The sequence below is a fragment of the Komagataeibacter xylinus NBRC 15237 genome (genome assembly GCF_001571345.1).
In the GTDB taxonomy this organism is placed as follows: domain Bacteria; phylum Pseudomonadota; class Alphaproteobacteria; order Acetobacterales; family Acetobacteraceae; genus Komagataeibacter; species Komagataeibacter xylinus.
Map to the genome: position 1 here is coordinate 1 of NZ_BCTP01000006.1, position 54,309 is coordinate 54,309.

Annotated in this window: 59 protein-coding genes and 1 tRNA gene (1 of these 60 only partly in view); 42 read left to right on the forward strand and 18 right to left on the reverse strand. The window is 64.8% G+C overall.

Features of this window, described 5'->3' with window-relative positions; genetic code table 11:
* From GXY01S_RS03760 to GXY01S_RS03790, 7 genes are all read left to right on the forward strand, one after another.
* Positions 1-897, forward strand: an 897-nt coding sequence (locus tag GXY01S_RS03760; protein WP_156470288.1) for a response regulator, incomplete at its 5' end; no start/stop codon positions are given.
* Complete coding sequence (cheB, locus tag GXY01S_RS03765; RefSeq protein ID WP_061272060.1) at positions 894-1,994, forward strand: chemotaxis-specific protein-glutamate methyltransferase CheB; 1,101 nt, start codon at positions 894-896, stop codon at positions 1,992-1,994. The genes GXY01S_RS03760 and cheB, both read left to right, overlap by 4 nt.
* Before the next feature lie 9 nt (positions 1,995-2,003).
* On the forward strand, positions 2,004-3,869 hold the full coding sequence (locus GXY01S_RS03770; protein ID WP_061272061.1) for a response regulator: 1,866 nt from the start codon (positions 2,004-2,006) through the stop codon (positions 3,867-3,869).
* Positions 3,870-3,907: 38 nt separating this feature from the next.
* Entirely contained in the window at positions 3,908-5,869 is a 1,962-nt protein-coding gene (locus GXY01S_RS03775) for a response regulator (protein WP_061272243.1), read from the forward strand.
* 71 nt (positions 5,870-5,940) lie between these two features.
* Entirely contained in the window at positions 5,941-6,534 is a 594-nt protein-coding gene (hslV, locus tag GXY01S_RS03780) for an ATP-dependent protease subunit HslV (RefSeq protein ID WP_061272062.1), read from the forward strand.
* Complete coding sequence (gene hslU / locus GXY01S_RS03785; RefSeq protein ID WP_061272063.1) at positions 6,534-7,847, forward strand: ATP-dependent protease ATPase subunit HslU; 1,314 nt, start codon at positions 6,534-6,536, stop codon at positions 7,845-7,847. The genes hslV and hslU overlap by 1 nt, the downstream gene beginning before the upstream one ends.
* A gap of 89 nt (positions 7,848-7,936) precedes the next feature.
* Positions 7,937-8,383, forward strand: a complete 447-nt coding sequence (locus tag GXY01S_RS03790) for a SufE family protein (RefSeq protein ID WP_174520906.1) — start codon at positions 7,937-7,939, stop codon at positions 8,381-8,383.
* A 70-nt stretch (positions 8,384-8,453) separates the two neighbouring features.
* On the opposite strand, the gene GXY01S_RS03795 is transcribed toward GXY01S_RS03790, so the two are convergent.
* Together GXY01S_RS03795 and hpnR are read right to left on the reverse strand one after the other, a co-directional pair.
* On the reverse strand, positions 8,454-8,663 hold the full coding sequence (locus tag GXY01S_RS03795) for a heavy-metal-associated domain-containing protein (protein WP_061272064.1): 210 nt from the start codon (positions 8,661-8,663) through the stop codon (positions 8,454-8,456).
* Between the two features lie 608 nt (positions 8,664-9,271).
* Positions 9,272-10,816 (reverse strand): hopanoid C-3 methylase HpnR, encoded by a 1,545-nt coding sequence (gene hpnR / locus GXY01S_RS03800; RefSeq protein WP_061272066.1) that lies wholly within the window; start codon positions 10,814-10,816, stop codon positions 9,272-9,274.
* A 384-nt stretch (positions 10,817-11,200) separates the two neighbouring features.
* Between hpnR and GXY01S_RS03805 the strand changes: the two genes are divergently transcribed.
* Positions 11,201-11,515 carry a hypothetical protein gene (locus GXY01S_RS03805; RefSeq protein ID WP_061272068.1) on the forward strand — a complete coding sequence of 105 codons (315 nt, stop codon included), beginning with the start codon at positions 11,201-11,203 and terminating at the stop codon, positions 11,513-11,515.
* Positions 11,516-11,591: 76 nt separating this feature from the next.
* Here the strand turns inward: GXY01S_RS03805 and GXY01S_RS03810 are convergent, their stop codons facing one another.
* On the reverse strand, positions 11,592-12,152 hold the full coding sequence (locus GXY01S_RS03810) for an HNH endonuclease (RefSeq protein WP_061272070.1): 561 nt from the start codon (positions 12,150-12,152) through the stop codon (positions 11,592-11,594).
* Between the two features lie 223 nt (positions 12,153-12,375).
* Between GXY01S_RS03810 and gluQRS the strand changes: the two genes are divergently transcribed.
* From gluQRS to GXY01S_RS17940, 4 genes are all read left to right on the forward strand, one after another.
* Positions 12,376-13,254 carry a tRNA glutamyl-Q(34) synthetase GluQRS gene (gene gluQRS, locus GXY01S_RS03815; RefSeq protein WP_061272072.1) on the forward strand — a complete coding sequence of 293 codons (879 nt, stop codon included), beginning with the start codon at positions 12,376-12,378 and terminating at the stop codon, positions 13,252-13,254.
* A gap of 61 nt (positions 13,255-13,315) precedes the next feature.
* Positions 13,316-14,518: a pyridoxal phosphate-dependent aminotransferase gene (locus GXY01S_RS03820; RefSeq protein ID WP_061272247.1), complete on the forward strand. Its 1,203-nt coding sequence runs from the start codon at positions 13,316-13,318 to the stop codon at positions 14,516-14,518.
* Between the two features lie 13 nt (positions 14,519-14,531).
* Positions 14,532-15,758: a pyridoxal phosphate-dependent aminotransferase gene (locus GXY01S_RS03825; RefSeq protein ID WP_061272074.1), complete on the forward strand. Its 1,227-nt coding sequence runs from the start codon at positions 14,532-14,534 to the stop codon at positions 15,756-15,758.
* Positions 15,745-15,981, forward strand: coding sequence for a hypothetical protein (locus GXY01S_RS17940; protein ID WP_156470289.1), 237 nt, complete (start codon positions 15,745-15,747; stop codon positions 15,979-15,981). Before GXY01S_RS03825 ends, GXY01S_RS17940 begins: the two co-directional genes overlap by 14 nt.
* Here the strand turns inward: GXY01S_RS17940 and GXY01S_RS03830 are convergent.
* Both GXY01S_RS03830 and GXY01S_RS03835 read right to left on the reverse strand, forming a co-directional pair.
* Complete coding sequence (locus tag GXY01S_RS03830; protein WP_061272076.1) at positions 15,953-16,435, reverse strand: hypothetical protein; 483 nt, start codon at positions 16,433-16,435, stop codon at positions 15,953-15,955. The two genes, GXY01S_RS17940 and GXY01S_RS03830, sit on opposite strands and share 29 nt — an antisense overlap.
* 67 nt (positions 16,436-16,502) lie before the next feature.
* A complete protein-coding gene (locus GXY01S_RS03835) occupies positions 16,503-17,111 on the reverse strand; it encodes a hypothetical protein (RefSeq protein WP_255210354.1) in 609 nt (202 codons plus the stop codon).
* A 405-nt stretch (positions 17,112-17,516) separates the two neighbouring features.
* Here GXY01S_RS03835 and GXY01S_RS03840 point away from each other — a divergent pair, with 405 nt between their 5' ends.
* The gene (locus GXY01S_RS03840) at positions 17,517-18,092 is read left to right on the forward strand and encodes a gluconokinase (protein ID WP_061272078.1); all 576 of its coding nucleotides are present in this window, start codon (positions 17,517-17,519) and stop codon (positions 18,090-18,092) included.
* A gap of 6 nt (positions 18,093-18,098) precedes the next feature.
* On the opposite strand, the gene GXY01S_RS03845 is transcribed toward GXY01S_RS03840, so the two are convergent.
* Positions 18,099-18,671 carry a cob(I)yrinic acid a,c-diamide adenosyltransferase gene (locus tag GXY01S_RS03845; RefSeq protein WP_061272081.1) on the reverse strand — a complete coding sequence of 191 codons (573 nt, stop codon included), beginning with the start codon at positions 18,669-18,671 and terminating at the stop codon, positions 18,099-18,101.
* A gap of 160 nt (positions 18,672-18,831) precedes the next feature.
* Positions 18,832-19,407 carry a DUF4142 domain-containing protein gene (locus GXY01S_RS03850; protein WP_061272083.1) on the reverse strand — a complete coding sequence of 192 codons (576 nt, stop codon included), beginning with the start codon at positions 19,405-19,407 and terminating at the stop codon, positions 18,832-18,834.
* A 288-nt stretch (positions 19,408-19,695) separates the two neighbouring features.
* Between GXY01S_RS03850 and GXY01S_RS03855 the strand changes: the two genes are divergently transcribed.
* Both GXY01S_RS03855 and GXY01S_RS03860 read left to right on the forward strand, forming a co-directional pair.
* Positions 19,696-20,073 (forward strand): DUF423 domain-containing protein, encoded by a 378-nt coding sequence (locus GXY01S_RS03855; protein ID WP_061272085.1) that lies wholly within the window; start codon positions 19,696-19,698, stop codon positions 20,071-20,073.
* A complete protein-coding gene (locus GXY01S_RS03860) occupies positions 20,070-21,023 on the forward strand; it encodes an SAM-dependent methyltransferase (protein WP_061272087.1) in 954 nt (317 codons plus the stop codon). The genes GXY01S_RS03855 and GXY01S_RS03860 overlap by 4 nt, the downstream gene beginning before the upstream one ends.
* Here GXY01S_RS03860 and GXY01S_RS03865 read toward each other — a convergent pair.
* The 4 genes from GXY01S_RS03865 to GXY01S_RS03880 all read right to left on the reverse strand — a co-directional run bounded on the left by GXY01S_RS03865 (position 20,995) and on the right by GXY01S_RS03880 (position 25,633).
* The gene (locus GXY01S_RS03865; RefSeq protein WP_061272249.1) at positions 20,995-21,291 is read right to left on the reverse strand and encodes a hypothetical protein; all 297 of its coding nucleotides are present in this window, start codon (positions 21,289-21,291) and stop codon (positions 20,995-20,997) included. The two genes, GXY01S_RS03860 and GXY01S_RS03865, sit on opposite strands and share 29 nt — an antisense overlap.
* Positions 21,292-21,381: 90 nt before the next feature.
* Entirely contained in the window at positions 21,382-23,055 is a 1,674-nt protein-coding gene (locus GXY01S_RS03870; protein ID WP_061272089.1) for a M3 family oligoendopeptidase, read from the reverse strand.
* 49 nt (positions 23,056-23,104) lie between these two features.
* Positions 23,105-25,045, reverse strand: coding sequence for an OPT family oligopeptide transporter (locus GXY01S_RS03875; RefSeq protein ID WP_061272091.1), 1,941 nt, complete (start codon positions 25,043-25,045; stop codon positions 23,105-23,107).
* A gap of 9 nt (positions 25,046-25,054) precedes the next feature.
* Positions 25,055-25,633, reverse strand: a complete 579-nt coding sequence (locus tag GXY01S_RS03880; RefSeq protein WP_061272093.1) for a hypothetical protein — start codon at positions 25,631-25,633, stop codon at positions 25,055-25,057.
* Positions 25,634-25,884: 251 nt separating this feature from the next.
* Here GXY01S_RS03880 and ispH point away from each other — a divergent pair, with 251 nt between their 5' ends.
* The 18 genes from ispH to leuB all read left to right on the forward strand — a co-directional run bounded on the left by ispH (position 25,885) and on the right by leuB (position 41,806).
* A complete protein-coding gene (gene ispH, locus GXY01S_RS03885) occupies positions 25,885-26,883 on the forward strand; it encodes a 4-hydroxy-3-methylbut-2-enyl diphosphate reductase (protein ID WP_061272094.1) in 999 nt (332 codons plus the stop codon).
* Between the two features lie 13 nt (positions 26,884-26,896).
* The gene (locus GXY01S_RS03890) at positions 26,897-27,868 is read left to right on the forward strand and encodes a homoserine kinase (RefSeq protein ID WP_061272096.1); all 972 of its coding nucleotides are present in this window, start codon (positions 26,897-26,899) and stop codon (positions 27,866-27,868) included.
* Complete coding sequence (gene rnhA, locus GXY01S_RS03895; protein WP_061272098.1) at positions 27,865-28,365, forward strand: ribonuclease HI; 501 nt, start codon at positions 27,865-27,867, stop codon at positions 28,363-28,365. Before GXY01S_RS03890 ends, rnhA begins: the two co-directional genes overlap by 4 nt.
* Entirely contained in the window at positions 28,362-29,084 is a 723-nt protein-coding gene (locus GXY01S_RS03900) for an ABC transporter ATP-binding protein (RefSeq protein ID WP_061272099.1), read from the forward strand. Before rnhA ends, GXY01S_RS03900 begins: the two co-directional genes overlap by 4 nt.
* Before the next feature lie 212 nt (positions 29,085-29,296).
* Positions 29,297-30,076 carry an ABC transporter permease gene (locus GXY01S_RS03905; protein WP_061272251.1) on the forward strand — a complete coding sequence of 260 codons (780 nt, stop codon included), beginning with the start codon at positions 29,297-29,299 and terminating at the stop codon, positions 30,074-30,076.
* A gap of 180 nt (positions 30,077-30,256) precedes the next feature.
* Positions 30,257-31,171: a nucleoside hydrolase gene (locus tag GXY01S_RS03910; RefSeq protein WP_061272102.1), complete on the forward strand. Its 915-nt coding sequence runs from the start codon at positions 30,257-30,259 to the stop codon at positions 31,169-31,171.
* Between the two features lie 182 nt (positions 31,172-31,353).
* Complete coding sequence (pstC, locus tag GXY01S_RS03915; RefSeq protein WP_061272253.1) at positions 31,354-32,316, forward strand: phosphate ABC transporter permease subunit PstC; 963 nt, start codon at positions 31,354-31,356, stop codon at positions 32,314-32,316.
* A 1-nt stretch (position 32,317) separates the two neighbouring features.
* On the forward strand, positions 32,318-33,226 hold the full coding sequence (gene pstA, locus GXY01S_RS03920) for a phosphate ABC transporter permease PstA (protein WP_061272104.1): 909 nt from the start codon (positions 32,318-32,320) through the stop codon (positions 33,224-33,226).
* A complete protein-coding gene (gene pstB, locus GXY01S_RS03925; RefSeq protein WP_061272106.1) occupies positions 33,223-34,008 on the forward strand; it encodes a phosphate ABC transporter ATP-binding protein PstB in 786 nt (261 codons plus the stop codon). Before pstA ends, pstB begins: the two co-directional genes overlap by 4 nt.
* Positions 34,009-34,155: 147 nt before the next feature.
* Positions 34,156-34,683 (forward strand): Spy/CpxP family protein refolding chaperone, encoded by a 528-nt coding sequence (locus GXY01S_RS03930; RefSeq protein WP_061272110.1) that lies wholly within the window; start codon positions 34,156-34,158, stop codon positions 34,681-34,683.
* Positions 34,684-34,880: 197 nt separating this feature from the next.
* Positions 34,881-36,275: a signal recognition particle protein gene (ffh, locus tag GXY01S_RS03935; RefSeq protein ID WP_061272112.1), complete on the forward strand. Its 1,395-nt coding sequence runs from the start codon at positions 34,881-34,883 to the stop codon at positions 36,273-36,275.
* A 58-nt stretch (positions 36,276-36,333) separates the two neighbouring features.
* Positions 36,334-36,678: a 30S ribosomal protein S16 gene (gene rpsP, locus GXY01S_RS03940; protein ID WP_010506467.1), complete on the forward strand. Its 345-nt coding sequence runs from the start codon at positions 36,334-36,336 to the stop codon at positions 36,676-36,678.
* Positions 36,679-36,718: 40 nt separating this feature from the next.
* Positions 36,719-37,270 carry a ribosome maturation factor RimM gene (gene rimM, locus GXY01S_RS03945; protein WP_061272114.1) on the forward strand — a complete coding sequence of 184 codons (552 nt, stop codon included), beginning with the start codon at positions 36,719-36,721 and terminating at the stop codon, positions 37,268-37,270.
* On the forward strand, positions 37,267-38,013 hold the full coding sequence (gene trmD / locus GXY01S_RS03950; RefSeq protein ID WP_061272116.1) for a tRNA (guanosine(37)-N1)-methyltransferase TrmD: 747 nt from the start codon (positions 37,267-37,269) through the stop codon (positions 38,011-38,013). The genes rimM and trmD overlap by 4 nt, the downstream gene beginning before the upstream one ends.
* Positions 38,014-38,044: 31 nt before the next feature.
* Positions 38,045-38,440, forward strand: a complete 396-nt coding sequence (gene rplS / locus GXY01S_RS03955; RefSeq protein WP_061272118.1) for a 50S ribosomal protein L19 — start codon at positions 38,045-38,047, stop codon at positions 38,438-38,440.
* Positions 38,441-38,577: 137 nt separating this feature from the next.
* Positions 38,578-39,981, forward strand: a complete 1,404-nt coding sequence (gene leuC, locus GXY01S_RS03960) for a 3-isopropylmalate dehydratase large subunit (RefSeq protein WP_061272119.1) — start codon at positions 38,578-38,580, stop codon at positions 39,979-39,981.
* A 2-nt stretch (positions 39,982-39,983) separates the two neighbouring features.
* The gene (gene leuD, locus GXY01S_RS03965; protein WP_061272121.1) at positions 39,984-40,607 is read left to right on the forward strand and encodes a 3-isopropylmalate dehydratase small subunit; all 624 of its coding nucleotides are present in this window, start codon (positions 39,984-39,986) and stop codon (positions 40,605-40,607) included.
* An 80-nt stretch (positions 40,608-40,687) separates the two neighbouring features.
* Positions 40,688-41,806 carry a 3-isopropylmalate dehydrogenase gene (leuB, locus tag GXY01S_RS03970; protein WP_061272124.1) on the forward strand — a complete coding sequence of 373 codons (1,119 nt, stop codon included), beginning with the start codon at positions 40,688-40,690 and terminating at the stop codon, positions 41,804-41,806.
* A gap of 144 nt (positions 41,807-41,950) precedes the next feature.
* Here leuB and GXY01S_RS03975 read toward each other — a convergent pair whose 3' ends face one another.
* Genes GXY01S_RS03975 through def form a run of 4 tightly spaced genes read right to left on the reverse strand, consistent with a single transcriptional unit; the run spans position 41,951 to position 44,400 of the window.
* Entirely contained in the window at positions 41,951-42,688 is a 738-nt protein-coding gene (locus GXY01S_RS03975) for a response regulator (RefSeq protein WP_061272125.1), read from the reverse strand.
* The gene (locus GXY01S_RS03980; protein WP_061272128.1) at positions 42,685-43,233 is read right to left on the reverse strand and encodes a MarR family winged helix-turn-helix transcriptional regulator; all 549 of its coding nucleotides are present in this window, start codon (positions 43,231-43,233) and stop codon (positions 42,685-42,687) included. Before GXY01S_RS03980 ends, GXY01S_RS03975 begins: the two co-directional genes overlap by 4 nt.
* 16 nt (positions 43,234-43,249) lie before the next feature.
* On the reverse strand, positions 43,250-43,873 hold the full coding sequence (locus tag GXY01S_RS03985; RefSeq protein ID WP_061272130.1) for a COQ9 family protein: 624 nt from the start codon (positions 43,871-43,873) through the stop codon (positions 43,250-43,252).
* Positions 43,870-44,400 (reverse strand): peptide deformylase, encoded by a 531-nt coding sequence (def, locus tag GXY01S_RS03990; RefSeq protein WP_061272133.1) that lies wholly within the window; start codon positions 44,398-44,400, stop codon positions 43,870-43,872. The genes GXY01S_RS03985 and def overlap by 4 nt, the downstream gene beginning before the upstream one ends.
* Before the next feature lie 239 nt (positions 44,401-44,639).
* On the opposite strand from def, the gene rpsU reads away from it, so the two are divergent.
* Both rpsU and GXY01S_RS04000 read left to right on the forward strand, forming a co-directional pair.
* Positions 44,640-44,843, forward strand: a complete 204-nt coding sequence (gene rpsU, locus GXY01S_RS03995; protein ID WP_010506446.1) for a 30S ribosomal protein S21 — start codon at positions 44,640-44,642, stop codon at positions 44,841-44,843.
* 89 nt (positions 44,844-44,932) lie between these two features.
* Positions 44,933-46,312: a sensor histidine kinase gene (locus GXY01S_RS04000; RefSeq protein WP_061272135.1), complete on the forward strand. Its 1,380-nt coding sequence runs from the start codon at positions 44,933-44,935 to the stop codon at positions 46,310-46,312.
* Positions 46,313-46,338: 26 nt separating this feature from the next.
* On the opposite strand, the gene GXY01S_RS04005 is transcribed toward GXY01S_RS04000, so the two are convergent.
* Positions 46,339-46,908: an outer membrane protein assembly factor BamE gene (locus GXY01S_RS04005; RefSeq protein WP_061272137.1), complete on the reverse strand. Its 570-nt coding sequence runs from the start codon at positions 46,906-46,908 to the stop codon at positions 46,339-46,341.
* 184 nt (positions 46,909-47,092) lie between these two features.
* On the opposite strand from GXY01S_RS04005, the gene GXY01S_RS04010 reads away from it, so the two are divergent.
* The 7 genes from GXY01S_RS04010 to GXY01S_RS04040 all read left to right on the forward strand — a co-directional run bounded on the left by GXY01S_RS04010 (position 47,093) and on the right by GXY01S_RS04040 (position 51,621).
* Positions 47,093-47,623: a YceD family protein gene (locus GXY01S_RS04010; protein WP_061272139.1), complete on the forward strand. Its 531-nt coding sequence runs from the start codon at positions 47,093-47,095 to the stop codon at positions 47,621-47,623.
* Between the two features lie 171 nt (positions 47,624-47,794).
* Complete coding sequence (gene rpmF / locus GXY01S_RS04015) at positions 47,795-47,998, forward strand: 50S ribosomal protein L32 (RefSeq protein ID WP_010506434.1); 204 nt, start codon at positions 47,795-47,797, stop codon at positions 47,996-47,998.
* A gap of 166 nt (positions 47,999-48,164) precedes the next feature.
* A complete protein-coding gene (gene plsX / locus GXY01S_RS04020) occupies positions 48,165-49,253 on the forward strand; it encodes a phosphate acyltransferase PlsX (RefSeq protein WP_061272141.1) in 1,089 nt (362 codons plus the stop codon).
* Positions 49,254-49,343: 90 nt separating this feature from the next.
* Positions 49,344-50,315 (forward strand): beta-ketoacyl-ACP synthase III, encoded by a 972-nt coding sequence (locus GXY01S_RS04025; protein WP_061272255.1) that lies wholly within the window; start codon positions 49,344-49,346, stop codon positions 50,313-50,315.
* Between the two features lie 99 nt (positions 50,316-50,414).
* Positions 50,415-50,738, forward strand: coding sequence for an integration host factor subunit alpha (locus GXY01S_RS04030; RefSeq protein WP_061272142.1), 324 nt, complete (start codon positions 50,415-50,417; stop codon positions 50,736-50,738).
* Positions 50,735-51,463, forward strand: a complete 729-nt coding sequence (locus GXY01S_RS04035; RefSeq protein WP_061272143.1) for a MerR family transcriptional regulator — start codon at positions 50,735-50,737, stop codon at positions 51,461-51,463. Before GXY01S_RS04030 ends, GXY01S_RS04035 begins: the two co-directional genes overlap by 4 nt.
* Positions 51,464-51,547: 84 nt before the next feature.
* Positions 51,548-51,621 (forward strand) — tRNA-Pro (locus GXY01S_RS04040).
* A gap of 92 nt (positions 51,622-51,713) precedes the next feature.
* Here the strand turns inward: GXY01S_RS04040 and GXY01S_RS04045 are convergent.
* Both GXY01S_RS04045 and GXY01S_RS04050 read right to left on the reverse strand, forming a co-directional pair.
* Complete coding sequence (locus GXY01S_RS04045; protein WP_082770712.1) at positions 51,714-52,859, reverse strand: AI-2E family transporter; 1,146 nt, start codon at positions 52,857-52,859, stop codon at positions 51,714-51,716.
* Positions 52,860-52,933: 74 nt separating this feature from the next.
* Positions 52,934-54,309: the 3' portion of a S9 family peptidase gene (locus tag GXY01S_RS04050; protein ID WP_061272146.1), read on the reverse strand. It continues 709 nt past the right edge of the window; 1,376 of the gene's 2,085 nt are visible here — the last part of the coding sequence; its start codon lies beyond the right edge, outside the window — the gene reads right to left on this strand; it ends in the stop codon at positions 52,934-52,936.

The window sequence follows — 54,309 nt, forward strand, 5'->3', positions numbered from 1 at the left end:
CAGCGCCAGCGCACCGTGCTGCTCGTTGAAAACGCGGGCCAGTCCCTCGGCCTGCCCGGCCGGGTGATCCGCCACCTGCTGCGCGTGCGGCGTGACGAGATCCGCATGCTGGGCGGCATGCCGTTCGCCGTGGTGCCCCACCCGCCCGTTGGCGCGGGTGCGGCCAGCGAACAGCGCGAGGAGGAACGGGTGCCGCTGGTCCCGCTGCGCGCCTTCGTGGGCGATGAAAACGCGCCGCTGCCGGTGCGCGATGGCGCGGTGAGCGTGGTGGTGATGGAGGTTGATGGCGTGCGCTGCGGCTTTGCCGTCGAGCGCATGCTTGATGTGCGCACGCTGCTGGTGTCGGACGCGACCGCCGTGGGGCTGGACAGCGAACTCGTGCCCGGCATTGCCTGGCCGCGTGAGGACCAGCCGGTGTTCGTGCTCAGCCCCGACCGGCTGTTTGCGCGCTGGCGCGAGCGCGGCAATGGCGGGGGCGCGCATTTCAGCGATGTGGACAGCGCCGCCCCCGTGGTGCCCGTGCGCCACGCGCCGCTGGTGATGGTGGTTGATGATTCGATCACGACCCGGACATTGCAGAAAACGATCCTCCAGTCCCACGGTTATGACGTGTGCCTTGCGGTGGATGGGGAGGAGGCGCTGGCCATGCTCCAGCAATCCTCGCGGCATGTGGATGTGGTGGTGACGGATGTGGAAATGCCCCGCATGGATGGCCTTGCCCTGCTTGCGGCCATGCAGGGGGATGCGCATCTGGCCCATATTCCCGTCGTGCTCATGACCTCGCGCAATGATGGCGAGGATATCCGTCGCGGCATGGAAGGGGGCGCACGGGCTTACCTGACCAAGCAGCGTTTCGATCAGGGCGAACTGATCGACACCATAAGGGGACTTTTGTGAACGCAGCCACGCCCCAGCCCGCCCAGCCGCCAAGGCGCGTGCTGATCGTGGAGGATTCGGCGGTATTGCGCCACCTGCTCATGCGCGTGGTGGCCGATGATCCGCGCCTTGAACTGGCCGAGGCAGTGGAAACGGCGGAGGAGGCCCTGCGCCTCGTGCCACGCCTGCGGCCGGATGTGATCTCGATGGATATCTGCCTGCCGGGCATGGACGGGCTTGAGGCCACGCGGCAGATCATGGCGCATTTTCCCACCCCCATCGTGATCGTAAGCGACAGGCCGGGGGGCGGGGCCGCGCATGTCTCGATGAACGCGTTGCGCTCGGGGGCGCTGTCGGTCATCGAGAAGCCGCAGGGCCTCACGGGCAGCGCGGGTGCCGCCGTGGCCCAGGGCATTGCCACCCAGCTCTACATCATGAGCCAGGTGCCGGTCATCCGGCGCAGGCTCATGCAGGCGGAACCCTTTCGCCACAAGGGCATGTGGTCGCGCCCGCTGGCCATTCACCCCCGCATCCTGGCCCTGGCCGCCTCCACCGGGGGGCCGACCGCCTTTGCCCGCGTGCTGGGCGACCTGCCGCCCGATTTCGCGCTGCCCGTAGTGCTGGTGCAGCATATGGGGCAGAGCTTCATGGAAGGCTTTGCCCAGTGGCTGGACCAGCAGGTGGCGCTGCCGGTCAGGCTGGCGCAGCATGGCATGCCCATCGCGCGCGGGCAGGTGCTCGTGGCGCCGGGTGACCGGCACATGACGGTCGGCCCGCACGGTGAGGTGCTGCTGCATGACGCGGCCCCGGTGCAGGGGCAGCGGCCTTCGGCTGACGTGCTGTTTTCCTCCGTGGCACGGGTTTTTGGCGCCGACGGGCTTGGCGTGCTGCTGACCGGCATGGGCGAGGACGGCGTGGAAGGGCTTGGCCGCATCCGCGCGCGCGGTGGCTACACGGTGGTCGAGGACCGCAGCACCGCTGTCATTCACGGCATGCCGGGTGCTGCCGAGCGCGCGGGGGCTGCGTGCATCAGCCTGCCGGTGCATGAGATCGCCCCCCATATCCTCCGGGCCATGGCGGGCGGCCCGGTTCCCTCACAAGACCCCCTGGCTGGATAAGACGACCCCATGGTGCTGACCGACCGCGAAGACATTGCCGATACCCTGCTGCTGGTGGAAGATTCCGACACGCAGGCCCTGCGCATCCGCCGCATGCTGGAAAGCCACGGCTTTCATGTCCATCGCGTGGCCAGCGGGGAGGAGGCGCTTGATACGCTCGATGTGCGCCTGCCGGGGCTGGTGATTGCCGATTATCACCTGCCGGGCATGAATGGCGGCCAGTTGGCCCGCCAGTTGCGCATGAACGCGGTCACGCGCACCATACCCGTGCTGATCCTGACCGAGGGGATCGAGCCGGGGCTGGAGCGCGAGGGGCTGGAAAGCGGGGCGGATGCCTATATTCCCAAATCCTCCGACCCGGCGCTGATCGTCTTCCGCATCCGCGCCCTGTTGCGCGAGCATGCGGCGCATGCGCCCTCGCTTCTGCCGCAGCGTGTGTTTCGCCGCGCGCGCATCATGGTCATCGCCCCCGAGCCCGAACACAAACGCGCCGTGCCCGAACTGCTCGACCAGTTGCGGCGCGACGGGCATATCGTCACCCTGTGGCATGACCCCTCCCGCCTCGTGCCAGCCCTGCTGCATGACCCCGAGCACATGCCCGACTGCGTGGTGATCGACCTCGCATGCCGGGAGTTCGACGGGCTGGAAGTGTGCCGCAAGCTTGATGAATGGCGGCAGGAGGACCTGCTCTCGGGCAACGTGCCGCCGCGCATACTCGGCGTGGATGGCGCCCCCCGGCCCGATGCCAAGGAGTTCTCGGCCCGCGTGTTCGAGGCGGGGATCGATGATCTGGTCTCGCGCGATGTGGGGCCTGCGGCGCTGGCGCTGCGCATTCGCGTGCTGGTGCGCCGCAAGCTGTTGCAGGATGACGTGCGCCGCATCGAGGTGGAGCGGCAGGCGCGCGAGATCGCGGTCAAGAGCGCGCGCGCGGAGGCGGCGGCCATTGCATCGAAAGCCTCGCTGGCCGAGGCGCTGGAGCAGGCCAACCGTGAACTGGCCGATGCCAACCGCAAGCTGATCGAAACCCAGGGCAAGCTGGTGCAGACCGCCAAGATGGCCTCGCTGGGTGAACTGGTGGCGGGCATCGCGCACGAGATCAACAACCCGCTGGCCTTCATCCTGGCGCATAAGGACACGGTGGCACGCGGGCTTGACCGGCTCGCGGCGATGGAGAACACGACCACCGACGCCGATCACGACCAGCGGGGCGCGATCCTGGCCAAGTGCCGCGACCGGGTGGGGTCGATGAACATGGGGTTGCGGCGCATCCAGAACCTTGTGCTGAACCTGCGCAAATTCTCGCGGCTTGATGAAGGGCTGTTCCAGGTCATCGACGTGCCCGAGGCGCTGGAAACGGTCATGGCGTTGCTGACCCAGAAGCTGGGCAGCGGCATTGCGGTCAAAAGGCAGTATGATGCCCCTGACCGGCTGTACTGCCAGGCGGCGCTGCTCAATCAGGTCATCATGAATATCATCAGCAATGCGGCGGATGCAATTCTTGCCGCCCAGCATGATGATATGTCTGGTCAGGGCGGCATAGCGGTGGGCGAGATCGGGATTCACACCTGCCTCGCCCATAATGAGGACGGGCCTGACAGTTACGTCTTTGTCATTACCGATAGCGGCCCCGGCATCGCACCTGATGTGCAGGAACGTATTTTCGAGCCGTTCTTCACCACCAAGCCGGTGGGGGCGGGCACGGGGCTGGGGCTGGCCATTGCCTACAGCGTGGTGCAGGCGCATCACGGCAGCCTGTCGGTGGGGCGGGCGCCCCAGGGTGGGGCGCGCTTCACCATTTCCATACCGTGGCACCCGGAGCAGGGGAGTGAAGGCCCGGCACTGCCCGCCGCCACATCGTCCGAGCGCATGAACTAGCCACGCCTTTAACCCGCGTGCAGGGAGAGACCATGCCCATCAATACAGATCCTGCCACGCAGGCGCGCCCCGTTGTGCTGCTGGTGGATGACGAGGCGGAGATCCTCGTTGCCCTGACCGACCTTCTGGAAGACACGTTTACCGTCCTGTCCACCACATCGCCCACGGAGGCGCTGGAGATCCTCTCCACCCGCAACGACGTGGACGTGATCGTGTCCGACCAGCGCATGCCCGAGATGGGGGGCGACGTGATGCTGGCCCGCGCCCGCGCCCATAGCGACGCGCAGGCCATCCTGCTCACCGGCTATGCCGATATCGGCGCGGTGGCGGCAGCACTGAACCAGGGGCGCATCTCGTTCTATTCCCACAAACCGTGGGATGCCGATGCCCTGCGCGCCATGATCGTGCAGGCGGCGGATTATCACCGCCTCGAGCGTGAACTGCGCACCGAGCGCATGCTGCTGCACGGGCTGCTTGACAACCTGCGCTCGGGCCTTGGCTTCAAGGATGCGCAGGGCCGCTTCATCCGCATCAACCAGCAGGCCGCCGATTTCTATGGCCGCGACGTCAATGCCTGCCTTGGCCACACGGAGGAGGAACTGTGCGATGCAGACCTCCTGCCCCTCATCCGCGCCGCACAGGCGCGCCTGCGGGCGGAGGGGCGTGATGAGGAAATGCTGGAACTGCCCGCCCACATAAGGGGTGCGGCACAGGGGCGGTGGCGCGAGATCACGCGCGTGGTGCTTGGAGCACTTGGCGATGGCTCGGCGGGGTCGGTCGTGATCAACCGCGACATCACCCGCCAGCAGGAAATGGCGGCCCGCCTGCGCCAGGCGGAAAAGATGCAGGCGCTCGGCACGCTGGCGGGCGGCATCGCGCACGACTTCAACAACCTGCTCACCGTCGTGCTCGGCTCGCTCGAACTCGTGCGCGACATGGGGCCGGAGGAAGGGCCGATGGCCCGCCTGCTCGATAACGCCGCCGCCGCCGCCCAGCGTGGTGCGTCGCTCACGCGCAGGCTGCTCAATTTCAGCCGCCCGCGCGACCTGAGCCTCGAGCCGGTGGATGTGAACGCCCTGCTGCACGGCATGAAGGATCTTCTGGCCCAGACCGTGGTGTCGCGGCAGGGCAAGGATGCCCGGGGGCAGCCCTGTTCCATCGTGGTCGATACGGCTGCCTCCGACGGGGTGCTGCCGCCTGTGTGCACCGATGCGGGCCAGCTTGAGCTCGCCGTGCTCAACCTGTGCATCAACGCGGTCGATGCCATGCCCGGTGGCGGCATGATCGTGGTCTCCACGGCACTCAAGCAGGTGAAGGAGATCGTGGCGGGCACCAACCTCGTGCCGGGTAATTACGTCATGGTTTCAGTGACCGATCAGGGGATGGGCATGTCGCCCGACACGCTGGCGCGCGTGTTCGAGCCCTTCTTCACCACCAAGGATGTGGGGCGCGGCACGGGGCTGGGCCTGTCCATGATCTATGGGTTCATCCGCCATGTGGGCGGCGAGGTGCAGGTGCGCAGCCAGCCGGGCGAAGGCACGCGCGTGGATCTGTGCCTGCCGGTGCAGGGGGGCATCAGGGCGCAGGACCAGCCCCTGCCCACGGGCCGCCCGCAGGTGGGGGCACGGAGCGGCCGCGCGCTGCATGTGATGGTGGTTGATGACGAGCCGGGCGTGCGGGCGGTCACGGCGGGCTTCCTGCGCGCACGAGGGCATGATGTGCTTGAATATTCCTCCGGCACGGCGGCTGTAAATGCCATGGAGGCAGGGCTTGGCCCGATCGACCTCGTGATCATGGACGTGATGATGCCCGGCATGGGCGGGCTCGAGACGGTGCACCACCTCCAGGCCCTGCGCCCCGGGCTGCGCGTGCTGTACCTGACCGGCTATGCCAGCGCGGGCGCATTGCCCGCAGGCAGCGCCAATGTCATGCACAAGCCCTTCACGCAGGCGGATCTTGCCGCCCATATCGACCGGATCATGCAGCGCCCGCCTGACTGAAATGCCGCCCGCGCCCGGCAGCGGGCGCGTTGCCCCTTGTGCTGGCGCAGGAAGGTTTTATCTGTAGAACCATGCAAGATCATCATTCCACATCCCATGACCCGGTCGGGTGGCATGGTACGACCATTCTGTGTGTGCGCCGTGGCGGCCGTGTTGCCATGGCGGGCGACGGGCAGGTGACGCTGGGGGCTACCGTGATCAAGGGCAATGCCCGCAAGGTGCGCCGCATCGGGCCGACGGGGCAGATCCTGGCAGGCTTCGCGGGGGCGACGGCGGATGCCTTCACCCTGCTGGAGCGGCTGGAAAACAAGCTCGAGCGCTACCCCAACCAGCTTGAGCGCGCCTGCGTGGAACTGGCCAAGGACTGGCGCACCGACCGCTACCTGCGCCGGCTCGAGGCCATGATGGCCGTGGCCGATGCCGAGCGCTCCTTCACGCTGACCGGCAATGGCGATGTGCTTGAACCCGAGGATGGCATCATCGCCATTGGCTCGGGCGGCAATTACGCGCTCTCCGCCGCGCGCGCCCTGCTGGGCATTGACGGGCTGGGGGCGGAGGAAATCGCCCGCCGCTCGATGAAAATTGCTGGTGATATCTGTGTCTATACCAACCATTCCGTCATTGTGGAGACACTGGGCGGGGATGCGCATGAGGGGGCCGCGTAATGGAAATACCCAATCATACCCCGCGTGAGATCGTCTCCGAACTCGACCGTTTCATCATCGGGCAGGGTGATGCCAAGCGGGCCGTGGCCATTGCGCTGCGCAACCGCTGGCGCCGCGCCCAGTTGCCCGATGCGCTGCGTGAGGAGGTGGTGCCCAAGAACATCCTGATGATCGGGCCCACCGGCTGCGGCAAGACCGAGATCGCCCGCCGCCTCGCCAAGCTCGCGCAGGCGCCGTTCCTCAAGGTCGAGGCCACCAAATTCACCGAAGTGGGTTACGTGGGCCGCGATGTGGAAAGCATCATCCGCGACCTGATCGAGGTCTCGATCAACATGCTGCGCGACCTGCGGCGCAGGGATGTCGAGGCCAATGCCGGGGACGCCGCCGAGAAGCTCCTGCTCGATGCGCTGGTGGGCGAGGGGGCCTCGGCCGAGACCCGCAACAAGTTCCGCCGCATGCTGCGCGCGGGCGAGCTTGAGCACAAGGAAGTCGAGATATCGATTGCCGAGGGCGGCAACCCGGCCCAGTCCGACATGCCGAACATGACGCCGGGCACCGTCATCAACTTCTCGGACATGATGAAGGGCTTCATGAACCGCGTGCCGCAGCAAAAGCGCATGACAGTGGCCGCGGCCCGTGCCGCCCTGATCCGGCAGGAAGCGGACCGGATGCTCGATACCGAGGCCCTGACGCGCGAGGCCGTGGCCCACGCGCAGGACCACGGCATCGTCTTTCTCGACGAGATCGACAAGGTGTGCGCCCGTGCCGCCGAAGGGGGCGCGCGGGGCGGCGATGTCTCGCGTGAGGGCGTGCAGCGCGACCTGCTGCCGCTGATCGAGGGCACCACCGTCTCGACCAAATACGGCCCGGTGCGCACGGATCATATCCTGTTCATTGCATCCGGCGCGTTCCATATTGCCAAGCCATCCGACCTGTTGCCCGAGTTGCAGGGGCGGTTGCCCATCCGGGTGGAACTGGCCTCGCTTACGCGCGAGGACCTGCGTCGCATCCTGACCGAGCCGGAGCATTCACTGCTCAAGCAGTATGTTGCCCTGCTGGGCACGGAGGATGTGAAACTGTCGTTCAGCGACGGGGCGATAGACGCGCTGGCGGAGCTTGCGGCGGATATTAACGAGCGGGTTGAAAATATCGGCGCGCGGCGTCTGGCCACCGTGCTTGAGCGCCTTCTGGAGGATGTGTCCTTTACCGCAGCCGACCGCAAGGGCGAGGCTGTGCTGATCGAGGCTGCCGACGTGCAGGCCAGGGTCGCACCCCTGGCCCGCAAGGGTGATCTGAGCCGCTTTATCCTGTAGGCCATGCGGCCTGCCCGCAGGGGGCCGTGCCGCAGGGCGCGGCCTTTTGCATTCTGACCGATTTGATGGCCACCAATGCTGGAAAGATGATGACCGACCCGTTTGTAAAGCCCGAGGACGATACCGCCGCTGACGCCATTGCCGAGATTGGCGAAGAACTGGCCCTGTTTGATGACTGGATGCAGCGCTACCAGTACATCATCGAACTCGGGCGCAAGCTGCCGCCTTTTCCGCCCGCGTGGCAGGATGATGCCCACCGCGTGCCCGGCTGCCAGAGCCAGGTCTGGATGGAGGTGCAGCCGCGCGACGATGGCGCGCTCTACCTTGCAGGCGCATCGGATGCGGCCATCGTGTCGGGGCTGGTGGCGCTGCTGCTGCGGGTCTATTCCGGCCGCAGCCGGCAGGAGATACTTGATACCGACCCCGCCTTCCTGCGTGATCTGGGGCTGGTGCAGGCGCTCTCCACCAATCGTGGCAACGGGGTGGAGGCCATGGCGCAGGCCATTCGCAAGGCCGCTGCCGCCATGCCTGCCTGAAAAACAGGAAACGCTTTAAAAGCCGCCGCCTTTTTGAGGGAAAAAGGCGGCGCGTGGACTGTTCTGGCGTTCAGTAACCCGCATCAAATCCTGCATCGTCCACGGCGGCGTACAGTTCTTCAAGGTTGGTGGAACGGGTATCGTAGGTAACGAAGGCCTTGCCCTGTTCGAGCGAGACTTCAACCATCGATACGCCATCCACCCCTTCGAGCGCGCGCTGCACCTTGGCGGCGCAGCCATCGCAGGTCATGCCCTGTATGTTCAGTGTCAGTTTTTCCATGGTCTGGCTACCTTCTGCTGTCGCACGCCCGCAGTGGCTGCGTTGGGTTGGTCGGTCGAATCATTACAACGGAAAAGGGGGGCGCGCCATTACCTCTTCCGCAGTGCTCCCCCATGGCACGGGATGCACGCCGTATTGCCGCAGGCCCGATAAAGGCATCCTCATTCATTATGGGATCCATTGGGGCATCGTGAAAATGGAAGCCGATAAAAGTTTTTGGTGAAGCTTTTTTCAAAAAGCTTCGAAGAACGCCGCCTTTTTGAATAAAGGCGATACCCCGAAACTTTTCTTATTTTGCCTCTGAACGTTATCGTTCATAATGGAAATGTCGCTCTGTTTATTCCCTATCCGCACAAAGGCTATCGCGATCCTAGCGTGTTCATGTGGCATGGTGGAATGGAAAACCGCCCGTATTGCGCACGGCGCGCATGTGGCTGTTTAAAGAGAGTGCATTGATAAAACAGGATAAAAGTTTTTGGGCGCGCTCTTTTTTAAGGCGGCGTTCTTGAAGCCGTTACCTGAAGATCGGCGCGGAGGGGCGCATGCAAAAAGGGCCGGTGCTTGCGCAACCGGCCCTTGCGTGGCGGCGATGATTGACGCGGTGGGTGTCAGTCAACCGTGCTCATACGGGTTTCATCAACGAACTTTTCAGTATCGTCATCGATCTTGCGCGACTTGCGGCCAGCGGGGCCATGCACGTACAGCGTCTTGCGGTCGATCTTCTGGTCAGAACCCTGCGGCTTGAGCGGCATTTCATATTCGGGCTTCTGCGCATGGTCGGCCATCTGCAACTCGGGGTTGAATACCGAGTTGAACTTCCAGATCATGGTCAGGAAGTTGGTCTGCCCCCGCAGGGCCAGGCGCAGGGCGATGCCCAGCGTATCCTTGATCGCGCTCCAGCCCAGATGCTTGTTGTTGAGGATCTGCTGGGTCTTGACGAGTTCCTCATAGAACTCGCGCAGCGGCAGGGTGGTGGGCATGACCGCGTGCTGGATGTCGAACAGGCGGTAGTCACGCGTGGTCAGCTTGCGGGACTCGCTCTCCCATATCTCGGTGCCGGGGTAGGGGGTCGTGACCGAGATGTTCACGATATCCGGGATCTCGAGGCACCACTGGCGGATGACCTCGAAGCGCTCGCGGTCCCATGACGGGTCGGCAATCAGGTTGATGGCCACGATCAGGTCGAGCGAGCGGGCATATTCCAGCGCCTCGAAGTTGCGGTCCATCGACACGCGCTTGCGGAAGCGCTTCAGCCCTTCGGAATCCACCGCCTCAAGCCCGATGAAGATGTAGCTCAGCCCGATCTCTTTCCAGACCGCGAACACTTCCTTGTTGCGCATCAGCACGTCGGCGCGCGTCTCGAGGTAGTATTCCTTCTGGATGTTGCGGCGCTTGATTTCATCGGCAATGGCCATGCCGTGCTCGGCATGCACGAAGGCCACGTCATCGACGATGAAGATGCCGGGCTCCTTGATCTCCTGCAGTTCCTCGCCAATCACCTTGGCGCTCGCCGTGCGGTAGGAGCGGCCATAGAAGGTCCAGGCGCTGCAGAAGGTGCAGTCCCACGGGCAGCCACGGGCGAACTCGATGGAGGCGGCGGGGTCGAGGGTGCCGATGAAGTATTTGCGGCGGTGGCGCAGCAGGTCGCGCGCGGGGCGCACCTCATCAAGCGATTCGATGAAGATGGGCGGCGGGCCATCGCCATCCATGGTCACCACGCCGGGCACGGTGGTCAGGTCCTTGCCTTGCTCCCATGCCTCGAGCAGCAGGCCGACGGTGGCATCGCCCTCGCCCTTGAGCACGCAGTTGATGGCGCCATCGGACAGGGCCAGCACGTCACGCGCGATGAACGAGATGGAGTGCCCGCCAATGAACAGGAACACGTTGGGCAGGCGCTTGCGCGTTTCCTTGCACAGGTCGATGATCTCGGGAACATTGGCCAGGTAATTGCCCGAGAAGCAGATGGCATGCGGGCGGAATTCCTCGATGCGCTGCCAGTAATCAGGGTGCTTCTCGACCTGCAGGTCGAGGATCTGCACGTCATGCCCCTTGTTGCGCGCGGCACCGGCAACCAGTTCAAGCCCCAGCGGTTCAAGACGCAGGAAGACCTTCGTGTACATGAGCGAGCTTGGATGAACGGCCAGTAATCTCATTCTTTTACCTCAGGCATCGATGGGGACGGTGACAACGCGCGACAGCCATACGCAATCTGGTAACAAATTTACAGCCAGTCCGGTGCTGTATTTGCAATTTTTATATATCACGCATGATTTAAAAAAAATCAGAATAATGACAGAGGGTGGCAATATAAGGGCCGCCTGTCATCAGGATCACGGTAATATCACCTATGCATTCAGATGATACCAGCATCTGGCTTCATCATATCTTCTTGGCAGATATGCTTTGTGTTCATGTCCGGCATTGCAGGTAGGGCACCTATGCATTGCCCACGCGGCACCCCCTGCCCGGCGTCTTGTCCCCTATCGCGGGCAGCGCTTTCGTGGCAGTCTTGCCAGCGCTTAAGCGACGGGGTCGAAATGAAGCTGAAGATTGTGGAAAAACTGCCTGCCCGCCTCGGGCTGCTGGCATGTGGGCTGGTAGTGCTTGGTGGCTGCACGGCCGAGATCGGGCGCAAGCCGTTCGAGAGTGACATAAAATGCCTGCGCGAGCAGCTGGGCACCACCATGCAGCTCAGCTTTCCCATCGCGGCGAATACCTGCCAGCGCATGAGCGACCATAACTTCATCTTCGGTTCAAAGAAGAAGAAGGCCGTGCCGCTGCCGCTCAACCTGCGCGGCGCGCCCGACCTGCAGAAGATGGCCGATGAATACGGCTACAGCTACACAAAATAGCGTGTCCGCCCGGTAAGGGAACCCTGGCCGCCCCGGCGTGTTGCGCCTGCGTTGCGCTGGCCAGGGCGGGGTGGCTTCAGTTTTCCAGTTCGGTATCCCAGTACAGGTAGTCGCGCCAGCTTTCGTGCAGGTAGTTGGGCGGGAAGGCGCGGCCGTTTTCCTGCAACCTGCGGCTTGAGGGGCGTGCGGGTGTGTGGGCGGGATACATGCGGATCTGGTGCGGCATGTAGGAGCCCTTGATCAGGTTGCACGGGCTGCAGGCGGTCACCACGTTTTCCCAACTCGTGCGACCGCCCTTGCTGCGGGGAATGACATGGTCGAAGGTCAGTTCCTGCGTGGGGAAGCGGGTGTTGCAGTACTGGCAGGAAAAATTGTCACGCAGGAAGACATTGAACCGTGTGAAGGCGGGCTTGCGGGCGGTAGGGATATAGTCCTTGAGCGCAATCACGCTGGGCAGGCGCAGGCTCTGGGTGGGGGAGTGGACAACGGTGTCATATTCGCTCAGCACCGATACGCGGTCGAGCCACACGGCGCGGATGGCGTCCTGCCATGACCATAGCGAAAGCGGAAAATAGGAGAGCGGCCTGAAATCGGCATTCAGGACCAGGGCTGGCAGGTATTGACTGTCACAGGGCACGGACGCATTCCTTTCCGAATGCCGCCGCACAAAGTTCAGGCGTACTCTGTTCCGAAGCGAACGCCTTATGGATGTGCGTCGTCGTCAGGTAACTGTCGAATCTATTGCAGACCCCGCATGGCGTGGCAACCCCATGCCCGCGCGGGCGCAGGAGTTGATCCATCAACGCAGCAGGGCAGGGTGGGGGCGCATTTTTTCGCCATAACCCTGATTTGACTTGATAATGGCTGAAATTACCCGTTTTGCGCCCAGCCCCACGGGGCACCTGCATCTGGGGCATGTGGCCTCGGTGCTGCACGCCTGGCGCGCGGCCACGGAGTCGGGCGGTCGCTTCATCCTGCGGGTGGAGGATATCGACACCACGCGTTGCCGCCCCGAGTTCATTGCCGACCTGTATGCCGACCTCGCTTGGCTCGGCCTGTCCTGGCCGCAGCCGGTGCGCCGCCAGTCAGAACATATGGCCGATTATCGCGCCGTGCTCGACCATCTGGCCGCGCATGGCCTGCTTTACCCGTGCTTCTGCACCCGGCGCGATATTGCCGAGGCCGCGGGCGCGCCCCATCACGCGCCCGATGGCGCACTGGTCTATCCCGGCACCTGCCGCCACATGGACCCGGGCCTGCGGGCGGCAAGGCTTGCGGCCCGCACCCCCCACGCCCTGCGGCTGGACATGGCGCGCGCCCTGCAATGGCCCGGCGCCAATATGCTGACATGGCATGAACTGGGCGAAGGCCCGCAGCCCGCCAATGCCGCCGCGTTTGGCGATGTGGTGCTGGCGCGGCGCGATGTGCCCGCCTCCTACCATTTATGTGTCACCCATGATGATGCGTTGCAGGGCATCACCCTTGTCACGCGCGGGACGGACCTGCGGCCTGCAACCGGCCTGCACCGCCTGTTGCAGCATATCATGGGCTGGCCCGCGCAGCGCTACCGCCACCATGCGCTGCTGTGCGATGCCGGGGGCCGGCGGCTGGCCAAGCGCGATGGCGCGCCCTCCATCCGCGCCATGCGGGCCGCGGGCCTGACGTCGCAACAGGTGATGGAAGCCGCAGGGGGCGGGCATCACATATCTGCTGTTTCCTCGGGCACGGGTTCGCTCTAGGCTACGGCCGCCCCGGTCACGTGCCGGATGTGTCCTTTCACTGTTGATGGATCTTGACACCATGGATCTTACCGCCGCCCGGCTGGCCCGGATCAGCCCGAGCCAGACGATTGCCATCTCAACCAAGGCGCGTGAACTCAAGGCGGCGGGGAAGGACATCATCAGCCTTTCCGCTGGCGAGCCGGATTTCGATACGCCGGACAGCATCAAGAAAGCCGCCATCCGCGCAATCGAGGCGGGCGAGACCAAATATACCGATGTCGCGGGTACGCCCGCCCTGCGCCGCGCCATCGCCGAACGCTTCCGTGCCGATAACGGGCTGGATTACACCTGGGATGAAGTGATCGTTGCCAATGGCGGTAAGCAGATCATCTATAACGCCATGGTCGCGACCATCAATCCGGGCGACGAGGCCATCATTCCCGCGCCGTGCTGGGTGTCGTATCCCGATATCGTGGCGCTGGCCGAGGGCACGCCCGTCATCGTGCCATGCAGCGTGGAGAACGGCTTCAAGCTCCAGCCCGCCGAACTCGAGGCCGCAATCACGCCGCGCACCAAGTGGCTGCTGCTCAACTCGCCCAACAACCCCACCGGGGCGGCCTATTCCTTCGAGGAGATGCGCGGCCTGTGCGACGTGCTGCTGCGCCACCCCGATGTGTGGATCCTGACCGACGACATCTATAACAAGCTGGTCTATGATGGCTTCCGTGCCCCCACCGTGGTCGAGGTCGAGCCCCGCCTGCGCGAGCGCATCGTTACGATGAACGGCGTGTCCAAGGCCTATGCCATGACCGGCTGGCGCATTGGCTATTCCGCAGCCCCCGTGCAGATGACGCGGGCCATGAACAAGCTGCAGGGCCAGTCCACCTCCGGCCCCGGCTCGGTCAGTCAGGCCGCGGCGGTGGAAGCACTGACCGGCCCGCAGGACTTCATCGGCACCATGGTCAGCACCTATCAGGCGCGACGTGACCTCGTGGTGGGCATGCTCAACGAGGCGAAGGGCCTGCACTGCCCGGTGCCCGAGGGCGCGTTCTATGTGTTTCCCTCGCTTGTCGGCTGCCTGGGCAAGACCAGCGCGGGTGGCACGCTGATCGATACCGATGAAGCCTTCGTCACCGCCCTGCTTGATGAGGAAGGCGTTGCCGCCGTGCATGGCAGCGCGTTCATGTTCGCCGGGCATTTCCGCATCTCCTACGCTACCGACACGGCCAGCCTGAAGGAGGCGTGCCTGCGCATCCAGCGTTTCTGCGCAGCCCTGCGTTAAGGAACGGACAGCCATGAACAGGAATGAAGGACTGCCCCATCCGCTGTTTGCGCAGCGGATGGAGCGCCTGAGCGTGCCCGCCACCATTGCCATGGCGCAGCGCGCGCGTGAACTGCGCGCCAAGGGCGAGAAAGTGCTCTCGCTCGCATTGGGCGAGCCTGACTTCGCAACGCCCCCCGCCGTGATCGAGGCGGCGCACCGCGCGGCGCTGGACGGGCAGACCAAATACCCCCCCGTTGATGGCACGCCTGCGCTCAAGGCGGCGATCGCGCGCAAATTCGCGCGCGAGAACGCGCTGGACTACGCGCCGGGCGAGATCATGGTCTCGAACGGGGGCAAGCAGGTCATCTTCAATGCGTTCATGGCCACCGTGCAGCCGGGTGATGAAGTGGTCATTCCGCGCCCGTACTGGGTCAGCTACCCGCTGATTGTCGAGATGTTTGGCGGCACGCCGGTCTATGCCGACTGCCATGAGGCCGATGATTTCCGCCTCAGGCCCGCGGCGCTGGAGGCCGCGATCACGTCACGCACCAAGTGGCTGGTGCTCAATTTCCCCAACAACCCCACTGGCGGCACCATGGGGGAGGCGGATCTCGCGGCCGTTGCGGAAGTGCTGCGCCGCCACCCGCATGTGCATGTGCTCAGTGACGAGATATACGAGCACCTGCTCTATGACGGGCAGCGCCATGCCTCGCTTGCCGCCGTCGCTCCCGACCTCAAGGGCCGTATCCTGACCCTGAACGGCGTGTCGAAAGCCTATGCCATGACTGGCTGGCGGGTGGGTTACGTGGGTGGCCCCACGCCGCTCATCCGCGCCATGACGGCCATACAGGGTAGTGCTACCTCGGGCATCTGCACCATCAGCCAGGCCGCTGCTGCCGCTGCCCTTGACGGGCCGCCCGACATTATCGCGCAGATGTGCGCGGTCTATGCCCGCCGGCGCGAGATGGTGGTGTCAACCCTGCGTGCCATTCCCGGCCTGACCTGCGCCATGCCGCATGGGGCGTTTTATGCCTATCCCGGCATTGCGGGCTGCATCGGCCGCAGGACAGCGGAGGGGCGTATGCTCAACACGGACGAGGATTTCGCCATTGCCCTGCTCGCCGAGCAGCATGTGGCCGTGGTGCATGGCTCGGCCTTCGGGCAGGGGCCTTACCTGCGCCTGTCCTATGCCACGAGCGACGACATTCTCACGGAATGCTGCACACGCCTTGCGCGGTTTGTGGATGGGTTATCCTGAAGGGCATCAAGGCGCCCGGATGCCGCCTTTTTTCAAAAAGGCGGCGTTCCTGGAAGCTTTTTTCAAAAAGCTTCACCAAAAACATCCTTATGATTTCTGGATGTTTTTCGGACTGACTTTTCAAACAGTCTCTTATGGGAGGCGGTATTTTTTGAAGCTGGCTGATAAAGCTTCACCAGAATATCGTGTTGTTTTCAGTCAGGATCGGGCGAGGGCGGGTTGAGCAGGAAAACCCCCTCGGTCAGGATGGCGGGCAGGAGCGGGGTTGCCAGCGGCAGGCCCGACAGCACGATCGCCCCTGCCGAGGCCGCGCAGGCCCCCACGTAGCCGGTGCGCCCGCCAAGGCGCTCGGCAATGACAAACAGAAAGACCGCCACAAGCTCCAGCACCGCAGCCCCCCCGAGGCGGAGCGGGTGCAACTGGGTCTGCAATCCCATATCCGACAGCAGGCGCAGCAGCGCGGGCGACTGTGCCTGCGTGTCGCCCCCTAGTCCGAACATGAAGGAAAAGGGCAGGATCAGCACGCCGAGTATATCGCGCAGCAGGTTGATCAACCCGCTGACCAGCGGCAACAGCACCAGAATGGCGAGGCTCATGCTGGTGCAGGTGGCGACAATGATCAGTCCGACCTGTCTCTGCCGGGCCGCCGGGTTGTGCGGCGGCTCATCGGGCTGCATGGGCACGGCGGCTTGCGGCTGGCGTCACCACCATTTTACGGGTTCGGGTTCATTGGGGTCAGCCTCGTCATTGCCTGCCTGGGGGGGGGCGGGCGAGCACGACCCGGTTTTCCGCCATGCGGTTGCGTGCCTTGTGTCGGCCGGCATCCTCACGCAGGCGGTCGGCCTCCTCGCGCGCGGCATAGATTTCGGCGCGCAGGCTCAGTATTTCAGCATCGCGTGCGGCGAGTTTGGTCTTGTTCTCGGCAGCGATGACATCGGCATGGCCGATGCGGGTGGTCAGGGAGCGGATCTGCGCCTGCGCTTCCGAAAGGCGGAGTTCCGCCTCCTCGCGCAGCTTCTGCTCGAACTGGATCTTGTGGCGCAACTGCTCCGCTTCGCCCCGGTCTTCAGGCTGGGCATGCAGCACGCGCGGCGAGGCGCGTCCGGTGGTCAGTGAATGATGTTCGACACGGACATCGCCATCCTGCACGAATTTGCGGCGGCGCTGGGTGGGGTCTGCCTGGCGCACGGGGCGCGCCTTGGCCTGCGGGGCCTTGGGCGCGGCGGGGCCGCGCGGCTTGCCCTTGCCAAGGCGCTCGAGCGCCTGGCGGAAGGCGGTTTCATTGACTTCTTCGCGTTGGGGGCTCTGGTCTTCTTCCTTCGAAAAGGAAAGAAAATCGTTATAAGATGACACAGCAGAACTCTCGATAACTCAATGCACCATGCGAGACGTTGGATGGGGTCATATTTAGGAAATTATTCCTCTGACCGGGATGCCGATGGTGTCTGTTTTTAAGTGATTGATCGAGCATATAACGCTTTTCGGGCAAGCTGTGCAAGAGGTATGAAGGTAAATATAATAATGTAATGACATAATTATTATGTCATAATATGTTTAACAAAATCCAAATAAATTAAACAGAAATAAGAATATAAATTAATAATATTTTTTCATTTTTAAACAAAAAGACGACAGATTTGATAATGAAGTTCATTGTATTGGTGCGCCCGCGTGGCAGCGGTCACTTGCGTTTTTAGGGGTGGTTGGGCCAGATAAGGCGCGATAACGTCTTTTCCGTAATATCCGGCAGGATACAATATGTGTGACAATGGGCAAAATGCCGTTGCGGTCTCTCTCTCGCGCAGGCTCGGGCAGGCGGTGCGCCCGCGCGTGCTGGTGGTGATGGGGGTGTCAGGGTGTGGCAAAAGCACCGTGGCCCAGCTTATGGCCGCGCGCATGGGCTGGTCTGTCATTGAGGGTGATGACCTGCATCCGCCCGCCAATATTGCGCGCATGAGCAATGGCATTCCCCTGACCGATGCGGATCGTGCCCCTTGGCTCGACCGTATTGCCGCCGAGATACTGGCCTGGCGCGAGCAGGGGCAGTGCGGCATCGTGACGTGTTCATCGCTGCGGCGGGCCTATCGCGAGCGGATCAGCAACGGCCATGCGGATGTATGCTTTGTCTATCTCAAGGGCAGCAAGGAAGACATTGCCCCGCGACTGCGCCAGCGCACCGGGCATTTCATGCCGGTTGGCATGCTCGACAGCCAGTTCGCAACCCTGGAAGAACCCGACATGCACCATGAGATGGTCATGACGCTCGATGTCAACGCCCCGCAGGCCCATCTGGCCGAGCAGGCCTGCCTGCATCTCGACCGCCTGCCGGACTGAACGCCCTCAGCCTGCCGCAGGCGGCGGGGAGGCCGGGGCCCATGTCAGGTCATCGGCCCCGTTCTCATTGAGGTGACGCCCCAGCATGAACAGGTAATCGGACAGGCGGTTCATGCAGGCGGGAATGGCGGCGCCAATGTCTTCGCTCCGCGCCAGCGTGGCCAGCCGTCGTTCCGCCCGGCGCACCACGGTGCGCGCCAGATGGGCGTGGGCCGCGGCCATCGTGCCGCCGGGCAGGACAAAGCTGGTCAGTGGCGGGATATGCGCGCGCAGGTGCTCCACCTCGGCTTCCATGGCCGTGACCGCCACGGCACCCTGTGCGAGCGGGCGGGGCGGCTGGCCGGGCATGCACACCACGCCGCCAATATCGAACAGAAGCCCCTGCAGCCAGGCAATGAAACGGGCGTTCCGGCCTGCGGGCAGGCTCGCGCGCAGCAGCCCGATTACGGCATTGGCTTCATCAAGCGCGCCAAGGGCCTCGATGCGCACCGAGTCCTTGGCGACGCGCGTGCCATTGCCTAGCGCGGTCTGTCCGGTGTCGCCGCCACGGGTCACGACCCGGTCGATGCGAATGCTCATGGATTGATCCGTTTGTCATGAGGAGAGTAATAAAAAACTTTAAGTCAAACTGTTATATATAAATAAACCATAAGAAAAATATATTCTGTAAATCAAAAAACGCCATCTGTTTGAATACAAGGCGGCACCCACACTCTTTTATCAGTAATGGCAGCGCTTTTTAGCGTGAAGGCTTGGCCGCGCCCAGCTTCAGGGAATCGTTGAGCAGGGTCTGCAACGTGTCTGCCGTGGTGGAGGCATAGGTCTTGAGTTCAGGGTCGGCGGCGGATTCCGCCTCGTTCTGGAACATGGCCAGCGCATCGCTTGCAGCCTGGGCCTGAAGGTCGAGGTAATCGCGCTCGAATTTGGCGCCGGTTTCGGTCTTGAGCTGGGCTGCCACTTCCTCCTCGTCCGGGCTCATCTCCTTGTGCAGGGTCAGTCCGTGCTTGAGGGCGATGGTGGAGAGGGCGGCCTCGTTGGTGGTGTGCAGCTTGACCGAGCGCGTGGCGAATTCCTGCACCTTGCGCCGCTTCGCCTCCGTCGTGGCCATTTTGGAGATGGTGATCTCGAATGCGTTCAGGGCCGACACGTTTTCAGCAAAGGTGGAATCGGATTCCGTCAGCGGCGGCAGGCTCGGCGCGGGCGCAGGTGCTGCGGCAGGGGGGGCTGCGGGCGGCGTGGCAGGACGGGCCGCAAGGCCCGCTGCGGGAAGAAGGCTGACAGACGCGCAAAGAAACCAGACGGCGTAATTTTTCATGCTTTCATCTTCCCAACGTGTAAAATTCAGGCGGTTTTACTGAACGCCCCCATAGTTTATCAGTTTTGGTCCGCCATACAAAGCCAGCAGGCCACAATACCAGCCCCTTGCGGCAGATGCAGGCAACAGGACAGGCCAGAGGAAAACTTTCCTACCGTCCTGATCCGGCCTGCTGGCTGGTTGGCCGCCCTTCCTGCCCGGCTGGCCTATACGATGCGCCCACGGCGGGAGTAGGGTGTGCCCGCCCGCGTCGTGTGCGGGTCGTCACCCTGTTTGCGGATATGCTGAATGCCTACTGTTGTCCGGTTCCTGTTGTGTTTTGCGGCGCTGGCCGCATTCTCCGCCGTCATGGGCGGGGCGCTCACCGCCCATCTGCCCGATCATTTCTTTGCCGAGGGCGGGCGTGACATGGCCCGGCAGGCCATACAGATGCAGATGTGGCATGCGCTGGCCATGATCGGCATCGCGGTGCTGATGATCCAGCAGGGGTGCCGTGCGCTCATTTCCCTGTCCGGCTGCCTCATGGCGGTGGGCACCGTCCTGTTCAGCGTGGGCGTGGCGCTGACGGCGTTCTGGGGCATCCATCCCGGCCCGGTGGCGCCAACGGGGGGCAGCATCCTCATGGGGGCGTGGCTTTTGCTGGCGGTGGGGGTCATGCGCGCATGAACGCCCGGACCGAAGCAAACACGCAGCCCGCGTGGCCCGTGCGCAGCGCCTACCTGGCGGCGCCCGGCTTTGAGGAGGTTCTGGAACAGGAACTGGCGCGCAAGGGGGCAGGGGCATTGTGCTGGCACGGGCGGCTGGCGCTGTCAGCAGCACTGCCCGTGGCCAGCCTGTGGGCAATTGACATATGGGATGCGCCCGCCCTGCACCCGGTGCCCTCCATCAAGGGGGCGGCGCGGATCATGCGCGGCCTGCAGCGCAACTGGGCGGGTTACGCGCCCACGCTTCACCGCCGCAGCGCCCTGATTACCGATGCCCTGCCGCCGGTGCGGCCGAAGCCGGTCAGCTTTCCCGCCATGCCGCCTGATGCCCCTCTGGGCGGCTGGACGCTGCTGGCGCCCGACCAGTTGCTGCTCTCGCCCACCAAGTCCGCGCCGTTCATCAATGGCGAGGTGGCTTTTGTCGAGAACCGTACGGACCCGCCTTCACGTGCCTATCTCAAATTATGGGAAGCGCTGTTCCGCCTTGGCCGGTGGCCGGTAGCGGGCGAGACCTGCATTGACCTCGGCGCCTGCCCCGGCGGGTGGACATGGGTTGCGGCCAGCCAGGGCGCGCAGGTCATGGCCATTGACCGCTCGCCGCTCGCCGAGAGTGTTGCCGCCCTGCCCAACGTGACGTGCCGCTATGAAAGCGCCTTCGGGCTGGACCCTGCGACCTGCGAACCCGTGGACTGGCTGTTTTCCGACATCATCGCCTATCCCACGCGGCTGCTCGCACTGGCGCAGCGCTGGATTGCTTCAGGCCGGGCCGCGCGGATTGTCATGACCATCAAATTCCAGGGCGAGACCGACCACGACACGGCGGATGCCTTTGCCGCCATTCCCGGCGGGCGCGTGCTGCATCTGTGGCACAACAAGCATGAACTCACCTTTTTCTGGCAGCGCGGCGCATGAGCAGCCGGTCGGCGATCTCGACCACGCCGATGGCCAGTATGCAGCACACAAGGGCCACCGCCATCACGATCAGCCGTTCCTGCTCGGTCTCATCGGTGGCCCCGGCAAGACGGTAGACGGACAGCCACAGATCGGTGCCCGCAATGCGGTCGACCAGGCCGGCCACGGTGGTGCTCAGGCGCAGGCTGAGCATGAACAGCGCCGTCAGCCCAAGCACGGCCAGCGTCTTGTACACGGTGCGGGCAACCGTAGGCGTGTTGGTGGGCATGCATTCCCCGAAATATGGATAAAAGACAAAAGTTTTGGGCGAAGCTGCTTTCAAAAAGCTTCAGGAAACGCCCAGAACAGTTTCCCGCTTTCAGTCATCCAGCAGGGCGCGCGCGGTGCGCACCACATCGGCCAGCGTGCCTGGCTTGAAGGGGGACTGAAGCCCGGCTGAACGCACGAGCCGGGTAAAGGGTTGCGACCCACCCTGCGCGCACAGGTCAACATAGGCTTTCAAGGCGCCCGGCATATCCTCGCGGCTGCGGATCCAGAACTGCATGGCGCAGCACAGGGCGAGCGCGTAATCAATGTAATAGAACGGCGAGCGGTAGATATGCCCCTGCGCCTGCCACCGCCCCCCCATGGTGGGGTGGGGCAGGCCGCCATAGTCGCGCCAGGGCAGGTAGCGCTGCTCAAGTTCGCGCCACACGGCATGGCGCTCGGCGGGGGTCATGTCGGGGCGGGCATAGACCTCGTGCTGGAAGTGATCGACACATACGCCGTAAGGCAGGAAGGCGAGCGACGAGATGAGGTGCATGCGCCGGTAACGCGCGCCCTGACCGGGCTCGACCATCAGGTCGATATGCGGCCAGGTGAGGAATTCCAGCGCCATCGAGTTGATCTCGGCGGCGTCCATGGTCGGCCATAGCAGGTCGATGGCGGGCAGTTTGCGGCTTTTCCAGTTCTGGTAGGCATGGCCCATCTCGTGCGTGAACACGTTGATGTCGTGCTGCGTGCCATTGAAGTTGGCGAAGATGAACGGCATGCCCACGGTCGGGAAGGAGGTGCAGAACCCGCCCCCCGCCTTGCCGGGCCGGTTGACCAGGTCGAGATAGCCGTTCTCGCGCATCTGGGCAAAGAAGGGGCCAAGATCGCCGCCCATGCGGTCGAACATGGTCTGTGCGTGTGCCATCAGCGCGTCATGGCCGCCTGCGGGGCGGGGGTTGCCCAGCGGGTCGATCAGCGGTTCATCCCATGAATACAGCACCTCCCACCCCATGGTGGTGGCGCGTTTTTGCACGATGTCATGCACCAGCGGCACGACATGGGTGCGCACGTCATCGCGAAAGCGCGCCACATCGGCAGGCCCGTAATCCACGCGGCGCATGCGGCGGTAAGCGAGTGGAATGTAGCTGTCATAACCCAGCGTGCGCGCCATGCCATCGCGCAGGTGCACCATGTCATCAAACAGGGTGTCGAGCCGGGGCGCGTTTTTGGCAAAGAACGCCCAGCGCACCTGTTCGGCCTGCTGGCGCACGGCCCGGTCGGTGCTCTCGGCATAGGGGGCGAGGCCGGACAGGTTGACCTGCCGCCCGTCAATCTCCACCCGTGCGCTGGCCAGCAGGGCTGTATATTCACCGCTCAGGCGGGCTTCTTCCTCCAGCGCATCGGCAATGCGGGGGTCGAAGGTGGTGATGTCGGTGCGCCACAGTTCCAGCGTGTGGGGTGTAACCACCTGGGCCACCGCCGTGGGGTCGGGGTATTCGAGCAGCCTGCGCTTGAGGGTGACTTCATGCGCGGTAACATAAGGGCCCAGCCCATCGGCGTAGTCACGGTCGGCCTTGGCGGCCGGGCTGGTGGTGTCCTGGGCGAAGCGCAGGTCAACCAGGGCGGACCAGCTTTCATAATCGCGGCGGATGGTATCGAACAGGCCAGCGGCATCGGCCACGCGGCCCTGATCGAGCAGGGTCGAGACCTGACCGAAGCGCAGGGCCAGCGCATCACGCGCGGGGCGGGGAAAGGCGAGGCTGTCAAAAGGGCGGGGCATGCAGGCAGGGTGCCATGGAAAGCGGGCCTGCGTCCATGCCCCACTCGGGTTATTGGCCCGCGCGGCCCCGTTGCGCGCGGGCAAACCACAGGCATAACGCGCCAAAGGCCACAAGCCCCGCCAGTTCGGGCAGCGTGCCGCCCATGCCCGTGGGCCGCAGCGAGAGCGGTGCGTCACGCCCGCTTGCAGCCGACAGGCAGGCCAGCACCACTCCGGTCAGGCTCTCGCCCACGATCAGGCCCGAGGCGACCATGGTGCCCTGATGGCGGCCAGCCCCCTTGGTCAGCCGGGTCATGACATGGCCAAGCAGCGCGCCCACGGCCAGCGTCATGGAAATGCTCATGGGCAGGTAGATGCCAATGCCCACGGCCAGCGGCGGCAGCGCGCCGCGCCCGCTGCGGCGCAGGGCGGCATCGAGCGCAATCAGCCCGCAACCCGCGGCCACCCCCAGCCCCAGCATGCTCCAGTCAAGCTGATGGAGGAAAATGCCAGAGGTAATCATGAGCAGGAGCGCAGGCTGCGGGGCGGCCAGCGCCCCGGTCGGGTCCATGCCCGCATGCGGCATGGCGCCCACGAAGCCATAGGTCTGGTACAGCACGTTGAGCACTGGCGGAATGACCAGCGCCCCGGTTACGCAGCCGATCAGCAGCGCGATTTCCTGCCGCCAGGGCGTGGCATTCACCATGCGGCCGGTTTTCAGGTCCTGCAGGTTGTCATTGGCAATGGCGGCGGAGGCGGTGATGGCGGTCAGCGCATACAGGCAGAACCCGATGGTGAAGTGCTGCCCCTCCGCCCCCGCGAACAGCCCCACCGCGCGCAGCGCCACGAACACGCAGGCCAGGCACATCGCGGCAAGGATGATAACGCCCGACAGCGGCGAGGAGGATGACCCCACCAGCCCCGCCATGTAGCCGCACGCCGCCGCCACGAACACCCCCAGCCCCAGGCAGCATGCAAGCCCGGCGAGTGCTGCCACCAGTGCCGATGTGAGCCCGGCGGGGGCGGCAAAGGCCATGAACATGCCGCCAATCGTCACGACCACCAGCCCCGCTACAGCCAGCATGGCCCGTGGCGAGAGGTCGGTATCGGTGCGCGCGGGTGGCCCTGCCGTGGCAGGCAGGCGTACCAGCAGGCCGCGCATGCTGCCCAGCAGCGGGCGGCCCATGCGCAGCACGGTCCAGATGGCGGCCACGCCAATCAGCCCCACGCCGATGAAACGCGCCTTGTCCTTCCAGAGCTGCGTGGCGAAATCACCTGCTGGCAGGCCCGAAGGGTGCGGCACAAGGTGCGCCATGACGGGAATGGCGATCTCCCACGTCAGCAGCGCGCCGAGCAGCATGGCCAGTCCTCCTTCCAGCCCCACGAGGTAACCGGCACCCAGCAGTGCTGGCGAAAAACCGAGCGAGAACCGGAAGGCCGAAAGCCCGAAGGTGAGCGACGTCGTGATCCCGTCGCCCAGCAGCCGCAGCCCCGCCGAGGCAAAGGTGAAGGTGCTGGCAAGGATGCCGCCGCGCACCAGCGCGCGCAGGCCGCCGGGGCTTTCGCCATGGTGGCCCGCGCGCAGGATCTCGGCTGCGGCCACCCCTTCGGGGAAGGGCAGGGCCGGGTCGGCGAGCATGACCCGTCGCAGCGGGATGGTGAACAGCACCCCCGTCATGCCGCCCGCTGCCGTGAGCATGGCTGTCTGCACAAAGGGAAAGCGTTGCCAGAACCCGGCCATGACCAGCGCGGGCAGGCTGGCGAACACGCATGACAGCGTGCCCGCCGCCGAGGCCTGGGTCTGGACGAGGTTGTTCTCGAGGATGGTGCCGCCGCCGAGCATGCGCAGCACCGCCATGGAAATGACGGCGGCGGGGATGGAGGTCGCCACCGTCAGCCCCACCCGCAGGCCCAGATAGACATTGGACGCGGTGAAGACGACCGTGATCAGCGCGCCGATCACCACGCCGCGCCAGGTCAGTTCCTTCGTATCTGCTGCGCGGTGGGGCACGGGGCGGCCCTACAGCTTGTGGAAGGTGGGCATGACAAGATGGGCGCGGTTGAAGTCAAGCTGCGCCTTGGTGAGCTGGAAGCCGATCTCGATATGGTACTGGTCGCTGTGGATATGGCGCGACACCGGTAGCGTGATGGGAATGTTGCGGGTGTGGGTCAGGTCCTGCATGCGCCCGTCATCAAACGAGACATGGGCCACGAATTCCTTCTTGCTCTTGATCTCGCCATTGAACACCACCGCCACGAAATACGGGATGTTGACGAAATTGACGCTCGAGGCCGGCCCGCGCTCGACATGCAGGCCGATCTTCATGTTGGTCATGACGGTGCGCTGCTGGCCCTGCTCGCACGCGCCGACCACGCGCGTCAGGCTGGCGCGGGCCACGAGGTGGGTCACGTCGTGGTCATTGCCGGTGTACTGGTAGTAATCCGCTGCCTCGCCGGGAATTTCCACTACCGGGCAGGCCGGGGCGAAATCGATCGAATCGGATTCGCCCTCGCACGCGCCCAGCAGGGACAGGCCCGCGACCGTGCAGATTTTCAGGGCATTGCGCCACAGGCGCGGCGACACAGGGGCAGGGATCATGCGGGCGTTCCGGCTAGGTCAGGTGTGGATGAAGCCCCATGGCGCGGGCATGGCATGGGGCGGGATATGCAGGCGGCGGGGCGACGGGGGAGGACAGGCATGGCAGAATACGTTAGGATGAACGGGAAAATGGCTTGCGCCATTGCCGTGGTTTGCGTAGGGCCGGGTCCATCGCTCGGGATGCCGGCGCCGCAACTGTAGCAGATCGCGGCCCGTATCCTATACCGCCCGCCGGATGTTTGGGGAACACCATGCCCGACCAGATGATTCATACGCCCGATAATATCGCCGCCGATGCCCCGCCCCGCGTGCTCAAGGTGCTGCTCGCAGGCCCCCGCGGCTTCTGCGCCGGTGTCGATCGTGCCATCCGCGTGGTGGAGGAAGCGATCCGCCGTTATGGCGCGCCGGTCTATGTCCGCCACGAGATCGTGCATAACCGCACCGTGGTCGAGGCGCTCGAGGCGCAGGGCGCGATCTTTGTCGAGGAACTCGATGAAGTGCCCGCCGATGGCCAGGTCGTGTTCTCGGCCCATGGCGTGCCCAAGACCGTGCCGGCCGAGGCCATGCGCCGCAACCTGCTTTACCTGGATGCCACCTGCCCGCTGGTCTCGAAAGTGCACCGCGAGGCCGAGCGCCACTTCGCCGATGGCGGGCCGGAAAGCCGCCATATCCTGATGATTGGCCACGCTGGCCACCCGGAGGTCGTGGGCACGATGGGGCAGTTGCCCGTGGGCGCCGTCACCCTGATCAACGATGCCGAGGAAGCCCGCACCGTCCAGCCCGCCGACCCCTCGCGGCTTGCCTTCATTACCCAGACCACGCTCTCGGTTGATGATACGGCGGAGATCGTGGACATCCTGCGCGATCGCTTTCCCCTGATCGAAGGCCCCCGGCGCGAGGATATCTGCTACGCCACCACCAACCGGCAGGAAGCGGTCAAGGCCATCGCGCCGGGCTGCGACCTGGTGATCGTGATCGGCTCGCCCAACTCGTCGAACTCGCAGCGCCTGCGCGAGGTGGCCGAGCGCTCCGGCGCGCCGCGCGCCCTGCTGGTGCCGCGCCTGAACGCGCTGGACTGGTCGGCACTTGATGGCGTGTCCACGCTGGGCATTACCGCTGGCGCCTCCGCCCCGGAATCTCTGGTGCAGGAAATGGTGGCGGCCCTGGCCAAGCGCTTCACGCTCGAGATCGAGGAAATTACCGTGAAGGAAGAAAACGTGGCCTTCCGCCTGCCGGCACCGCTGGGCTGATCCGTACCGTCACATGGCAGTCTATACCGAAGTGCCGGACGATGCGCTGGCTGCGTTTCTTGAAGGCTATGACATCGGCAGGCCCATTGCCTGCCACGGCATTGCGGAAGGGGTGGAAAACAGCAATTTCCTGCTGAAGACCACCGAAGCCACCTTTATCCTGACGCTGTACGAGCGCCGGGTGAACCCTGATGAACTGCCATGGTTCCTCGGGCTGATGCAGTATCTGGCCGCGCGTGGGCTGTCCTGCCCACTGCCCGTGGCTGATCGCCATGGCCGCACGCTGCGTGAGCTGCGTGGCAGGCCTGCCGCCATCACCACCTTCCTGCCCGGCAAGGGTGCCGTGGCGGTGGATGTGGATATGTGCGCGCAGGTGGGCACCGCCATGGCGCGGCTGCACCTGCTTGGCGAGGGGTTTGTTGCCGAGCGCCCCAACTCCATGGGGCCACAGGCATGGACCGGATTGCTGGATGCCTGCCGGGCGCGCGGCGATGAACTGCGCCCCGGTCTTGTGCATGACATCGGGGCGGTTCTGGCCCGCGTGCTGCCCGCATGGCCGGGGGTGGGCAACAACCCCACCCTGCCGCGTGGGCAGATCCATGCCGACCTGTTTCCCGATAACGTATTTTTCCGTGACGGCGCGCTTTCAGGCATCATCGATTTCTATTTCGCCTGCACCGACTGGTATGCCTACGATCTGGCCATTACCATCAATGCCTGGTGTTTCGATGCCGACCACCGCTTCATGCCCGCGCGGGCGGCGGCCATGACCGCGGCCTACCGCCACGTGCGCCCGCTGGAAGCGGCGGAAGACGCGGCCCTGACCACGCTGGCCACGGGGGCGGCCATCCGCTTTGCGCTTACCCGGCTGTATGACTGGATCAACACCCCGCCCGATGCGCTGGTCACGCGCAAGAACCCGCTTGATTATCTGGCGCGCATGGAATTCTTTGCCGCCCATCTGGGTCAGGAATTCCCCGCATGAGCGAAGACACATCTCCGGCCGACGTGACACAGCCCGCGACCGATCTGGTTGAAATCTGGACCGATGGCGGCTGCAAGCCCAATCCCGGCCCCGGCGGCTGGGGCGCACTTCTGTGCTTTCGCGGGCAGGAGCGCGAGCTTTCGGGCGGGGAGGCGGAGACCACCAACAACCGCATGGAACTCACTGCTGCCGCCGAGGCGCTCGAGGCCCTCAAGCGCCCCTGCCGCGTGGTGCTGCATACCGATAGCGAATACGTGCGCAACGGCATCACGCGCTGGAGCACCGGCTGGGTGCGGCGCAAGTGGCGCAACGCGGCGGGCGACCCGGTGGCCAACATGGACCTGTGGCGGCGGCTGCTCGATATCAGCGCAAGGCATGAAATCGAGTGGAAATGGGTGCGCGGCCATTCGGGCGATGTAAATAACGAGCGCGTGGACCAGATGGCCACCGCCGCGCGTGACGCGCTGGGCATCGCCTACCCCAAACGTAAAAAATGACGCCGCCCCCCGGCATCCGGCTTGAAGGCGTCGGGCTGGACTTTGGCAATGCCCCGCTGTTTCGCGGGCTGGACCTGCTTCTGGCCGCCGGGCACATGACCGTGCTGCTTGGCGCAAGCGGGGTGGGCAAGACCTCGCTGCTGCGCATGATCGGTGGGCTGGCCGCGCCGGATTACGGGCGGATTATAGCCAATGATGACCTGCCCCTTGCGGGCAGGGTGGCGTGGATGGGCCAGCAGGACCTGCTGCTGCCCTGGGCCAGCGTGATTGATAACGTGACACTTGGCGCGCGCCTGCGTGGCGAGCGACCTGATCTGGCCCGCGCGCGCCACCTGCTGGGCTGCGTGGGGCTGGCTGATCAGGCGGGCGTGCTGCCGGCGGCCCTGTCGGGTGGCATGCGCCAGCGCGCGGCCCTTGCGCGGGTGCTGTATGAAGACCGTCCCGTGGTGCTGATGGATGAACCCTTTTCCGCGCTCGACAGCGTCACACGCGCGCGCATGCAGGATCTGGCCGGGCGCATGCTGGCTGAGCGCACCGTGGTGCTGATCACCCATGACCCGCTCGAGGCCTGCCGCCTGGCCGATACCATGCTGCTCATGGCAGGCAACCCCGCTACCCTTGCGCATCTGGACGTGCCCGGGGGCACCGCGCCGCGCCCGGTCGATGCCCCGGCGGTGCTGTCTGCGCAGGCCAGCCTGCTGCGGCGGATGATGCAATGACACGTCTCACCCATTCCTGCGGCATGATGGTGGCCCGTTTGCACTCACATCGCCGACCGGGGAAGGCGTCATGAGATGGCGTATTTTCTCTTCGGTAGGGGCGCGCGGGCAATGACGGGATGCATCTCTCCCCATGCCGTGAAGGTCCGGTGCCGGGGTTCTGATGCATCGGTGCTGCCCGCGCAGTCATGCTGGCGGCGGAGGAGGGTATCATGATCCGACCTGCCTCCCACCGTGTCATGACGGTGCTGCGTCCGGTGCTGACCTGTGCCGGGCTGGTGGCTTTGTGGGGCGCGCTGGCGCGGTGGGGGCATGTGCCGCCCTACATGCTGCCCGCGCCCGATGCCGTGGCGCGCGCCCTGTGGTCGGGCCGTGCCCAGCTTGAACCCGCGGCCGTGACCACGCTGGAGGAAACGCTGCTTGGCCTTGGCATCGGCATCGGGGCAGGCAGCATGCTTGCCATCGGCATGGCGCTGTGGGCGCCGCTGCGGCGGTGGGTCATGCCGATGGTGCTGCTCAGCCAGGCCGTGCCGGTTTTCGCGCTCGCGCCGCTGCTGGTGCTGTGGTTCGGATTCGGCATGGCGTCCAAGGTGGTGATGGCGGTGCTGGTCATCTTCTTTCCCGTCACATCCGCACTTGGCGATGGCCTGCGCCAGACCGAGGCGGGGTGGATGGACCTGGCCCGCACCATGGGGGCCACGCGCTGGCGGGTGCTGGTGCATATACGCCTGCCTGCCGCCATGCCCGCGTTTGCCACCGGCGTGCGCATGGCCACGGCCATCGCGCCCATCGGGGCGGTGGTGGGGGAGTGGGTAGGGGCGTCCTCCGGCCTCGGCTTTCTCATGCAGACGGCAAACACCCGCTTCCAGACCGACCTCATGTTTGCGGCCCTCGCGGTGCTGGCCGCCATGACCGTACTGCTATGGTGGGGAGTGGACAGGCTTCTGGCGCGGGCGCTGTACTGGCGGCCAGCCCATGCGGATATTGATTAAATAACTGCTTTAAAACAGATAAAAATTTTTAGGTGCCGCCCTTTTTCAAAAAAGCTGCACCAAAAGCTTCGTTATCTCTGCCGTACCGGCTTTTTGCTCCACCCGGCAGGCCATGGTTGACTGAACTGTTGTAACAGGCCACCACCGACACACCGCGCAACCCAGCAGGACAGGATGCCCATGACACGCCCCATCATTCTTGATCTGACACCCGGCGCGCAGGCTGCGGCAACCCTGCTGGCCGCCCTGCAGCTTCCCGCGCATGTGCGCCTGGCGGGCGTGCTGTTCAGCGGCGCGGGCACGGAGGTCGGGGTCGCCATGGCCCATGCGCGCGACATGCTGGACCAGCACGGCCTGGCGGATGTGGGTGTTTACGCAGGCGCACCCGGCCCGATGGTGCCGCCTCACGGCGCGGGGCGCAGCCTGCCCGGGGGCAATGACGGGCTGGGGGCTATGCATCTGGTGCAGGCCATACGCGCCTGCCCGCCCGATAGCGTGAGCGTGTGCTGTAGTGGCCCGCTGAGCACGCTGGCGCTTGCCCTGGTGCAGGCGCCCGATGTGGCGGGGCATCTGCATGGCGTGGTCATGGCGGGCGGCGCCTTTCATGTGCCGGGCAATGTGACGACGGTGGCCGAACGCAATATCGCAGCCGACCCCGAGGCCGCGTCCGTCGTGCTGGGGATGGACGTGCCGGTCACGCTTGTGCCGCTCGACTGCACCGCCCGCTTCGTGGCCGATGCGGTGTGGATGGAACAGCTTGCCGCCATGGGCCACGATCCGGCCTCGGTCGCGGGCCGGGTGCATGCCGGTCTGGTGGCCGCCCGCATGGGCCGTGGCGGCGGCAACGGGGTGGATCTGGCGCTGGCGGCTGCCACCCCCCTGCTGGCGCTGGTCGCACCCGCCCTGTTCAGCGGCCATCTGGCGCATGTGGCGGTGGAATGCCGTGGCGCGTTCACCCGTGGCATGACCGTGATCCAGCTTCCCCAGCTTCCCCAGCTTGCAGGCGGGCAGCCCAATGCGCTTGTGCTCGAGCGCATGTCGGTTGATGCGGCGCGTGGCGTACTGCGTGACCTGCTGCTGGCCGCGGTGAAATGACACGGGGCATATGCCGCCGGAATTGCACAAAAATACAACGATCTGGCGCAAACTTCGCCCCTGGACGATCATGACGGTTGCAGAACCGCCTCCCGGTCCAGTATTGGTCCCGGCATTCCGGTGTGCCTGCGGGCGCGAATGTTGAGAACTTTGATGCGTGTGGCGGCACGGAGGTCTTCTGTATGGAGCGGTCTGCAACATCCCCTTCGGCCCTGACCGGGGCGGCAAGGGGAAACGGGGATGCCGTATTCGCCGCGATTGTCCGCTTTAGCGCAGCCCTGATCCTGCTGGGGCTGGGCGGCATGGTTGCCGTCATGGCATGGGGTGCGCGCGGCGCGTTTGCCAGATTCGGGCCGGGCTTCATGTTCGACAAGGCGTGGAATCCCGTCACCCAGCATTTCGGGGCGGCCGCCCCCATGTTCGGCACGGTCATCACCGCGCTGCTGGCCATCCTGCTTGCCGTGCCGCTGGCCTTCGGCATTGCCGTATGGCTGACCGAGATCGCCTCGGCGCGGATCGCGGGCATTATCGGCACGCTCATCCAGCTACTGGCCGCCGTGCCGTCCATCATTTTTGGCATGTGGGGCTTTGCGGTGCTGGTGCCGTTCATGGCGCATTATGTCGAGCCGCTGGCCAGCCACACGCTGGGCCGGGTGCCGGGCATCGGCACGCTGTTCCGTGGCGCGCCCTATGGCACCGGCTTCCTCACCGGCGGCATGATCCTCGCGGTCATGATCACGCCCTTCATCTGCGCCGTGATGCGCGATGTGTTCCTGTCCATCCCCGCCGTGCTGAAGGAAAGCGCCTACGGGCTGGGCATGACGCGGTGGGAGGTGGTGCGCCGCATCATCCTGCCGTGGTCGCGCTCCTCGGTGGTAGGCGGCGTGATGCTGGGGCTGGGCCGCGCGCTGGGCGAGACGATGGCCATCACCTTCGTGATCGGAAACGCCAACCATATCGGCTGGTCGCTGTTCTCGCCGGGCAACACCATCGCATCGCTCATCGCCCTCGAATTTCCCGAAAGCGCGGTCGGCAGCCTCAAATTTTCCTCCCTCATGGCGGCCGGGTTCCTGCTCATGCTGATCTCCCTTGGCACGCTGGTCTGTTCGCGGCTCCTGCTGCGCACCAAAGCGACGGGCCGCTGACATGACCACGCACACGATCACCCCTGCCGCGCAGGCGGCTCCCTGTAGCGGCACGCGCTGGCAGGGCAACGGCGTGTCCGACATCCGCCGCCGCATGGTGGACCGCGTGGCCACCGCCCTGTGCTGGGCGGCGACCGTGCTGGTGCTGCTCATGCTGTTTTCCATCCTGTTCGTGCTGGTGCGCAACGGGGTGGGCGGTCTGCGCTGGGTCACGTTCGTGCATGTGACCCTGCCGCCGGGGCAGGCGGGGGGGCTGGCCAACGCCATCGTGGGCAGCCTGATCCAGACCGGGCTGGCCGTGCTGATCGGCGCACCCGTGGGGCTGTTGGTGGGCATCTACCTTGCCGAGTTCACGGCCACTGACGGGAAGCTGATCAATTTCGTCCGCTTCGTGTCCGACCTGCTGCTTTCGGCCCCGTCCATTCTGGTGGGGCTGTTCATCTACATGATCGTGGTGGTGCCGAGCGGGCATTTCTCGGGGCTTGCGGGGGCGCTGGCGCTGTCCATGCTGGTGGTGCCCGTGGTGGTGCGCACCACCGAGGACATGCTGCGCCTCGTGCCGCTGGCCATGCGCGAGGCGGCGATTGCGCTGGGCGCGCCCCGGTGGCGGATGATCCTGTTCGTGTGCCTGCGCGCCGCGCGCGAGGGGGTGGCGACGGGCATCCTGCTGGCGCTGGCCCGCGTATCGGGCGAGACGGCGCCGCTTTTGTTCACCTCGCTGGGCAACATGAACTGGTCGATAGCTCCCGGCAAACCCATGGCCAGCCTGCCGGTCACCATCTACCAGTATGCGGGCGCGGCCTATGCGGACTGGACCGCGCTGGCCTGGACCGGCGCGCTGCTGATTACGGCGGGCATCCTGATGATCAACATAACCGTGCGGCTGGGGCTGGGACGTAACAGGAAATGAACATGACAGTCGCGCAGCATGATGCCATGCCCGCAGCCATCTCGGTGCGGAACCTCGATTTCTATTACGGCGCGCACCATGCGCTCAAGGATATCTCGATCGACTTCCCGCAAGGGCAGGTGACGGGCATGATCGGGCCTTCGGGCTGCGGCAAGTCCACGCTGCTGCGCGTGCTCAACCGCATGTACGACCTCTATCCCGGCCAGCGCGCCACGGGCGAGGTGATCTTTGATGGCTGCAACATCATCGGCCCGAAGGTGAACCTCAACGTGCTGCGCTCGCGCGTGGGCATGGTGTTCCAGAAGCCCACGCCCTTCCCCATGTCGATCTATGACAACATCGCCTTTGGCGTGCGCCTGCATGAGCGGCTCGACCGGGCGGCGATGGAGGCGCGGGTGGAAGACGTGCTCAGGCGCGTGGCCCTGTGGCCCGAGGTGCGCGACCGGCTGCGCGATTCGGCGGCCGCCCTTTCGGGCGGGCAGCAGCAGCGCCTGTGCATTGCGCGCACCATCGCCACCCGCCCCGAGGTGGTGCTGCTCGATGAGCCGACCAGCGCGCTCGACCCGGTCTCGACCGCGCGCATCGAGGAACTGCTTGATGAGCTGAAGGCTGATTTCACCATCGCCATCGTCACCCACAACCTGCAGCAGGCGGCGCGCTGCGCCGACCAGGTGGCGTTCTTCTATATGGGCGAGGTGGTGGAGGTGGACAGCGCGGACCGCATGTTCACCACGCCCCGTGAAAAGCGCACGCAGGATTATATTACCGGGCGTTTTGGCTAGCCGCGCGCCCTGACCTTACATTTTGTAGCAAGTTTGCCCCTATTGAACCGGGTGGGGTGATGTAGCGTTGCGTTTACAGGTCTTGTATCAGCCGCAGGCTGCATGCAGGGTATGAAGCAGGTTATAACAGGAGTAGACTTGGTTCCCATGATGAAGAAACTGATTCTCGCTGCCACGATCGTCGGCGGTATGGCAACCGGCCTTTCCGGCCAGGCTTTTGCAAAGCATCACCACGGCCCGCCGCCGGGTGGCTGCGGCATGATGGCTGGCCCGATGGGCGGCCCGGGTGGCGGCGCCTATGGCATGCCGTTCCTTGGCAACGTGCAGCTGACCTCGGCCCAGCACAAGAAGCTGCAGGCGATCCTGAAGGACAGTCACCCCGATTTCCACGCCGACATGGAGCAGGAGCATGGGCTGCACAAGCAGATCCAGACCCTGCTCGTGGCGCCGGGCAAGGTTGATGAATCCCAGATCGTTGGCCTGCAGCAGCAGATCACGGCCATCCACCAGCGCCATGAAGCCGCCCGCCTGCAGACGGCCATCCGCATCCACGATATCCTGACGGCTGACCAGCTGAACCAGATCCGTGCGACGCAGGACAAGATCGACAGCCTGCACGAGCAGCTGCGCGCGCTGACCGCGCCCCCGCAGCCGCCCGAAGACGGCAAGAAGTAAGACCCGCCTGCCTGCCCCGCGCAGGCATGGAGGAAAAAAAGCGGCTGCCCGGCCCTGTGCCCGGCAGCCGTTTTTTATTGCGGAGTCTCCGCAATGCTTGACACGCAGGGGCGGGGCGCGATACATCCGCCCGACTAATCAGGCACGTCACTTCGCGAGGGTTCGCGCAGTGGCGCGTCTACTTTTGGGGAAATACGTTGTTCGAGACGCTGTCAGGCAAGCTTTCCGGTGTGTTCGATGGTCTCGCCAAGCGCGGGGCCCTGTCGGAAGCAGATGTTACGGAAGCAATGCGCGAAGTGCGTCTGGCCATGCTGGATGCCGACGTGGCGCTGCCTGTCGTCAAGGATTTCGTCAACAAGGTACGTGAACGCGCCGTGGGCCATGAGGTGCTTGACAGCATCTCGCCCGGCCAGGCCGTTGCCAAGATCGTCAATGATGCGCTGATCGATGCCCTTGGCGGTGCCGGTGCGGTTCCCCTCAACCTGAATGCCGCCCCGCCGGTGCCGATCCTGATGGTCGGCCTGCAGGGCTCGGGCAAGACCACCACATCGGGCAAGATCGCCCGTCGCCTCGCCCAGCGCGAGCGCAAGAAGGTGCTGCTCGCCAGCCTTGATACGCAGCGCCCGGCAGCGCAGTTGCAGCTCGCCCAGCTTGCCGAGCGCGCAGGTGTGACCTCGCTGCCCATCATCGCAGGCCAGACGCCGGTGCAGATTGCCGAGCGCGCCATGGATACGGGCCGCCGCGAGGGGTATGACATCGTCATCCTCGATACCGCGGGCCGCCTGTCCATCGATGAAGCGCTGATGGACGAGGTCCGCGCCATCCGCGCAGCAACCGACCCTGCGGAAACGCTGCTCGTGGTCGATGCCATGACCGGGCAGGACGCGGTCAATACCGCCAAGGCGTTCAACGAGGCCGTGGGCGTGACCGGCGTGGTCATGACTCGCATGGATGGCGATGCCCGTGGCGGTGCCGCCCTGTCCATGCGTGCGATCACGGGTGCGCCGATCAAGCTGACCGGCTCGGGCGAGAAGCTCGACGCCCTGGAGGAATTCCACCCCGAGCGTGTTGCCGGTCGCATCCTCGGCCTTGGCGACATCGCGGGCCTGGTGGAAAAGGCGGCCGATACCCTTGATCATGAGGAGAGCGAGAAGCTCGCCCTCAAGATGATGCAGGGCAAGTTCGATCTGGATGACTACGCCGCCCAGATCCGCCAGATCAACAAGATGGGGTCCATTTCCGGCATTCTGGGCATGCTGCCGGGCATGGGCAAGCTGAAGGACGCGCTGGGCGACAAGGAGCTTGATACCTCCGTGCTCAAGCGCCATCAGGCCATCATTTCATCCATGACCCGCAAGGAGCGGCGCACGCCCTCCATCATCAAGGCCTCGCGCAAGAAGCGCATCGCCAGCGGGTCCGGTACGACCGTGCAGGAGATCAACCGTCTGCTCAAGCAGTATGACGCGATGGCCTCCATGATGAAGCGGTTCAGCAAGTTGGGCGTGAAGGGACTGATGCGTCAGGGTCTGTCCGCACTCATGCCAAACGGGGGTCGCCCCCCGGGCGGCGGCGGGCGGCCACCTTTCGGCTGAGCCTGAGCGTCGTTCCCGTTTTTTCTTTTTGTCTTTCTACTGTCTGGAGAAATCTTAAATGAGCCTCAAGATCCGTCTCGCCCGCGCAGGCGCCAAGAAGCGCCCCTACTACCACATTGTCGTGGCTGACAGCCGCTCCCCGCGTGATGGCCGCTTCATCGAGCGCGTGGGTTCGTACAACCCGATGCTGCCGTCCGACCACGCTGACCGCGTGCGCCTGGTGGCCGAGCGCATCACGCACTGGCTGTCCAACGGCGCGCTGCCGACCGACCGCGTGGCCCGTTTCCTGGGCAACGCTGGCCTGGCGCCGAAGCCGACCTGGAACGAGCAGCCCAAGAAGTCCGCGCCCAAGAAGCGCGCGCAGGAACGTGCCGCCGCCGCTGCCGAAGCAGCCGCAGCGTAACTGACGCGATAGACAGGCAGGAAAGGCAGGCAGTCATCCCATGAACCACGATCAGGTCCTGATGGGTGTGGTGGGTCGTCCGCATGGCGTGCGGGGGCTTGTGCATGTGCGCAGCTACACCGCCGTGGCGGAAGACCTGGCCACCTATGACGGGCTGGTCGATGATCTGGGCCGCCCGTGGCGGCTGACATGGCATGGCAATGGCATTGCCCGGCTGCACGATGCGGCAGGCAATACCATTGACAGCCGTGAGGCCGCCCAGCAGCTGGTCAACCGCAAGCTGTACGTGCCGCGCACCAGCCTGCCCGAACCCGATGCGGACGAATTCTACTTCGCCGATCTGGTCGGGCTGGACGTGCGCGAGCAGGGCGGCGGGCGGGTGATCGGCCGCGTGATGGCCGTGCATGACTATGGTGCTGGCACCAGCCTTGAAATCGATGGGGCAGGGGGCAACCTCCTGCTGCCGTTCACCGAAGGCTGCGTGCCGGTGGTGAATGTGCGCGCAGGCTGGATTGAAGTCTGCCTGCCCGATGAGATCGAGGTTCCGGTCGAATGCTTTCCCGGCACGGCCAGCGCGGATGATGCGCCATGACGTGGCAGGCAACGGCGCTGACGCTGTTCCCCGCCATGTTCCCCGGCACGCTGGGGCAGTCACTGGCCGGGCGCGCGCTCGAGCGTGGCATCTGGTCACTGGATGCGCGCGACATGCGTGAATACGGGCTGGGGCGGCACCGGGTGGTGGATGATACGCCTTTTGGCGGCGGCGCGGGCATGGTCATGCGGCCTGACGTGGTGGCTGCGGCCATTGCCGATGTCGACCGTGCCGGTCGCCCGCTGGTGTATCCCACGCCGCGCGGGCGACCGTTGGCGCAGGCCGATATCCGCCGTTATGCGGCGGGGCCGGGCGTTGTGGTGCTGTGTGGCCGCTATGAAGGGGTGGATGAGCGCGTGCTCGAAGCCTCTGGTGCCGAACAGGTCTCGATCGGGGATTACATCCTCTCGGGCGGGGAAGTGGCGGCAACGGTGCTGCTTGATGCCTGCGTACGGCTGCTGCCGGGCGTGATGGGATCGGGCGAGAGCGCGGTTGAGGAAAGCTTTGCCGACGGCCTGCTTGAATATCCGCTTTATACCAAGCCGGCGCAATGGGACGGGCGCGACGTGCCCGAGGTCCTGCTGTCCGGTCATCATGCCGCGATCGCCCGGTGGCGGCACGCGGCATCCGAGACGGTGACGCAGGCGCGTCGGCCGGACCTGTGGGCGGCCTATCAGGCCCGCACGGGTCAAGACACTCCCCGGACTACAGGCCCCCGTGCCGATGTGGACCGGCTGAACTGAACATGAAATCCTATCGAACGAGGACCGGATCATGAACGTTATCCAGAAGTACGAGGCGGAAGAGATCGCCCGCCTGACCGCCATCCGCGCGGTGCCCGAATTCGCGCCCGGTGACACCGTGCGCGTTGGTGTGGAAGTGGTTGAAGGCACCCGCAAGCGCGTGCAGAACTACGAAGGCGTGGTCATTGCCCGCTCCAACAAGGGCCTGAACAGCAACTTCACCGTGCGCAAGATTTCCAACGGTGAGGGCGTGGAGCGCGTGTTCCCGCTGTATTCCCCCACCATTGCGGAAATCGCCGTGGTGCGCCGTGGCGTCGTGCGCCGCGCGAAGCTGTATTACCTGCGTGGCCGTCGCGGCAAGTCCGCCCGTATTGCCGAGCGCAAGCGCGAAGTGGCGGCACCCGCCGCGCCCGCAGCAGCTGAGTAATACACTGACCTTTCGCCCGTTTCCCGCCGCATGGTGGAAACGGGCGAACCGTTTCATGCAAGATTTTCCGGCTGCCTGTTGCGTGCGTTGCCTGCGCGTGATGGCGGCCTGTTTCCGTCCGGGAGAGGATAAGCAAGATGGCCCCGCGCACATTGTTCGACAAGATATGGGACAGCCATGTGGTCGAAACCCTCCCGGACAAGACGGCCATCCTCTACATCGACCGTCACCTTGTGCATGAGGTCACGAGTCCGCAGGCGTTTGAAGGCCTGCGCCTGAGCGGCCGCCGCCTGCGCCACCCGGATGCGACGATTGCGGTGGTGGACCATAACGTGCCCACATCCGACCGCACCCAGCCCATCGAGGAGGCGGAAAGCCGCAACCAGATCGAGACGCTCGAGCGCAATGTGAAGGAATTCGGCGTGCCGTATTTCCCGCTGCTCTCGGCGCGGCAGGGCATCGTGCATGTGGTCGGCCCCGAGCAGGGTATCTCGCTGCCGGGCATGACCATTGTATGCGGCGACAGCCATACCTCCACCCATGGCGCGATGGGCGCCCTGGCGTTTGGCATCGGCACGTCCGAGGTCGAGCATGTGATGGCGACCCAGACCATCCTGCAGAAACCCGCGAAGAACATGAAGGTCGTGGTCGAGGGGCAGGTTGGCCCCGGTGTCACCGCCAAGGACATCATGCTTGCCATCATCGGCCATATCGGCACGGCGGGCGGCACGGGGCACGTGATCGAATTCGCGGGTTCGGCCATCCGTGAACTCGACATGGCGGGCCGCATGACGATCTGCAACATGTCGATCGAGGCCGGTGCCCGCGCGGGGCTGGTGGCACCTGACGAGACCACGTTCGAATACGTGCGCGGCCGCCCCTTCGCCCCGAAAGGCGAGGGGTTTGACGAGGCGGTGGCCTACTGGAAGACGCTGGCTGCGGATGAAGGGGCGCATTACGACCGCGTGGTCGAACTGCGCGCCGAGGACATCACCCCTGTGCTGACCTGGGGCACCAGCCCCGAGACGGTCATCCCCGTCACCGGCACCGTGCCCGACCCGGCAGCCGAGGCCGATCCCGGCAAGCGCGCGCAGATGCAGCGCATGCTGGACTATATGGGGCTTGAAGCGGGCCAGAAGATTGCGGGCACGCCGGTTGATGTCGTGTTCATCGGGTCATGCACCAACAGCCGCATCGAGGACCTGCGCGCCGCAGCAGCCATTGCCGCGGGCCGCAAGGTGGCTGAAGGCGTGCGGGCGATGATCGTGCCCGGATCGGGTATCGTGAAGGCGCAGGCGGAAGAGGAAGGGCTGGACAAGGTCTTTCTTGAAGCCGGTTTCGAATGGCGCGAGGCCGGGTGCTCCATGTGCCTGGGCATGAACCCCGACCGGCTGACACCGGGGCAGCGCTGTGCGTCTACCTCCAATCGTAATTTTGAGGGCAGGCAGGGCCCCGGCGGGCGCACGCACCTGCTCTCGCCTGCTATGGCGGCGGCCGCTGCCGTGACCGGATGCCTGACCGATGTGCGGGAGCTGATCTGAAAATGGATAAATTCACTGTTCTCTCGGCCGTAGCCGCTCCGCTGCCTGAAGAAAACATCGATACCGACAAGATCATTCCCGCGCGCTTCCTCAAGACCACCAAGCGCACCGGGCTGGGCGTGCATGCGTTCGACAGCATGCGCTACCGCGAGGACGGATCGGAAAACCCGGATTTCGTGCTGAATCAGGAGCCTTACCGCAAGGCGGAGATCCTGATCACGTATGACAATCTGGGCTGCGGTTCGTCGCGCGAGCATGCGCCGTGGGCATTGCTGGATTTTGGCATCCGCTGCGTGATTGCGCCGTCATTCGCCGATATTTTCCATAACAACTGCTTCAAGAACGGCATCCTGCCTATCGTGCTGCCGCATGATGTCTGCACGCAGTTGATGGAAGATGCCCGCATGGGCGGCAATGCGCGGCTGACCATCGACCTGCCCCGGCAGGTGGTGGTGCGGCCCGATGGCACCGAAGTGCCGTTCAATGTCGATCCGCTGCGCAGGAAGCTGCTGCTCGAAGGGCTGGACGATATTGGCCAGACGCTCCAGCACGAGAAGGAAATCACCACCTTCGAGGAACGCCGCAGCAAGGCGCAGCCGTGGATTCCGCGCATCGTGCTCGATTGAGCGGGCAGGGCGGTTCCTGCCGCCCGCAGCCGCACGGCAAAAAGCATTTAACAAACCGATTGAACCGGATGGGAAACGTCATGTCCGCACCCAAGAAGCTCCTGATCCTGCCTGGCGATGGCATTGGCCCCGAGATCATGAACGAGGTCCGCCGCATCATGGACTGGATGGCGCAGGCGCGTGGCATCCGCTTTGATGTGAGCGATGACCTTGTTGGCGGTGCGTCGCTTGCGGTGCATGGCCAGCCGATTACGCAGGACGTGATTGATGCCGCGCGCGCGGCGGATGCGGTGCTGTTCGGCTCGGTGGGCGACCCGAAATGGGCTTCCGCCGGGTTTGACCGCCGGCCCGAGATCGCGATTCTCAAGCTGCGGCAGGAGCTTGGCCTGTTTGCCAACCTGCGCCCGGCCAAGGTGTTCGACTCGCTGGCCGATGCCAGCACGCTCAAGCCCGAAGTGGTGCGCGGCCTCGACATCATGATCGTGCGCGAGACGGTGGGTGGCATCTATTTCGGCACGCCCCGTGGCATCGAGACCCTGGCCGATGGCACGCGCCGGGGCATCAACACCGAGGTTTACACCACGCCGGAAATCGAGCGCGTGGCCCGCGTGGCGTTTGAACTGGCCCGCAAGCGCGACAACCGGGTGTGCTCGGTCGAGAAATGCAACGTGATGGAAAGCGGCCTGTTGTGGAAAGAGGTCGTGACCGACCTGCACGCGCGGGAATACCCTGATGTGCAGTTGACCCACATGCTGGCCGATAACTGCGCCATGCAGCTTGTGCGCAACCCGCGCCAGTTTGATGTGATCGTGACCGGAAACCTGTTTGGCGACCTGCTGTCCGACCTGGCTTCGATGCTGACCGGCAGCCTTGGCATGCTCCCTTCGGCCACGCTCGGGGCCAAAGGCGAGGATGGCCGCATGCCCGCGCTGTATGAGCCGATTCATGGCAGCGCGCCCGACATTGCCGGGCAGGGCAAGGCCAACCCGCTGGCGCAGATCCTCTCGTTTGCCATGCTGCTGCGCTACTCGTTCGACATGCAGGACGATGCAGCCCTGATCGAGCAGGCTGTCTCGAACGTGCTCGACCGTGGCCTGCGCACGCCCGACATCATGAGTGCTGGCCGGACGGAAGTGAACACGGCAGGCATGGGCGCCGCCGTGGTGGAAGAACTGGCCCGGCTGAACAAGGCAGGCTGATCTGCCCTTCTAAACCAAAAGCCCGGCATGGTGTTTCATGCCGGGCTTTTTATTAATGAAAGTTTTTGGTGAAGCTTTTTTCAAAAAGTTTCAAGGAACGCAGCCTTTTTGAAAAAAGGCTGCGCCCAAAAAACTTTTATTTTTTCACAATCCCGGCTTGAGCACGTAGCCCTTGCCGCGCACGGTCTGCAAAAAGCGTGGCTCCTTGGGGTCGGGCTCGATGCGGCGGCGCAGGCGCGTGACCTGCACATCCACCGCGCGTTCGCCAATTTCCTCCATGTCCAGCGTGGTGGCGATGGCGGTGCGCGAGAGGATTTCGTTGGGGTGGCGGGCCAGCACCGAGAGCAACGCCGATTCGCCGCCCGTCAGGTGCACGATTCCCTCCGCATTCGACAAAAGCCCCCGCACGGGGTCGAACTCCAGGTCGCCAAGCCGCACGATGCGCAGGTTGCTGCTCGGCGCGGGCGGCACGAAGCGGCGCAGATGCGCCTTGAGCCGCAGCAGCAGTTCACGCGGCTCGAACGGCTTGGCCAGATAGTCATCGGCACCGGCTTCGAGGCCGATGATCCGGTCTTCCGGCTCGCCACGCGCAGTCAGCAGCAGGATGGGAAAGTTCAGGTTGTCGCGCCGCAGTTCACGGGTCAGCTCCAGCCCGTTTTCCCCCGGCATGGTAATGTCGAGCACCAGCGCATCGGGCTGCATGAAGCCCAGCACCTGCCGCGCCTCCTGCGCCGAGCACGCGGCGCTGACCCGAAAGCCCTGCTCGCTCAGGTAACGGTGCAGCAGGCGGCGCAGGCGCGGGTCATCATCCACCACGACGACATGGGCATCCATGATCATGCTGTCGCGGGGGAGGGCGGAATCGCAGGCCGTCTGGATCATGAAGAACTCCGGTCGGGAGGGTGAAGGGCATCGGTGGATACGCCGGGCATGGCCGATTCGTCTATCAGGCCGCGCATGACGCGGCGAAAACCGTCAACCGCCCGCCCCCCCGCGTTGCGATACACCCGTAGCAGCACTTCACGTTGCAGCGAAAAGAGCCGGTTTTCAATCTCCGCGCCACGCGCGCTCAGGTGCAGGCAGCGCCGCCTGCGGTCCTGTGGCGTGGTTTCGTGGCGCAGCAGGCCGTGGCTTACCAGTTCGCCCAGCGTGCGGCTCATGCTCTGCTTGGTAATGCCCAGCACATCAAGCAGCGTGCCCACGGCAATGCCCGGCTGCAGCGCCACGGTCTGCATGATGCGGTAGTGGGCGTGGCCCAGCCCGCATTCCTGCAGGGCCGGGTCAATCACGTTGCCAAAGGCGCGGCAGGCCAGCAGGAGCAACTCCTGCGCCTGGCGCATGTCCTCATCACGCAGGAACAGAAGTTCCACGCCCGCGCCCGCCATGGGGGCGGGGCGCGCAGCGGGGGGCCGGGGCGGGGTGGTCATGGCAGGCGGCTTGGCGTCAGGCGATGCGGCCGGTCAGCCGGTTGCGCAGGCGGGTGATGCGCCCGACCTCGGCCAGCCTGCGGTCAAGGAATTCCTCCACCGAGGCCGGGTTGCCCCCGCGCGTGAGCCAGAACAGCAGGGTCGCGACATAGACACCGCTCAGGCTCAGCCGCTTGGTCATGTAGGTAAAGCCGGTGGAGGAATCGCCCGCCGCCTCCCATATTGCATTGACGCTGCGGCCCAGCACATGGGCCAGGCTGCGGGCATGGGTGGGCACCAGCAGCACCGCCAGCGCCTGCCTTATGGCCGCGCGGTGGGGGGCTGCGCGTTCGAGCCGGAACATGATGGCCGCGCGCACCCGGCGGCTGATCTTGCGGCTGCGGAAGGTGTGGGCATGGCCCAGCATGTCGCGGTCCATCAGGTCGAAGCAGGCCGCGGCCAGTTCCGCCATGCCACCGGGAAAGAGCAGGTCCGAATCCGGCCCGGCGCATTGCCGCAGCAGATCTGGAGTCCAGGCATGGGTGCCTGCACGCGAATCGGCCAGGAAATGGCGGAGCAGCGCATCACCTTGTGGTGAGTGCTGCATGGCGGGCGGATGCAGGCACGACGCCGCGCGCGCGACCAGGGCGGAAGGGTTCATGGGCGCTCTCCATAACGGGCCATTTCGCTGTCAAAGCCCATGCGGCCAAGGTTGGCCATGCGCATGGGGTAGAGGATTCCGTTCAGGTGGTCGTATTCATGTTGTAGTACATTGGCCAGAAAGCCCGATGCAACGCCCCGCACCGCGTGCCCGTGCGCGTCCAGCCCCGCATAGGCCACGCGGGCATGGCGCGGCACCCAGCCCCGCAGGTCGGGAATGGACAGGCAGCCCTCCAGCCGGTCCACCATCTCGTCGCCCACCGGTTCAAGCACGGGGTTGATCAGGGCGGAAGGCGGGCGCGGCGGGTCATCCTCGCCCGTGCTGCGGGCCAGCGGCACATGATAGACGAACAGCGCCAGCCAGTGATGCACCTGTGGGGCTGCGAGTCCCGCGCCCCCTGCATCCAGCATTGTCTCGATCATGTCGGCCACCAGCGTGCGGATGGCGGGGGCCTGCGTATCGGCCACCGGCTGCGTGGGTTGCAGCAGCACCGGATGGCCCATGCGGGCGATCTTGAGCAGCGTCATGCAGCGAAAGGCCTTCCTGTTTTGGGGAACATGTATATGACAGCGTTGGCGCGCAAAGCGCAGCACCAAAATTCATGCCCCCCGATATGCGGGAATGATTTGTGTTGCGCGACGCGAGTGTGATATAGGTGCGGCCCGTTTGGGAATCGCACGAAGGGAATGGCCTCGGGCGGACGTTCCCCAAGTTTCAGTTTCATGGATCATCCATACCGGATGGCAGATCAGGAGTTGACGACCCAGTGCAGGTTCTCGTTCGTGACAACAATGTTGATCAGGCCCTCAAGGCCCTCAAGAAAAAAATGCAGCGTGAAGGCATCTTCCGCGAAATGAAGCTGCGTCGCCACTATGAAAAGCCGTCCGAGCGCAAGGCGCGCGAGGCAGCCGAGGCCGTGCGCCGCGCCCGCAAGATGGAGCGCAAGCGCCTCGAGCGTGAAGGCTTCTAATCCTTCGCGTATCGGAATACGGGTTATGACCCACAAGAAACCGGCTTCTGCAAGGAAGCCGGTTTTTTTGTGTCTGGAGAGGGAAGGCCATGGGCACGGACTCCGTATCTGAAGCCACGACCGGCTGGCGGCGGTGGCGGGCGCGGGTGGCGCGACGCATCCTGCCGCGCTCGCTGCTGGGGCGGATGCTGCTGATCGGGTTCATTCCGCTGCTGGCCACGCAGGCCATCTCGCTTGAACTGTTTTATGGCAACTACCTGCAGATCGTCTCGCGCCGCCTGTCAGGCGACATGGCCACCACCATCTCCATGACGCTGGACATGCTCGAGCGCTATCCTTCCGCTACCGATCGCAAGTGGATCCTGGAGGATGCGGGCCGCAGGGCGGGGCTGGTCATGACCCTGCGCGAAGGCGAGAGCCTGCAACGGCGCGGCTCGAACCACGTGCTCGGCCCCATTGACGAGGACCTGGCGCGTGACCTGCAGGCCAGCGTGCGCTGGCCCACCTTTGTCGACTGGAAAAAAGCCCACCGCCGGGTCGTGATCCTGGTGCAGACGCCCATTGGCGTGCTGCAGGTCGTAGCCCTGCGCAAGCGGCTGGACGTGGCCCCGGTGTGGCTGTTCGTGGCATGGGCCTCGGGCAGCGCGCTGCTGCTGTTCCTGATCGCGGCGCTGTTCATGCGCAATCAGGTGCGTGCCATCCGCAGGCTGGCGCGGGCGGCGGAACTGTTCGGGCTGGGGCGCGATACGGTGCCCATCGTGCCCGAAGGCGCGCAGGAAATCCGCAAGGCCGCCATCGCCTTCAACCGCATGCGCGACCGCATCAACCGCTTTGTGGAGCAGCGCACCACCGTGCTGGCCGGGGTCTCGCATGACCTGCGCACGCCGCTCACCCGCCTGCGGCTTTCACTGGCCATGTTTCCGCGCACCGGCATGGTCCGGGCCGAGGATCTCCAGCCCGATATTACCGACATGATCGGTGATATCGTGGAGATGGAGCACATGATCGAGGGGTATCTGTCGTTTGCGCGCGGCGAAGGGGCTGAAACGCCCTCGGTCATCCGGGTGGAGGACCTGTTCGAGGAAAGTGTTGCCGCCCTGCGCCGGGTGGGGGCGCAGGCCAGCATCGGGTTTGTCACCCCGCCGGAACTGAGCATCATGGGTCGCAGCAACGCCCTGCGGCGCGTGCTGAACAACGTGGTGGAAAACGCGCGGCATCACGCCACCCGCATCGTGCTTTCAGCCGAGAGCGGGCGCAAGCAGGTGTTCCTGTATGTCGATGATAACGGCTGCGGGGTGGAGGAAGCCCGGCGCGAGAGCGTGTTCCGGGCCTTCGAGAGCGGCAAGGAAGGGGGCACGGGGCTTGGCCTGGCCATCGCGCGTGACATCATTCACGCCCATGGCGGCCATATCGGGCTGGAGGCCGGGCCGCTTGGTGGCGCACGGGTCACGATAGAACTGCCAGCCTGAGCCATGGCCTGGGGCTGGCCGGGGCATCAGGGCAGGCTGTTGCCCGAGCCCCCATGGCCGGGGCCACCGTTCATGCTGTTCATGGGGCCGGTGCTGCCGCCATAGGTGCTGCTCATCTGGCTGAGCGGGTTGTAGCGGCCCACATTGCCCAGGATCTGCTGCATGATGTTGATCTTGGTGCCCGGCGTGGGGGTCTTGCCCGGCATCATGGTCACGTAGCGGGCGTCATCCTTGTGCAGCGTGCGCAGGTTGCGCAGCACGCCTTCCTGGTCAAAGGTCAGCACCACCACTTCCTGCTTTTCCACCTGCGGGAAGCTGATGGGGGCCAGCACCTGCTTCATGGAAACGTAGAGCCATGTATTGTCATCAAACGTGGCATGGCCGGTGGGCGAGCCGAGCGCGTCCATCACGTCCGAGCGTGAGGTCTCGCCGACCTTGAGCTTGTTGTAGTCATCCGCCTCGACCAGCGAGCCGCGCTGCATGGTGCTGGGCTTGAAAACACTACATCCGGACAGCGCAATCCCCGCCCCGATGACAGCGCACGAAAACACGCGTAATGAACGGGAGCGGGGCTGGTTGTCCTTGGGTGACCTCATGGTCGGGAAAATATCCTGAAATAGGGCAGGGCGCATATGCGGTTCGTCTTTCCGGTGCCCCATCGGGTAAATGAAGTCAATCACAGATCGCCCTGGTGGTGGAAAAACACCCTGCCAGCCCCATATTTTTACCATCATCGCAACACGGGCGCGCCCCGTGGTCACATGTGCAGGAGTTAACGAGATGGATGCAGAATTTTCCCGCCCGATGGCCGTGGGCCGCATCCCGGTCCATGGCATGGAAACGGTGATCGAGGCGAAGGACACCGAATGCCGCGCGCTCGCCCGCCGCTTTGGCATTCCCGGCCTGCGCAACCTGTCATGCCGCTACCGGCTCAAGCCGGGGCCGGGCGGGGAGGTGCTCGCCGAAGGCTGGCTGACCGCCCACGTTACCCAGGAATGCGTGGTCAGCCTCGAGCCGTTCGAGGATGTGATGGCAGAATCGTTCACCGTGCGCTGCATCCCTGCCGCGCGTTTTCGGGAGGACGACGAGGTCGATCCGTTTTCGATCGATGAAGTGCCCTATGAGCGCGATATCATCGACCTTGGCGAACTCGCGGCGGAAGAAGTTTCGCTCGCGCTCGATCCCTATCCGCACAAGCCCGGCTGCGCCATTCCGGCCGAATTTGCGGGCACGGACGAGGCCGCTGTGGAAGAAACCACGCGCAGGCAGCCTTTTTCCGCTCTGGCCGAGTTGAAAAAAAAGCAGAACTGACGCAAAGGAGGGGCGCGAGCGGGGGTGTCTCGCCATGAGTTGCGCACATAATCCCTTGTGCAAGTGCAAATGGTCTGCTAGAGCGCCCCCCTCAATTATTGATAACTGACCGGTGTAACGCCACGAGGGTGTGCCTGCCGGTTGTGATCCAGATCGGAGGGGCCCGGGCCCATGGCTGTACCCAAGAGAAAAACCTCGCCGTCCCGTCGTGGCATGCGTCGCAGCCACGCTGCGCTGAGTGTTCCGGCGCATGCGGAATGCTCCAACTGTGGCGAACTCAAGCGCCCGCATCACGTCTGCAGCCACTGCGGGCACTATGATGGCCGCGAAGTCGCTTCCGCCGGCAAGGCGCTGAAGACGGCGGTCCGCGCCTGATAACACGACGCTACAGGCGTCATTACCCGGTAACGGCGCGGCCCTGTTTGGTCGCGTCGGCGGGCTGGCCTCGGGCCGTCCTGTCCGGGTCGCGCGGGGAATATGATCTTTTCAAAGTGTATTCCCCGATCTTGCGCGTTCCTTTCTTACCCGGCACAAGACGAGCATGAGCGAGACAGGTTCCTCCTTTTCCGAGACTGGGCCTTACACCCTTGCCATTGATGGCATGGGCGGGGATGGTGGTCCGGAAGTTGTAGTGGCCGGACTGGCAATTGCAGCAGACCGACATCCCTCAGCCAGGATTCTTCTGGTTGGTGATGAGGCGACGTTGTCCGGCCTTCTGGCCCGCCATCCGCGCGCGGCCACCATCTGCACGATCCGTCCGGCCAATTCGGCCATTTCCATGGACATGAAGCCCACCGCAGCCCTGCGTGTGCGCGATTCCTCCATGCGTCTGGCCATGGATGCCGTGGCGCAGGGCGAGGCGCAGGGCGTTGTTTCCGCTGGCAACAGCGGTGCCATGCTGGCGCTGGCCAAGATCGTGGTCAAAACCCTTCCCGGCATCACCCGCCCGGCCATGGCGGCCATCAGCCCCACTACGCGGGGCGATGTGGTCATGCTCGACCTTGGCGCCAATGTCGCGTGCGACTGGCGCAACCTTGTCGAGTTCGCCATCATGGGCGAGGCCTTCGCCAAGGCGGTGCTCGGCCTGCCCGCACCCACCATCGGGCTGCTCAATGTCGGCTCCGAGGAACTCAAGGGCGACGAGCGCCTGCGCCAGGCGGCTGACGTGCTGCGCAACAGCTCGCTCGCCCGCCAGTTCCATGGTTTCGTGGAAGGGCATGACATTACCGCAGGCACGACCGACGTGGTGGTGACCGATGGCTTTACCGGCAATGTCGCGCTGAAAACGGGCGAGGGCGCGCTGAAAATGGCGTTCACGCTGCTGCGGCAGGTCTTCACCTCCAGCCTGATGGGCCGGATCGGCTACCTGCTGGTGCGCCCCGGGCTTGAGCGGATGAAGGAATGGCTCGATCCGCGCCGCTATAATGGCGCGGTGTTCGTGGGGCTGAACGGGGTTGTGGTCAAGTCGCATGGCGGCACGGACGCTGAAGGCTTTGCCGCGGCGGTTGACGTGGCGATGGACATGGTCACCCACCGCTTTACCGACAGCATCCGCGAGCGCCTCGCGCACATGGAAAGCCTCACCGCCGTCAAGGCGTCCGACCCGTCGCAGACGGTCCCTGCATCCTGATGCGGCAATAACAGCCGGCGTGGGGTCAGCAGGGAGCACCTGCCTGCGCCCACCCGTGTATATGAAATGATAGTGGTGGAAAAAACAGGCATGACGGCGAAACGCTCGCTTCTGTCCGGTTTTGGCGGTTACCTGCCCGAGCGGATCGTTACCAACGATGAACTGGCCACCTGGCTCGATACATCGGATGAATGGATTCGCGCCCGCACGGGAATCGCCCAGCGCCACATGGCGGGCGAGGGCGACAACGCCGTTTCCATGGCAGCACAGGCCGCCCGGCAGGCGCTGGATTATGCTGGTGCCACGCCTGATGATGTCGATGCCGTCATTGTCGCGACCAGCACGCCCGACCAGGCCTTCCCCTCCACGGCCGTGCGGGTGCAGGCTGCACTGGGCATGACCGGCGGCTTTGGCTTTGACCTTGCCGCTGCGTGCTCGGGTTTCATCTATGCGCTGTCCATGGCCGATTCGCTCATTCGCAGCGGGCAGGCGCGCTCGGCGCTGGTCATTGGCAGCGAAGTCTATTCCCGCATTCTCGATAAATCGGACCGGGGCACCTACGTGCTGTTCGGCGATGGGGCGGGGGCGGTTTACCTGACCAGCACGGATGAGGCGGCGGGCGAGGCGGGCATCCTGTCCACCCATCTCCATTCCGATGGTCGTTATGGCGACCTGCTTTTTGTCGATGGCGCGACAGGCCAGCATGATAAACCCGCCCACCTGCGCATGAACGGGCGCGAGGTGTTCCGCCATGCGGTGGGCAAGCTGTCATCCTCGGTGGATGAGGCGCTGGCCGCCAATGGCCTGACCCATGCGGATGTGAACTGGCTGGTGCCACACCAGGCCAATCTGCGCATTATTGATGGCGTGGCCCGCAAGCTCGCCCTGCCGCCCGAGCGCGTGGTGGTGACGGTGGACCGGCATGCCAATACCTCTGCCGCCTCCATTCCGCTGGCCCTGAACGAGGCGGTGCGTGACGGGCGCATCAACCGGGGCGATCTTGTGCTGATGGAAGCGCTGGGCGGTGGCCTGACATGGGGTTCGGCGCTGGCACGGCTGTAATGTCATTTCGGTACCACATTGAAACGGACGCGGAATAAACTGCCCGCGCCCCTGCGACATTCAATTGACGATACGCACGCGCATGCATAACGTTTACGCATGAGCACCGTCACGCGCGCCACTCTGGCAGAACACATATACGATCAGGTCGGCCTGTCCCGCCATGAATCCGCCGATATTCTAGAAGATATCCTTGAGCGGATGGCACGGACCCTTGAGGCTGGCGATACCCTCAAAATAAGCGGGTTTGGCACGTTTTCTGTCCGGCAGAAGGGGCAGCGCACGGGCCGTAACCCCAAAACCGGCGTGGAAGTGCCGATTCTGCCACGCTCCGTTCTGGTGTTTCGCCCCAGTCAGTTGCTTCGTGCCCATGTCAACGGACAGTCCGCCGGGCAGATCCCGCCGGAAGGAGACGATGAATGACCACGGAGCACTCTCCAGGCAGCACGCTCGAGCCGGGCAGGGACTGCCTGCCGATCTATGAGGTCGCGCGCGAGCTTGGCCTCGCGCAGCATGTCATGCGCATGTGGGAGGCCAGCTTTCCGCAGCTCCAGCCGCTGCGCGGGCCGGTGGGGCGGCGCTACTACCGCCCGCAGGACATAACCGTGCTGCGCGAGATTGCCGACCTGCTTTACGTGCGCAAGCTGTCAGTGGCGCAGGCGCAGGTCGAACTCGCGCGCGAGGCGCTTGCCGCACCCGAATCAGAAGGCGAGGCCGTAACCCCGCCCATCGAGCCAGTTGTGGTCCAGCCCCCACTCGCCCAGTCTCATACAGCGCAGCCCCCTGTGGCGCAGGATGCAGCGGTGGAAGCTGCCTCTCCCGCAACGGACGCTGTGCAGGTGACGGTAATCGAGGAAGTGATGGAAACCGTGGTGGCGTGCGAATCGCCGCCCACCGTTGCAGCACCTGAGCCTGAAGCCCCTCCGATGGTGGAAGCTGCCGCAGCCGACGCGAATGCGGCCCCGGAGCCAGAAAGCGTGGCGGAGACGGCGGCACAGGCGCCTGCTGACGAGCCGGAACAGCTCCCCCTTGAGCAGATTGTCATGATCGAGCTTGAGCGCCTGCAGGCGGAAAATACGGTGCTGCGCGACAGCCTGCGCGGCGTGCTGGTTGAGTTGCAAGCCCTGCGGCAGATGGTGCCGGCCTGAGCCAGGCATTTTTTTTCGGTTTGGTTCATTACATGGGTTGCGGTCCCCCCCATCGGCTGCTACATCCTGCGCATCGCAGACAGGCGGGCAGTAGCGCAGCCTGGTAGCGCATCAGTCTGGGGGACTGGGGGTCGTGGGTTCGAATCCCGCCTGCCCGATATCCCTGTCTGCGATAAGAATACCAAGCAAGCAAGGCATCCTGAAAAGGGTGCTTTTTTTGTATCTGGCGCCCGGAAGCCAGAGGCCCGGCTCAGTAGCGGGCCCGGCTCCAGTTCAGCCACAGCATGTGCAGCACCGCCATGATGGCAGGCCCCATGAACAGCCCGAGCAGGCTCCAGCTTTCCGCACCACCGAGTATGCCCGCCAGCACCCACAGGAAGGGGAGTTGCGTCGAGCCGCCAATCAGGGCCGGACGCACCAGGTGGTCGGCCAGAAAGATCACGGCCATGCCCAGCAGGATGATGGCCATCGCGCCGAATAGTGCGCCGGTCTTGATAAGCAGCATGAGGGCGACGGCGCTGATGGCGATGAAGGCGCAGAACGGGATCATGGCCGCGATGGCCGTCACTACCCCGAACAGGAAGGGGTGTGGCGCGCCAGCGACCAGATAGGCCACGGCCATCAGCATGCCCTCGCCAATGCCCACGAGCACCAGCCCCGATACCGAGCCATGCACCGAGGCGATCATCTGCAAGGCAATCCGCTCGCCCCGCTTGCCAAAGGCGCGGCGCGAGACGTTGAGCGACTGGCGAATGACGGAATCGCCATCCTTGAGCAGGAAAAACAGCGTGAGGATGGCAAAGGCGAACAGCAGCACCCGGTGCAGCACCTGCGAGCCAAGCTGCTGCGTAACCTTGACGCTCTGCCCGATATTCATCGTGCCGAGCAGGGCGGACACATCCGCCGGGTTCTTCAGGTGTTCGTTCCACCACGCGGTAATCGCCCCCTGGCCATAGGGCAGGTTGCTGATCCAGTCCGGCACGGGAATGCCTGAATGGCGGGCTTCGTTGAGGAAGCGCAGCACGCCTTCCGCCTCGCGCCCCGCCTCCAGCCCGAACAGTGCGAGCGGCCCGATGAAGATGAAGGCGATGGTCAGCGTAAACAGCAGCGGCAGCAGTATTCTATGCGCCCGCCCGTTCCATCGCCGCCGCGCACGCGCGTAAAGCGGCCAGGAGGCAATGGCGAACACGCAGCCCCATATCAGCGAGGGCAGGAACCCGCGCACCGTATAAAGCCCCAGCAGCACGAAAAACAGCGCCAGCCCCGCGCGCGCGATGCGTTGCGTGCGCTGGGTCTCGCGGAATGAACGGAAGGTTCGCATCGTGGAGGGGTCGACCTCGCGCCCTGTCATGGGGGCAGGAAAGCCATCCTGATCCGCGTTGTGGGGATCCGTCATTCTTGTTCCTCTGGGGTATGCGGGCTCTGCTGTAAGGGGCTACTTATGCTAACGCGCCCGTGTGCGGAAAGACTTTAATCCTGACGGGCCGGTGCGGTTTCAATTGCCCACAGGGCAAAGGCGTGGATCAGGGCGGCTTCCCTGAGGGAGTCGAAGCGCCCGGTGGCTCCCCTGTGCCCGGCCTCCATGTTCGTGCGCAGCATGATGGGCCGGGCCGAGCGGTTATGCGCGCGCAGGCGGGCCACCCATTTGGCGGGCTCCCAGTAGGTCACGCGCGGGTCGGTCAGGCCGCCCATGGCCAGTATGGCGGGGTAGGCGCGCGGGGCGACCTGTTCATAGGCGGCGTAGCTGGCAATCAGGTCATAGGCTGCCACATCTTCCACAGGGTTGCCCCATTCGGGCCATTCCGGCGGCGTCAGCGGCAGCGACGCGTCAGACATGGTGTTGAGTTCATCCACAAACGGCACCACGGCCACGATGCCCGCAAACAGGTCGGGCCGCATGTTGGCGATGGCTCCCATTACCATTCCACCAGCGGAACGTCCATCAGCCACGATGCGGCCGGTCGCGCCAAAGCCCTCGGCCACAAGGGTTTCGGCGCAGGCGATGAAATCGCTGAACGTGTTGGGCTTGTTGCGCCCGCGCCCGCCAAGGAACCAGTTCCAGCCCTTTTCCGAGCCGCCGCGCACATGGGCAATGGCGTAGAACCAGCCGCGATCGACAAGGCTGAGCGTGCGGGTGGAAAAGACCGGGTCGATGGCGTGGCCATAGGCGCCGTAGCCATAGAGCAGTAGCGGGGCCGAGCCATCAATGGGCGTGTCATGGCGGCCCAGCACGGTTACCGGCACCAACTCGCCATCTGCCGCCCGGGCCATGAGCCGCCAGCAGCGGTACTGTGCCGGGTCGTGGCCTGATGGCACCTGCTGCTGCTTGAGCAGGGTCTCGGCCCCGCTCACCATGTCACGCGCATGCCACGCGCGCGGGGTGGTGGGGGACTGGTAGATGTAGCGCAGCTCGGTGGTGTCGTATTCGTAACCGCCCACCAGCGTCAGGTCATAGGCGGCTTCATCGGGTTCAAGGGCCTCGGTTGCGCCATCCACGCTGCGGATGATGATGCGTGTATTGGCGTCACGCCGCTCGCGCCAGGCCAGGTGGCCCGACCAGACCATGCACTCCGTGATGTAGCGGCCTGGCTCATGGGCCACGAGGTCGCGCCAGTTGGCGCGCGTCGGTGCCGTGTCGGGCGTGGTCATGAGCTTGAAGTCATACGCGCCATCGGCATTGGTCAGGATGATGAAATCCGTGCCCTGATGGTACAGGCCGTATATCAGCCCCGTCTCGCGCGGACTGGCGCAGCGTGGTGCTGCCTGCGGGTCGTGGCCGGGGATGAGCCAGGATTCGGAGGTGTCGTGGTTGCCGCTGGAGATGATGATCCACCCGCCCGAGCGCG

What these genes read in the sequence shown, in the direction of transcription:
- GXY01S_RS03770 (WP_061272061.1), top strand. Translation starts at nt 2,004, where the DNA reads ATGGTGCTGACCGACCGCGAAGACATTGCCGATACCCTGCTGCTGGTG.
- hslV (WP_061272062.1), top strand. Translation starts at nt 5,941, where the DNA reads ATGCAAGATCATCATTCCACATCCCATGACCCGGTCGGGTGGCATGGT.
- hslU (WP_061272063.1), top strand. Translation starts at nt 6,534, where the DNA reads ATGGAAATACCCAATCATACCCCGCGTGAGATCGTCTCCGAACTCGAC.
- GXY01S_RS03790 (WP_174520906.1), top strand. Translation starts at nt 7,937, where the DNA reads ATGACCGACCCGTTTGTAAAGCCCGAGGACGATACCGCCGCTGACGCC.
- GXY01S_RS03795 (WP_061272064.1), bottom strand. Translation starts at nt 8,663, where the DNA reads ATGGAAAAACTGACACTGAACATACAGGGCATGACCTGCGATGGCTGC.
- hpnR (WP_061272066.1), bottom strand. Translation starts at nt 10,816, where the DNA reads ATGAGATTACTGGCCGTTCATCCAAGCTCGCTCATGTACACGAAGGTC.
- GXY01S_RS03805 (WP_061272068.1), top strand. Translation starts at nt 11,201, where the DNA reads ATGAAGCTGAAGATTGTGGAAAAACTGCCTGCCCGCCTCGGGCTGCTG.
- gluQRS (WP_061272072.1), top strand. Translation starts at nt 12,376, where the DNA reads ATGGCTGAAATTACCCGTTTTGCGCCCAGCCCCACGGGGCACCTGCAT.
- GXY01S_RS03820 (WP_061272247.1), top strand. Translation starts at nt 13,316, where the DNA reads ATGGATCTTACCGCCGCCCGGCTGGCCCGGATCAGCCCGAGCCAGACG.
- GXY01S_RS03825 (WP_061272074.1), top strand. Translation starts at nt 14,532, where the DNA reads ATGAACAGGAATGAAGGACTGCCCCATCCGCTGTTTGCGCAGCGGATG.
- GXY01S_RS17940 (WP_156470289.1), top strand. Translation starts at nt 15,745, where the DNA reads ATGGGTTATCCTGAAGGGCATCAAGGCGCCCGGATGCCGCCTTTTTTC.
- GXY01S_RS03830 (WP_061272076.1), bottom strand. Translation starts at nt 16,435, where the DNA reads ATGCAGCCCGATGAGCCGCCGCACAACCCGGCGGCCCGGCAGAGACAG.
- GXY01S_RS03840 (WP_061272078.1), top strand. Translation starts at nt 17,517, where the DNA reads ATGTGTGACAATGGGCAAAATGCCGTTGCGGTCTCTCTCTCGCGCAGG.
- GXY01S_RS03845 (WP_061272081.1), bottom strand. Translation starts at nt 18,671, where the DNA reads ATGAGCATTCGCATCGACCGGGTCGTGACCCGTGGCGGCGACACCGGA.
- GXY01S_RS03850 (WP_061272083.1), bottom strand. Translation starts at nt 19,407, where the DNA reads ATGAAAAATTACGCCGTCTGGTTTCTTTGCGCGTCTGTCAGCCTTCTT.
- GXY01S_RS03855 (WP_061272085.1), top strand. Translation starts at nt 19,696, where the DNA reads ATGCCTACTGTTGTCCGGTTCCTGTTGTGTTTTGCGGCGCTGGCCGCA.
- GXY01S_RS03860 (WP_061272087.1), top strand. Translation starts at nt 20,070, where the DNA reads ATGAACGCCCGGACCGAAGCAAACACGCAGCCCGCGTGGCCCGTGCGC.
- GXY01S_RS03865 (WP_061272249.1), bottom strand. Translation starts at nt 21,291, where the DNA reads ATGCCCACCAACACGCCTACGGTTGCCCGCACCGTGTACAAGACGCTG.
- GXY01S_RS03870 (WP_061272089.1), bottom strand. Translation starts at nt 23,055, where the DNA reads ATGCCCCGCCCTTTTGACAGCCTCGCCTTTCCCCGCCCCGCGCGTGAT.
- GXY01S_RS03880 (WP_061272093.1), bottom strand. Translation starts at nt 25,633, where the DNA reads ATGATCCCTGCCCCTGTGTCGCCGCGCCTGTGGCGCAATGCCCTGAAA.
- ispH (WP_061272094.1), top strand. Translation starts at nt 25,885, where the DNA reads ATGCCCGACCAGATGATTCATACGCCCGATAATATCGCCGCCGATGCC.
- GXY01S_RS03890 (WP_061272096.1), top strand. Translation starts at nt 26,897, where the DNA reads ATGGCAGTCTATACCGAAGTGCCGGACGATGCGCTGGCTGCGTTTCTT.
- rnhA (WP_061272098.1), top strand. Translation starts at nt 27,865, where the DNA reads ATGAGCGAAGACACATCTCCGGCCGACGTGACACAGCCCGCGACCGAT.
- GXY01S_RS03900 (WP_061272099.1), top strand. Translation starts at nt 28,362, where the DNA reads ATGACGCCGCCCCCCGGCATCCGGCTTGAAGGCGTCGGGCTGGACTTT.
- GXY01S_RS03905 (WP_061272251.1), top strand. Translation starts at nt 29,297, where the DNA reads ATGATCCGACCTGCCTCCCACCGTGTCATGACGGTGCTGCGTCCGGTG.
- GXY01S_RS03910 (WP_061272102.1), top strand. Translation starts at nt 30,257, where the DNA reads ATGACACGCCCCATCATTCTTGATCTGACACCCGGCGCGCAGGCTGCG.
- pstC (WP_061272253.1), top strand. Translation starts at nt 31,354, where the DNA reads ATGGAGCGGTCTGCAACATCCCCTTCGGCCCTGACCGGGGCGGCAAGG.
- pstA (WP_061272104.1), top strand. Translation starts at nt 32,318, where the DNA reads ATGACCACGCACACGATCACCCCTGCCGCGCAGGCGGCTCCCTGTAGC.
- pstB (WP_061272106.1), top strand. Translation starts at nt 33,223, where the DNA reads ATGAACATGACAGTCGCGCAGCATGATGCCATGCCCGCAGCCATCTCG.
- GXY01S_RS03930 (WP_061272110.1), top strand. Translation starts at nt 34,156, where the DNA reads ATGATGAAGAAACTGATTCTCGCTGCCACGATCGTCGGCGGTATGGCA.
- rpsP (WP_010506467.1), top strand. Translation starts at nt 36,334, where the DNA reads ATGAGCCTCAAGATCCGTCTCGCCCGCGCAGGCGCCAAGAAGCGCCCC.
- rimM (WP_061272114.1), top strand. Translation starts at nt 36,719, where the DNA reads ATGAACCACGATCAGGTCCTGATGGGTGTGGTGGGTCGTCCGCATGGC.
- trmD (WP_061272116.1), top strand. Translation starts at nt 37,267, where the DNA reads ATGACGTGGCAGGCAACGGCGCTGACGCTGTTCCCCGCCATGTTCCCC.
- rplS (WP_061272118.1), top strand. Translation starts at nt 38,045, where the DNA reads ATGAACGTTATCCAGAAGTACGAGGCGGAAGAGATCGCCCGCCTGACC.
- leuC (WP_061272119.1), top strand. Translation starts at nt 38,578, where the DNA reads ATGGCCCCGCGCACATTGTTCGACAAGATATGGGACAGCCATGTGGTC.
- leuD (WP_061272121.1), top strand. Translation starts at nt 39,984, where the DNA reads ATGGATAAATTCACTGTTCTCTCGGCCGTAGCCGCTCCGCTGCCTGAA.
- leuB (WP_061272124.1), top strand. Translation starts at nt 40,688, where the DNA reads ATGTCCGCACCCAAGAAGCTCCTGATCCTGCCTGGCGATGGCATTGGC.
- GXY01S_RS03975 (WP_061272125.1), bottom strand. Translation starts at nt 42,688, where the DNA reads ATGATCCAGACGGCCTGCGATTCCGCCCTCCCCCGCGACAGCATGATC.
- GXY01S_RS03980 (WP_061272128.1), bottom strand. Translation starts at nt 43,233, where the DNA reads ATGACCACCCCGCCCCGGCCCCCCGCTGCGCGCCCCGCCCCCATGGCG.
- GXY01S_RS03985 (WP_061272130.1), bottom strand. Translation starts at nt 43,873, where the DNA reads ATGAACCCTTCCGCCCTGGTCGCGCGCGCGGCGTCGTGCCTGCATCCG.
- def (WP_061272133.1), bottom strand. Translation starts at nt 44,400, where the DNA reads ATGACGCTGCTCAAGATCGCCCGCATGGGCCATCCGGTGCTGCTGCAA.
- GXY01S_RS04000 (WP_061272135.1), top strand. Translation starts at nt 44,933, where the DNA reads ATGGGCACGGACTCCGTATCTGAAGCCACGACCGGCTGGCGGCGGTGG.
- GXY01S_RS04005 (WP_061272137.1), bottom strand. Translation starts at nt 46,908, where the DNA reads ATGAGGTCACCCAAGGACAACCAGCCCCGCTCCCGTTCATTACGCGTG.
- GXY01S_RS04010 (WP_061272139.1), top strand. Translation starts at nt 47,093, where the DNA reads ATGGATGCAGAATTTTCCCGCCCGATGGCCGTGGGCCGCATCCCGGTC.
- rpmF (WP_010506434.1), top strand. Translation starts at nt 47,795, where the DNA reads ATGGCTGTACCCAAGAGAAAAACCTCGCCGTCCCGTCGTGGCATGCGT.
- plsX (WP_061272141.1), top strand. Translation starts at nt 48,165, where the DNA reads ATGAGCGAGACAGGTTCCTCCTTTTCCGAGACTGGGCCTTACACCCTT.
- GXY01S_RS04025 (WP_061272255.1), top strand. Translation starts at nt 49,344, where the DNA reads ATGACGGCGAAACGCTCGCTTCTGTCCGGTTTTGGCGGTTACCTGCCC.
- GXY01S_RS04030 (WP_061272142.1), top strand. Translation starts at nt 50,415, where the DNA reads ATGAGCACCGTCACGCGCGCCACTCTGGCAGAACACATATACGATCAG.
- GXY01S_RS04035 (WP_061272143.1), top strand. Translation starts at nt 50,735, where the DNA reads ATGACCACGGAGCACTCTCCAGGCAGCACGCTCGAGCCGGGCAGGGAC.
- GXY01S_RS04045 (WP_082770712.1), bottom strand. Translation starts at nt 52,859, where the DNA reads ATGACGGATCCCCACAACGCGGATCAGGATGGCTTTCCTGCCCCCATG.